Source organism: Cupriavidus gilardii (assembly GCF_013314895.1).
GTDB classification, from domain to species: Bacteria; Pseudomonadota; Gammaproteobacteria; order Burkholderiales; family Burkholderiaceae; genus Cupriavidus; species Cupriavidus gilardii_C.
Genome location: NZ_JABTYE010000006.1, coordinates 228393 through 278935, shown reverse-complemented (window position 1 = coordinate 278935; position 50543 = coordinate 228393). Strand labels below are relative to the sequence as shown.

General features: G+C 67.8%; 46 protein-coding genes (1 of these 46 only partly in view). 28 read left to right on the top strand and 18 right to left on the bottom strand.

What is annotated here, in order from left to right; all coding sequences use genetic code 11:
• Window positions 1-394 precede the first annotated feature (394 nt).
• The 4 genes from HTY53_RS08755 to HTY53_RS08740 all read left to right on the top strand — a co-directional run bounded on the left by HTY53_RS08755 (window position 395) and on the right by HTY53_RS08740 (window position 4595).
• Window positions 395-1372: a Bug family tripartite tricarboxylate transporter substrate binding protein gene (locus HTY53_RS08755; RefSeq protein WP_174106115.1), complete on the top strand. Its 978-nt coding sequence runs from the start codon at window positions 395-397 to the stop codon at window positions 1370-1372.
• A 66-nt stretch (window positions 1373-1438) separates the two neighbouring features.
• Window positions 1439-2539 carry a malate/lactate/ureidoglycolate dehydrogenase gene (locus HTY53_RS08750; RefSeq protein ID WP_174106094.1) on the top strand — a complete coding sequence of 367 codons (1101 nt, stop codon included), beginning with the start codon at window positions 1439-1441 and terminating at the stop codon, window positions 2537-2539.
• A 165-nt stretch (window positions 2540-2704) separates the two neighbouring features.
• Window positions 2705-3637 (top strand): 2-hydroxy-3-oxopropionate reductase, encoded by a 933-nt coding sequence (locus HTY53_RS08745; RefSeq protein ID WP_174106093.1) that lies wholly within the window; start codon window positions 2705-2707, stop codon window positions 3635-3637.
• 7 nt (window positions 3638-3644) lie between these two features.
• Window positions 3645-4595: a LysR family transcriptional regulator gene (locus tag HTY53_RS08740; RefSeq protein WP_174106092.1), complete on the top strand. Its 951-nt coding sequence runs from the start codon at window positions 3645-3647 to the stop codon at window positions 4593-4595.
• A gap of 21 nt (window positions 4596-4616) precedes the next feature.
• Here HTY53_RS08740 and HTY53_RS08735 read toward each other — a convergent pair whose 3' ends face one another.
• Entirely contained in the window at window positions 4617-5558 is a 942-nt protein-coding gene (locus tag HTY53_RS08735; protein ID WP_254599864.1) for an alpha/beta fold hydrolase, read from the bottom strand.
• A 444-nt stretch (window positions 5559-6002) separates the two neighbouring features.
• Window positions 6003-6974, bottom strand: coding sequence for a magnesium and cobalt transport protein CorA (locus tag HTY53_RS08730; RefSeq protein WP_174106091.1), 972 nt, complete (start codon window positions 6972-6974; stop codon window positions 6003-6005).
• Window positions 6975-7161: 187 nt separating this feature from the next.
• Here HTY53_RS08730 and minC point away from each other — a divergent pair, with 187 nt between their 5' ends.
• From minC to HTY53_RS08710, 4 genes are all read left to right on the top strand, one after another.
• The gene (gene minC, locus HTY53_RS08725) at window positions 7162-7923 is read left to right on the top strand and encodes a septum site-determining protein MinC (protein ID WP_174106090.1); all 762 of its coding nucleotides are present in this window, start codon (window positions 7162-7164) and stop codon (window positions 7921-7923) included.
• A 61-nt stretch (window positions 7924-7984) separates the two neighbouring features.
• Window positions 7985-8797 carry a septum site-determining protein MinD gene (gene minD / locus HTY53_RS08720; protein ID WP_174106089.1) on the top strand — a complete coding sequence of 271 codons (813 nt, stop codon included), beginning with the start codon at window positions 7985-7987 and terminating at the stop codon, window positions 8795-8797.
• A 15-nt stretch (window positions 8798-8812) separates the two neighbouring features.
• Window positions 8813-9067, top strand: coding sequence for a cell division topological specificity factor MinE (gene minE / locus HTY53_RS08715; RefSeq protein WP_006578294.1), 255 nt, complete (start codon window positions 8813-8815; stop codon window positions 9065-9067).
• Window positions 9068-9407: 340 nt separating this feature from the next.
• Complete coding sequence (locus HTY53_RS08710; protein WP_174106088.1) at window positions 9408-10493, top strand: porin; 1086 nt, start codon at window positions 9408-9410, stop codon at window positions 10491-10493.
• A 13-nt stretch (window positions 10494-10506) separates the two neighbouring features.
• Here the strand turns inward: HTY53_RS08710 and HTY53_RS08705 are convergent, their stop codons facing one another.
• Together HTY53_RS08705 and HTY53_RS08700 are read right to left on the bottom strand one after the other, a co-directional pair.
• Window positions 10507-11235 carry a hypothetical protein gene (locus HTY53_RS08705; protein ID WP_174106087.1) on the bottom strand — a complete coding sequence of 243 codons (729 nt, stop codon included), beginning with the start codon at window positions 11233-11235 and terminating at the stop codon, window positions 10507-10509.
• Window positions 11232-11927: a response regulator transcription factor gene (locus HTY53_RS08700; RefSeq protein WP_174106086.1), complete on the bottom strand. Its 696-nt coding sequence runs from the start codon at window positions 11925-11927 to the stop codon at window positions 11232-11234. Before HTY53_RS08700 ends, HTY53_RS08705 begins: the two co-directional genes overlap by 4 nt.
• A gap of 298 nt (window positions 11928-12225) precedes the next feature.
• On the opposite strand from HTY53_RS08700, the gene HTY53_RS08695 reads away from it, so the two are divergent.
• Complete coding sequence (locus HTY53_RS08695) at window positions 12226-12918, top strand: response regulator transcription factor (RefSeq protein WP_174106085.1); 693 nt, start codon at window positions 12226-12228, stop codon at window positions 12916-12918.
• A gap of 10 nt (window positions 12919-12928) precedes the next feature.
• The gene (locus HTY53_RS08690) at window positions 12929-13723 is read left to right on the top strand and encodes an aquaporin (RefSeq protein WP_174106084.1); all 795 of its coding nucleotides are present in this window, start codon (window positions 12929-12931) and stop codon (window positions 13721-13723) included.
• A gap of 40 nt (window positions 13724-13763) precedes the next feature.
• Here HTY53_RS08690 and HTY53_RS08685 read toward each other — a convergent pair whose 3' ends face one another.
• Window positions 13764-14756: a Bug family tripartite tricarboxylate transporter substrate binding protein gene (locus tag HTY53_RS08685; RefSeq protein ID WP_174106083.1), complete on the bottom strand. Its 993-nt coding sequence runs from the start codon at window positions 14754-14756 to the stop codon at window positions 13764-13766.
• A 118-nt stretch (window positions 14757-14874) separates the two neighbouring features.
• Window positions 14875-15219, bottom strand: a complete 345-nt coding sequence (locus tag HTY53_RS25025; RefSeq protein ID WP_368040950.1) for a hypothetical protein — start codon at window positions 15217-15219, stop codon at window positions 14875-14877.
• Window positions 15220-15377: 158 nt separating this feature from the next.
• Between HTY53_RS25025 and HTY53_RS08675 the strand changes: the two genes are divergently transcribed.
• The 6 genes from HTY53_RS08675 to HTY53_RS08650 all read left to right on the top strand — a co-directional run bounded on the left by HTY53_RS08675 (window position 15378) and on the right by HTY53_RS08650 (window position 22069).
• Window positions 15378-16589, top strand: coding sequence for a hypothetical protein (locus tag HTY53_RS08675; protein WP_174106082.1), 1212 nt, complete (start codon window positions 15378-15380; stop codon window positions 16587-16589).
• Between the two features lie 140 nt (window positions 16590-16729).
• Window positions 16730-17167 carry a CBS domain-containing protein gene (locus tag HTY53_RS08670; protein WP_174106081.1) on the top strand — a complete coding sequence of 146 codons (438 nt, stop codon included), beginning with the start codon at window positions 16730-16732 and terminating at the stop codon, window positions 17165-17167.
• A gap of 291 nt (window positions 17168-17458) precedes the next feature.
• The gene (locus HTY53_RS08665; protein ID WP_174106080.1) at window positions 17459-18958 is read left to right on the top strand and encodes an MDR family MFS transporter; all 1500 of its coding nucleotides are present in this window, start codon (window positions 17459-17461) and stop codon (window positions 18956-18958) included.
• 91 nt (window positions 18959-19049) lie between these two features.
• A complete protein-coding gene (locus tag HTY53_RS08660; RefSeq protein ID WP_174106079.1) occupies window positions 19050-19727 on the top strand; it encodes a glutathione peroxidase in 678 nt (225 codons plus the stop codon).
• 46 nt (window positions 19728-19773) lie between these two features.
• Window positions 19774-20625 carry a fumarylacetoacetate hydrolase family protein gene (locus tag HTY53_RS08655; RefSeq protein WP_174106078.1) on the top strand — a complete coding sequence of 284 codons (852 nt, stop codon included), beginning with the start codon at window positions 19774-19776 and terminating at the stop codon, window positions 20623-20625.
• A gap of 214 nt (window positions 20626-20839) precedes the next feature.
• Entirely contained in the window at window positions 20840-22069 is a 1230-nt protein-coding gene (locus HTY53_RS08650; protein ID WP_174106077.1) for a M20 aminoacylase family protein, read from the top strand.
• A 37-nt stretch (window positions 22070-22106) separates the two neighbouring features.
• Here the strand turns inward: HTY53_RS08650 and HTY53_RS08645 are convergent, their stop codons facing one another.
• Complete coding sequence (locus tag HTY53_RS08645; protein WP_174106076.1) at window positions 22107-22904, bottom strand: AraC family transcriptional regulator; 798 nt, start codon at window positions 22902-22904, stop codon at window positions 22107-22109.
• 276 nt (window positions 22905-23180) lie between these two features.
• Here HTY53_RS08645 and HTY53_RS08640 point away from each other — a divergent pair, with 276 nt between their 5' ends.
• On the top strand, window positions 23181-24464 hold the full coding sequence (locus tag HTY53_RS08640) for an MFS transporter (RefSeq protein ID WP_174106075.1): 1284 nt from the start codon (window positions 23181-23183) through the stop codon (window positions 24462-24464).
• Here HTY53_RS08640 and HTY53_RS08635 read toward each other — a convergent pair.
• From HTY53_RS08635 to HTY53_RS08610, 6 genes are all read right to left on the bottom strand, one after another.
• The gene (locus HTY53_RS08635) at window positions 24401-25282 is read right to left on the bottom strand and encodes a DUF72 domain-containing protein (protein WP_254599863.1); all 882 of its coding nucleotides are present in this window, start codon (window positions 25280-25282) and stop codon (window positions 24401-24403) included. The two genes, HTY53_RS08640 and HTY53_RS08635, sit on opposite strands and share 64 nt — an antisense overlap.
• A gap of 16 nt (window positions 25283-25298) precedes the next feature.
• A complete protein-coding gene (locus HTY53_RS08630; RefSeq protein WP_174106073.1) occupies window positions 25299-25640 on the bottom strand; it encodes a nucleotide pyrophosphohydrolase in 342 nt (113 codons plus the stop codon).
• Window positions 25641-25684: 44 nt separating this feature from the next.
• The gene (locus HTY53_RS08625) at window positions 25685-26101 is read right to left on the bottom strand and encodes a hypothetical protein (RefSeq protein WP_174106072.1); all 417 of its coding nucleotides are present in this window, start codon (window positions 26099-26101) and stop codon (window positions 25685-25687) included.
• Window positions 26102-26783: 682 nt separating this feature from the next.
• On the bottom strand, window positions 26784-28259 hold the full coding sequence (locus HTY53_RS08620; protein WP_174106071.1) for an efflux transporter outer membrane subunit: 1476 nt from the start codon (window positions 28257-28259) through the stop codon (window positions 26784-26786).
• Window position 28260: 1 nt separating this feature from the next.
• Complete coding sequence (locus tag HTY53_RS08615) at window positions 28261-31413, bottom strand: efflux RND transporter permease subunit (protein WP_174106070.1); 3153 nt, start codon at window positions 31411-31413, stop codon at window positions 28261-28263.
• A 77-nt stretch (window positions 31414-31490) separates the two neighbouring features.
• Window positions 31491-32696 carry an efflux RND transporter periplasmic adaptor subunit gene (locus tag HTY53_RS08610; RefSeq protein ID WP_174106069.1) on the bottom strand — a complete coding sequence of 402 codons (1206 nt, stop codon included), beginning with the start codon at window positions 32694-32696 and terminating at the stop codon, window positions 31491-31493.
• Between the two features lie 560 nt (window positions 32697-33256).
• Between HTY53_RS08610 and HTY53_RS08605 the strand changes: the two genes are divergently transcribed.
• Window positions 33257-33976 carry a TetR family transcriptional regulator gene (locus tag HTY53_RS08605; protein ID WP_174106068.1) on the top strand — a complete coding sequence of 240 codons (720 nt, stop codon included), beginning with the start codon at window positions 33257-33259 and terminating at the stop codon, window positions 33974-33976.
• 67 nt (window positions 33977-34043) lie between these two features.
• Here the strand turns inward: HTY53_RS08605 and HTY53_RS08600 are convergent, their stop codons facing one another.
• Window positions 34044-35225, bottom strand: coding sequence for an ABC transporter substrate-binding protein (locus tag HTY53_RS08600; RefSeq protein ID WP_174106067.1), 1182 nt, complete (start codon window positions 35223-35225; stop codon window positions 34044-34046).
• Window positions 35226-35554: 329 nt separating this feature from the next.
• Here HTY53_RS08600 and HTY53_RS08595 point away from each other — a divergent pair, with 329 nt between their 5' ends.
• The 9 genes from HTY53_RS08595 to HTY53_RS08555 all read left to right on the top strand — a co-directional run bounded on the left by HTY53_RS08595 (window position 35555) and on the right by HTY53_RS08555 (window position 45274).
• Window positions 35555-36229, top strand: coding sequence for a response regulator (locus HTY53_RS08595; RefSeq protein ID WP_174106066.1), 675 nt, complete (start codon window positions 35555-35557; stop codon window positions 36227-36229).
• Entirely contained in the window at window positions 36226-37746 is a 1521-nt protein-coding gene (locus HTY53_RS08590; protein ID WP_174106065.1) for a sensor histidine kinase, read from the top strand. The genes HTY53_RS08595 and HTY53_RS08590 overlap by 4 nt, the downstream gene beginning before the upstream one ends.
• A 274-nt stretch (window positions 37747-38020) precedes the next feature.
• Window positions 38021-38926 (top strand): tripartite tricarboxylate transporter substrate binding protein, encoded by a 906-nt coding sequence (locus HTY53_RS08585; RefSeq protein ID WP_238510014.1) that lies wholly within the window; start codon window positions 38021-38023, stop codon window positions 38924-38926.
• Window positions 38927-39042: 116 nt separating this feature from the next.
• Complete coding sequence (locus HTY53_RS24895) at window positions 39043-39516, top strand: tripartite tricarboxylate transporter TctB family protein (protein ID WP_174106064.1); 474 nt, start codon at window positions 39043-39045, stop codon at window positions 39514-39516.
• 31 nt (window positions 39517-39547) lie between these two features.
• Window positions 39548-41059 (top strand): tripartite tricarboxylate transporter permease, encoded by a 1512-nt coding sequence (locus HTY53_RS08575; protein ID WP_174106063.1) that lies wholly within the window; start codon window positions 39548-39550, stop codon window positions 41057-41059.
• Window positions 41060-41229: 170 nt separating this feature from the next.
• On the top strand, window positions 41230-42288 hold the full coding sequence (locus HTY53_RS08570) for an AbrB family transcriptional regulator (protein WP_174106062.1): 1059 nt from the start codon (window positions 41230-41232) through the stop codon (window positions 42286-42288).
• 41 nt (window positions 42289-42329) lie between these two features.
• The gene (locus tag HTY53_RS08565) at window positions 42330-42746 is read left to right on the top strand and encodes a PaaI family thioesterase (RefSeq protein WP_174106061.1); all 417 of its coding nucleotides are present in this window, start codon (window positions 42330-42332) and stop codon (window positions 42744-42746) included.
• Between the two features lie 29 nt (window positions 42747-42775).
• On the top strand, window positions 42776-43720 hold the full coding sequence (locus HTY53_RS08560; RefSeq protein ID WP_217435538.1) for a patatin-like phospholipase family protein: 945 nt from the start codon (window positions 42776-42778) through the stop codon (window positions 43718-43720).
• Window positions 43721-43798: 78 nt separating this feature from the next.
• Complete coding sequence (locus HTY53_RS08555; RefSeq protein WP_174106060.1) at window positions 43799-45274, top strand: dihydrolipoyl dehydrogenase family protein; 1476 nt, start codon at window positions 43799-43801, stop codon at window positions 45272-45274.
• A 19-nt stretch (window positions 45275-45293) separates the two neighbouring features.
• Here the strand turns inward: HTY53_RS08555 and HTY53_RS08550 are convergent, their stop codons facing one another.
• Entirely contained in the window at window positions 45294-45722 is a 429-nt protein-coding gene (locus HTY53_RS08550; protein WP_174106059.1) for a RidA family protein, read from the bottom strand.
• 147 nt (window positions 45723-45869) lie between these two features.
• Here HTY53_RS08550 and soxR point away from each other — a divergent pair, with 147 nt between their 5' ends.
• A complete protein-coding gene (soxR, locus tag HTY53_RS08545; protein WP_174106058.1) occupies window positions 45870-46385 on the top strand; it encodes a redox-sensitive transcriptional activator SoxR in 516 nt (171 codons plus the stop codon).
• A gap of 61 nt (window positions 46386-46446) precedes the next feature.
• Here soxR and HTY53_RS08540 read toward each other — a convergent pair whose 3' ends face one another.
• The 3 genes in view from HTY53_RS08540 to HTY53_RS08530 are tightly spaced (at most 4 nt apart) and all read right to left on the bottom strand, a layout consistent with a single transcriptional unit that may run on beyond the window.
• On the bottom strand, window positions 46447-47301 hold the full coding sequence (locus tag HTY53_RS08540) for a ChaN family lipoprotein (protein WP_174106057.1): 855 nt from the start codon (window positions 47299-47301) through the stop codon (window positions 46447-46449).
• The gene (locus tag HTY53_RS08535; RefSeq protein ID WP_174106056.1) at window positions 47288-50491 is read right to left on the bottom strand and encodes an efflux RND transporter permease subunit; all 3204 of its coding nucleotides are present in this window, start codon (window positions 50489-50491) and stop codon (window positions 47288-47290) included. Before HTY53_RS08535 ends, HTY53_RS08540 begins: the two co-directional genes overlap by 14 nt.
• 4 nt (window positions 50492-50495) lie before the next feature.
• Window positions 50496-50543: the 3' end of an efflux RND transporter periplasmic adaptor subunit gene (locus HTY53_RS08530; protein ID WP_174106055.1), read on the bottom strand. The gene runs 1170 nt beyond the window's last position; 48 of the gene's 1218 nt are visible here — the last part of the coding sequence; its start codon lies beyond the right edge, outside the window; the stop codon is at window positions 50496-50498.

The window sequence follows — 50543 nt, the reverse complement described above, 5'->3', positions numbered from 1 at the left end:
GCTGCGGTCATCACCGGTTCGGTCGAGGCGGCGAGGGAAAGGGGGGATTGGGCACTCATGGTCCGTTCGATGGATGGCGCAAAAAGAGAAAGGAAAGGGCGGAAAACGTAGGCGCATGTTGCGACGGCGAGACCAGGTTGCCCCGGCAGGGCATGCATTTCTGCTATGCATCTCATGCAAACCTTGCGATGCGCGCTGCATGTAGATTGCATGCCAGGCCACCGCTGTCTCGTCGGGTTCATGGTCCGCGGCAGTCGGATGGCGACCCCCATAACGACGACAGGAGACAACCCCCATGCCGAACCCCTACCCGCCTTCATGGCAGTCCCGGCAATTGCCGCAGCGCCCGTCGCCGCGGTCCCGGATCGCGTCCTGGGTCGATCGTTTGCCTGCCATGCGCCGCTGCCTCGCCGTGCTGTGCGTGCCCGCATCGCTGGCGGCTGCGCCTGCCGCCGCGCAGGGTCCTGCCGACAATTGGCCCAGCAAGCCGATCACCTATGTGGTGCCGTTCGCCGCGGGCGGCACGACCGATGTGCTGGGCCGACTGATCGGCCAACGACTGTCGTCGACGCTGGGGCAGTCGGTGGTGATAGAGAACCGCGCGGGCGCCGGCGGCAATATCGGCAGCGACTATGTCGCCAAGGCGGCGCCGGATGGCTACACGCTGCTCGGCGGCACCATCAGCTCGCACGCGATCAACGTCAGCCTGTATCCGAAGATGCCGTACGACCCGGTCAAGCATTTCCAGCCGGTGGCGCTGATCGGCACATTGCCCAACGTGCTGGTCGTCAACGCCGACAGCCCATGGAAGAGCGTCGCCGACGTGATCGCCGCGGCCAGAGCGAAGCCGGGCAGCGTCAGCTTCGGCTCCTCGGGCAACGGGACCTCGCAGCATCTGGCGGGCGAGTTGTTCGCCTCGATGTCCGGCATCAAGCTGCTGCATGTCCCGTACAAGGGCAGCAGCCCGGCGGTGCAGGCGTTGCTTGGCAAGCAGGTCGATCTGGTGTTCGAGAACAGCGTCGCGGCAATGCCGCTGATCCAGTCGGGCAAGTTCCGTCCGCTGGCGACCACCGGTCCGCGCCGTGCGGCCGAACTGCCCGAGGTGCCGACGATGGCCGAGAGCGGGCTGAAGGGCTACGAGATCGTCTCGTGGCAGGCGATCTTCGCGCCGGCCGGCACGCCGATGCCGATCGTCAACCGGCTGGCCGCCGAGATCGGCAAGATCATCCAGGAGCCGGAGATGCGATCGCGGCTGATGGCGATGGGGATCGAACCGTCGGGCGCCGGTCCGGCGGAACTGGGTGCGTTCCAGAAGTCGGAGGTGGCCAAATGGGCGAACCTGGTCAAGACGGCCAACATCAAGCTGGAATGAACGTGCTGTCTCCTTCCGTACCACCCTCGTACCACCTTCACCACCCTCGTACCCTCGTCCGAACCCATGACCGAACATCACATCGCCCCCGACGCCCTGCATCGATGGATCGTCGACCTGTGGCGCGCCGCCGGCTCGGATGAGCGCGAGGCGCGTCTGACCGCCGACCATCTGGTGATGGCCAACCTGACCGGCCACGATTCGCACGGCGTCGGCATGGTGCCGAAGTACGTGCAGTCGTGGCTCAGCGATCAGCTGCAGCTGAACCAGCGCGTCGGCGTGCTGCAGGATGGCGGCAGCATGCTGAGCCTGGACGGCAATCGCGGCATGGGGCCGGCGGTGGCCGAGGAGGCGATGGCGCTGGCCATCGCGCGGGCCCGGCAGCACGGCGTGGCGGTGATGGGGCTGCGCCAGTCGCATCATCTGGGACGCGTCGGCCATTGGGCCGAGCAGGCCTGCTCGGCCGGCCTGATTTCGATCCACTTCGTCAACGTGCTGTCCAAGCCGATCGTCGCGCCGCACGGCGGCTGTCAGGCGCGCTATGGCACCAACCCCTTCACCATCGGCTTGCCCGTCGCCGGCAAGCCGCCGCTGGTGCTGGACTTCGCCACCAGCGCGATCGCGCTTGGCAAGGTTCGCGTCGCGCACAACAAGGGCGTGACCGTACCCGCCGGCTGCCTGCTCGATGCCGATGGCGCGCCGACCGAGCTGGCATCGGCGATGTATCCGCCGAACGGCGAACCGCAAGGCGCGCTGCGTCCCTTCGCCGAGCACAAGGGCTATGCGCTGGCGGTGATGTGCGAGCTGCTGGGCGCCGCGTTGACCGGCGGCCATACGATCCGGCCCGAGACCCTGACGCATCCGCATGCCATCTGGAACAACATGCTGACGATCGTGTTCGACCCCGAGCGGCTTGCCGGCAGCACCAGCTTCGGCGTCGAGCTGGAAGCCTTCGTCGACTGGCTGAAGTCCTCGCGTTTGCAGCCGGGGCACGACGCCATCCGCATGCCGGGCGACCTGGAACGCGAACGCTGCCGCGCACGTGCCGGCGCAATTCCGGTCGACGGCGGCACGCTGGCCCAGCTCGACGATGCCGCGGCGCAGGTGCACGCCAGGCGCGGCGAATCGCCGGGGCCGCTGTCGCGGCTGACGACGGCTCCGGCTTGAGCCTCGAGCCTTGGGTCTTGGGTCTTGGGTCTTGGGTCCTGGGCGTGGCCGCCCGCCATGGCGGCGCGGCATCGCCGGCAGAGCGTATGCTGACGCTGGTGCCGGCCGCGCCAGCGACGATGCTGGGCGGGCTGGCGGTTCCGGATCGATCGATGAGGCAAACAGATGAGCAATATCGGATTCATCGGCCTGGGCGTGATGGGCGCCCCGATGGCCCAGCATCTACTCGAAGGCGGACATACGCTGTACGTCCATAGCCGCAGCGGCGCACCGCAGGCGCTGCGCGATGCCGGTGCGCGCGCCTGCGCGAACGCCGCCGAGGTCGCGCGCCAGGCGGAGGTCATCATCCTGATGCTGCCCGATACGCCCGATGTCGAGCGCGTGCTGTTCGCCGACAACGGGGTCGCGGCAGGACTGTCCGGCGGCAAGGTCGTGGTCGACATGAGCTCGATCTCGCCGATCGAGACGCGCGAATTCGCCAGACGCATCGAGGCCCTCGGCTGCGACTATGTCGATGCGCCAGTCTCCGGCGGCGAGGTCGGCGCCAAGGCCGGCACGCTGTCGATCATGGCGGGCGGCAAGCAGGAGGTGTTCGATCGCGTGTTGCCGCTGCTGCAGCTGATGGGCAAAAACATCACGCTGGTCGGCGGCGTCGGCGACGGACAGATCGCCAAGGTCGCGAACCAGGTCATCGTCGCGCTGACGATCGAGGCGGTTGGCGAGGCGCTGGTGCTCGCCGCAAAGGCCGGCGCCGATCCCGCCCGCGTGCGGCAGGCGCTGATGGGCGGCTTTGCCAGCTCGCGCATTCTCGAAGTGCATGGCGAACGGATGATCCGCCGCACCTTCGAGCCCGGCTTCCGGATTGCGCTGCATCAGAAGGACCTGAATCTGGCGTTGTCGACCGCCCGCAAGCTGGGACTGAGCCTGCCCGGCACCGCGTCGTGCCAGCAGCTGTTCAATGTCTGCGAAGCGCTCGGCGGCGAGGCCTGGGACCATTCCGGGCTGGTCCGCGCACTCGAACACATGGCGGATTTCGCGATAGGCGATACGCCGGCTTCCGCGAGCGGCGACAGCGCCGGGGCCGGGCGCGGTGCCTGAGGGGCGCATGAGCGGCAACAACGCACCGACGCCGAACTCGGACGACCTGGCCTGCTTCGTCTGCGTGGCGAACACGCAGAGCATCTCGCGCGCCGCGCTGGAACTGGGCGCGGACCAGTCCACCGTCAGCCGGCAGATCGCACGGCTCGAAGCGGCGCTGGACACGCGGTTGTTCCACCGCAGCGGACGCGGCGTGGTGTTGACCGAGGCGGGCCATACCCTGCTCGGCTACGCGCGCCAGGTCGCCTCGACGCTGGCCGAGGCGCGCGAGGCAATCCGCGCCTCGACGGCGCAGGGACCGGCGCAATTGGTGATCGCCGCGCAGCCGACCATCGCGCACACCGCGTTCGCCAGCATCGGCACCGCGCTGAAGCAACGGTTCCCGGCGACGAGGCTGCGCTTCGTCGAGGGGCTGGCCAGTCCGCTGCTCGGCTGGCTCGCCGCGGGCGAAGTCGATGTCGCGCTGCTCTATCTGCCCGAGCAGCACGGCGCGCTGAAGGTCGACGTGCTGCTCGAGGAAGACTTGACGCTGGTCACGCCGACCTCGTGGACGCATATCGGTCCGACCTTCCCGGTGCGCAGGCTCGGCGAAGTGCCGCTGATCCTGCCGAGCACCGAGCACGGCCTGCGCGTGCTGGCCGAGGGGCTGGCCGCGCGCGCCGGCACCGCGCTGACGCTCGCGCTCGAATGCGATGCGTCGAACACGGTGTCGATGCGGCTGGTCGAGGAAGGCTGCGGCGCGACGCTGCTGCCGTTCGCCGCGGTCGCCGACCGCGTCGCGCAGGGACGGCTGGTATCGACGCGGCTCGTCGATCCCGTCGTCACGCGGCAGATTGCGCTGACGGTCGCGCGCAATCGGCCGACGGTGCCCGGCCTGTGGGACGTCATGCAGTCGGTACGGCAGTCGGTGCGGACCATCGTGATGTCGGGCGCGTGGCCTGGAGCGCGGCTGGTCTGATTGCGCCACGCCGGCGGTGCGTCACGTGGCCTGCGGCACGCGGCCGAGAAAGTCGCGGATCAGCGGGCACACCTGCGCGAAATGCGTCTCCAGCAGCCAATGGCCGCCGTCGGTCATATGCAGTTCGGCGCGCGGCAGATCGCGCAGATAGGCACGGCCCGCGGCCTCGGGCATATAGCCGTCGTGCGGTCCCCATAGGATCAGCGTCGGCGGCTGATGCTCGCGAAGATAGGCCTGATAGCGCGGAAACCAGTCGAGATTCGCCTTGAGCCCTTCCATCAGCCGCACGGCCAGCTCGCGCCGGGCCGGCGTATCCATCAGGCGCCAGTGCAGCGTCCATAGATCCGGCGACATGCGGGGCACGTGTTCGGGCTTGATTTCGCCGATGAATTCGTCGCGAAAGCCGTGCTCGCTGGCGGCCCCTTCCAGCGGCGCGCGATTGGCCGGCGACGGGTCCGCCCAATAGCGCCGGATCGTCTCGTACTTGGGCCCGAGCGCGTCCTCGTAGATATCGCCGTTCTGCACGATCAGCGCGGTAATCCGCTCCGGCGCCGGGATGGCAAGGCGCAAGCCGATCTGCGAACCGTAGTCGTGCAGATAGAGCGCAAACCGCCGCAGTCCCAGGGCGTCGGCGAAGCGCTCGAGAAAGGCCGCATAGGCGTCGAAGTCGTAGCGGAACCGGCCGAAGTCCGGCGTATCGCTGTAGCCGAATCCCGGAAAATCCGGCGCCACGGCATGCCAGCGGTCGGCGAGCGCCGGCAGTAGACGGCGGTATTGGTAGGACGAGCACGGGTAGCCGTGTGGCAGCAGCACCGTGGGGGCGTCTTTCGGTCCGGCTTCGCGGTAGAAAATGCGCATGCCGTCGAGGTCCAGCGTCCGGTGCGCCACGGCATCCTGGCACTCGCTCGTTGGCGCAGCCCCGGACGTGGCAGAGACCGCGGACATATCGTGCGGATCGTTCATCGTCTGTCCTCCGAAGATCGATTCGGAAGGGGATGCAAATTGCATTCCGAGACCGGCTGTCGTTTGCTTGCCGCCTGCCCGTCCTGCCCCCGCTGTGCCCGTGCCGCGATGCCGTCGCCATTGTGCAAAGCGCGCAGATTTTTTCCTGGCGCGTGGGGCCACATGAGCCACATGAGCCACATGAGCCACATGAGCCACAAGAGCTACAGGAGCCACAAGAGCCGAACGCGAAAGTCGCGGGCCGTTCTCGACAACGCTGGAGCGCCGCGCTCGTAACATGCCCGGCGTTGTTCTCCACACGGGCAGCTTGCGCGGACCCGGCCACCACCATCGCAATGTCGCGCCCCGGCACCGGAGGTGGTGGCCGGTTTTTTTAGGCCCTCATGTTTTTAGGCCCTCACGCCTTTTAGGCCCGCAGGTTTTAGGCCCTTGGGTTTTAGGCCCTCAGACCCACCCTGCCCGATGCAACTTGCGCCAGAGCGCCGTGCAGGCCAGCGCGGTACCGGCGATCACGGCCGGATAGGCGAAGGGCAGTTTCAGCTCCGGCATGAATTCGAAGTTCATGCCGTACAGGCTGAACACCACGGTCGGGATCGCGAGAATGGCACCCCAGCCGGCCAGCCGCTTCACCACCTCGTTCTGTCCCACCGTGACCAGCGCCAGATTGACCTGCACCGCGGTGGTCAGCATCTCCCGCACGACGTCCAGCGTTCGCAGCAGCCGGCTCGCATGGTCCTCGACGTCGCGGAAATAGGCCCGCAGATCCCTGGGCACCAGGTCCTCGTGCAGGCGAATCAGTTGGCCGCACATCTCCTCGATCGGATAGACGGCATTGCGCAGCCGCAGCACCTGTCGCTTGATGTGGTACAGCCGTTCGATCGCGGTGCGGTCGAACTGGTCGCGGAACAGGCCCTGCTCCAGTTGCTCGAAGGTGTCCTCGAGCCGGTTGACGATCGGCATGTAGTGATCGACGACGAAGTCCATCAGGGCGTACAGCACGTAGCCTGGGCCGTTGGCCAGCGCGTGCGGCTCGTGCTCGCAGCGATCGCGCACGGGCGCGTAGGTGCTGCTGGCCCCGTGGCGGACCGATACCACGTAGTTGGGGCCGACGAACAGATGCGTCTCGCCGATCTCGACGCTGTCGCCGACCAGTTGGGCGGTATTGAGCACGATGAAGACGCTGTCGCCATAGGACTCCAGCTTGGGGCGCTGATGGGCGTTCAACGCGTCCTCGACCGCCAGATCGTGCAGCCCGAATTCGAGCTGCGCCTGGCGCAGCAGCGCGAGATCCGGTTCGTACAGGCCCAGCCAGACAAATGTGCCCGGCGTCTTCAGTACCTCGCTGATGTCCTCCAACGGGACTTCGCCCAGCCGCTTGCCGCCCCGGTAGGCCACGCAATTGACGATCGCACCCATGAACGCTCCTCGGTCAGGATGCGCAATCGTAACAAGTGGCAGTGCGCTGGAGAACGAAGGTCGACCTGAGGACGAACCTGCCGGACCAGGCTGCCAACGTCGCGCCGTGCAGGTCACCTGATCGACAATTGTTACAGTTAGCCGGGGAGACGCAGTTAGAATGCGATATTTCCACGCTTACCCGGCTATGTCCCAGAAGAAATCGCCACACTTCGAGCTGCGTAGTGGCAATGTCGACGCCCTCCTTCTTGCGCTCCATACCGCGGATACCTCGGCGCTGCGAGACGATCTGCTGTCGCGCTTCGAAGCCACCCCCGATTTCTTCTCGAACGACGTCATCGCGCTGGACCTGCGCTCGCTGCAGGACGACCAGCGGCCGGAGCTGGGCGCGGTGATCGACACGCTGTCCACGCTGAAGGCCCGCGCGATCGGCGTGGTGGCACGCCAGGAGCAGCACGACTGGGCCCAGGCCTGCGGACTGCCGATGCTCGACAGCCAGAGCCGCCGCGGCAACGGGCGCGCCGCCCGCGACGCAGAGCAGGCGGCGGCCAGCGAGGCTGCGGCTGCCGCGCCAGCCGCAGCCCCGGTTGCCACGCCGGAACCGCCGCGGGCCGCCACGACGCTGCTGATCGACAAGCCGCTACGCTCGGGCCAGCAGATCTACGCGCACGGCGACGTCGTCATCATGGACGTGGTCAGCTTCGGCGCGGAGGTCATCGCCGAAGGCAATATCCATATTTATGCCCCGCTGCGCGGCCGTGCGCTGGCGGGGGTCAAGGGCAATCCGGACGCGCGCATTTTCTGCACCTGCCTGGAACCCGAACTGATTTCGATCGCCGGCATTTACCGGACCGCCGAACAGACCCTGCCGCCCGACGTGCTGGGCAAACCCGCGCAGGTCCGGCTCGCCGACGAAACCCTGATTCTCGAGCCGCTTCGCATGAAGTGAGTCCGGCCGAGTCCCGCAACATCGCAGCGCAAGCTTCAACCCTATTACTGGACCAAGAGCCATGGCAAAAATCATCGTTGTGACCTCCGGCAAGGGAGGCGTCGGCAAGACCACCACCAGCGCGAGCTTCGCCGCCGGGCTGGCCCTGCGCGGCCACAAGACCGCCGTGATCGACTTCGACGTCGGCCTGCGCAACCTCGACCTGATCATGGGTTGCGAGCGCCGGGTGGTCTATGACCTGATCAATGTGGTGCAGGGCGAAGCGAACCTGCATCAGGCGCTGATCAAGGACAAGAAGTGCGAGAACCTGTTCATCCTGCCGGCCTCGCAGACGCGCGACAAGGAAGCGCTGACGCACGAAGGCGTCGAGAAGGTGATCAAGAATCTGATCGACATGGACTTCGAATACATCGTCTGCGATTCGCCGGCGGGCATCGAAACCGGCGCGCTGATGGCGATGTACTTTGCCGACGAAGCACTGATCGTGACCAATCCGGAAGTCTCGTCGGTGCGCGACTCCGACCGGATTCTGGGCATCCTGTCGTCCAAGACCAAGCGCGCCAGCGAAGGCGAGCCGATCAAGGAACACCTGCTGATCACGCGCTACAACCCGAAGCGGGTGCACGGCGGCGAGATGCTGTCGCTGACCGATATCCAGGAAATCCTGCGCATCAAGCTGATCGGCGTGATTCCCGAATCCGAGGCGGTGCTGCACGCCTCGAACCAGGGCACGCCGGCCATCCATCTGGAGGGAACGGACGTGGCCGACGCCTATGGCGACGTCGTGGACCGCTTCCTCGGCAAGGAAAAGCCGATGCGCTTCGTCGATTATCAGAAGCCGGGCCTGCTGTCGCGCCTGTTCGGCAACAAGTAAGGAGGGTTCATCCCCATGTCGATCCTGTCCTTCCTGCTCGGGGAGAAAAAGAAATCCGCGTCGGTCGCCAAGGAGCGGCTGCAGATCATCCTCGCCCATGAACGCACCGGCCATTCCGCGCCGGCCGACTATCTGCCGGCACTGCAGCGCGAGCTGGTTGCCGTGATTTCGAAGTACGTGAAGATCGGCGACCAGGACCTGCGGGTCAGTCTCGAGCGCCAGGACAACCTCGAGGTGCTCGAGGTCAAGATCGAGATCCCGCAGAGCTGACCTTCCGCGGCGGGACCGCCCGGTCCTGCCGCTCCCCCCTTTGGCGGGGTGTCCCGACGCGGATGCCCTGCTGTCCCCGCCTCCTCCCTTTCCGCTTCCCCTTCCGTTCCTGGACGCCCCCGCTGGCGCGACTTTGCACGCCGCAATGCACCATTGCGGGCAACTGTCGCGGCCGGACAACGAAATTGCACCAGCCGCGTCCATTCGGCGCCGCCCGAGCACGGATTGGTGTCGGAACCGGTTACGTTTTGATAAATTTTCGCGGCGTCTACCGACAACGTAGAGCTCATAAATGCCGCCGCGATCCGGCGACAGAACCACAAGACAGAAAAGGAGCACCATGAAGAAATCGGCCTTGACTCTCGCACTCGGCACCCTGTTCGCCGGCAGCGCCTACGCGCAAACCTCGGTCACGCTGTACGGGATCGTCGACCAAAGCATTCGCTACACCACCAACGCCAACGCCAACGATGACGGCCTGGTCGAACTGACCAACGGCGCCATCACCAACAGCCGCTGGGGCATCAAGGGCAGCGAAGCCCTGGGCAACAACCTGAAGGCGATCTTCCAGCTGGAAAACGGCTTCGATCCGGACACCGGCCGTGGCAACCAGGCTACCGGCACGCTGTTCGGCCGTCAGGCTTACGTCGGTCTGTCGGGCGACTTCGGCACCATCAAGCTGGGCCGCCAGTACACCGAGGGCTTCAATCTGTTCGGTGATTTCGATCCGCTGACGATCGGCAATTACACCAACAACGCCTGGCCGTTCTTCCTGACCCAACTGCGCCGCGACAACGTCATCAGCTATGACGGCAAGTTCGGCGGGCTGAACGTCGGCGCCAGCTATGGCTTCGGCGAACAAGCCGGCAGCGTGCGCACCAACCAGTACTGGGGTGCTCGTGCGTCCTACGCCTTTGGCCCGTTCGGCATCGGCGGCGTGTACCAGGAAATCCGCGACATCAACGAGAACAAGCAGCAAATGTGGGGCGTCGCCGGTAAGTACACCATTGGCGCAGCCAAGCTGTTCGTCGGTTACATCGGCGGCAAGGACCACACCGGCGTCATCGACAACGGCTTCCTGAACCCGGATCAAGCCACCACGGGCAACCCGATTCCGGTGGGCGGCAGCCATGCGGCCAATCCGCGCAAGGACAAGATCGGCTACGTGGGCGCCAGCTATCAGCTGACCCCGGCCCTGGCCCTGACCGGCGCGTTCTACTACGACGACATCGACAACAAGGATGGCGTTGCCGGCAACGACGGCAAGCGCTACACCGGCGTGCTGCTGGCCGAGTACGCGCTGTCCAAGCGTACCCAGGTCTACGGTACGGTCGACTACAACAAGGTCAAGGACGGTGCTCGCACCGAACTGCCGGGCAAGAGCAACCAGACCGGCGTGGCCGTGGGTATCCGCCACATCTTCTGATCGGCGTCGTTTCTTACCGATCGACAGGCAGGAAAGCACCTTCGGGTGCTTTCTTGCTTTGGGGCAGCACCAGGCGCCAGATCGCCGCGTCACCCTCCTGGCGCAACGTCAGCTTGCCGCGGTGGCATCGCATCACGCGCCGCACGAACATTCCGGCTGGCGCAGTGCGCGACAACGCCGCGACGACCGCACCGGTCGACGCGACAGCTGTCGTCATCTCGACGCAGCACACGCAGCCCGAGACGCCGATCCGCAGACGCACGGCCGCATCGGGTGAGGCATTGAGAATCGCTCGGGCCAGCAGACGGGTCACGGCCATTTCGAGCATGCGGGCATCCCCATCCACCCTTGCGGCGGTAGGCAAGCCCTCCCAATGCAGGGCCACGCCGGTCTCGGCGGCCGCGCTCCATGCCGCATCGACGCATCCCCCAACCAGCGCCGCCAGATCGACCGCTTCGCGGCGATATCGATGAACGGCCTCCTCGATCAGGCAGCCCAGTTCGTCGACCCGGGTCAGCGCCTCGCGCGCGTGTGCAACGACCTGTGCGGCGAACGCAGGAGCGGTCAGTGCGCCGGCGCGATACAGGCCCGCGAGTGCCAGCATGTCGGTGGGCGGAACACGAAGATCGTGCGCCACCCCATGCGCCACCGCGCGCCATACCGGATCGCCGTGACGCGCCGAACTGCGGGCCCAGCGTCGGCGCCATGCAACCAAGCGAGCAAACCCTTCACGCAAGTTCATGGCAGGGACACCGCCTCTAGTCGATAGCCGTGGGTATAGACGGGGATCAGCCGAAAACCGCGATCGGCGCGCAGCCCGAGCTTGCTGCGCACACGGGACATATGGGTATCGATGGTGCGAGACAGTGGGGAGATCTCCCTGCCCCAGACCGCGGCGACGATATAGTTGCGCGCGACGATGCGACCCTCGTTGCGAAACAGCAGCAGGGCCAGGTCGAATTCCTTCGGCGTCAACTCGATCGGGCGGCCGTTCAGCGTGACGGTACGCGCGCCGCTGTCGAACACATAGCCGCCCAGGCAGACGCGGGCGTCCGGGCTGCCGCGGCGGCTGTCGGCACGGCGCAGCAGCGACTGAATGCGCGCGGTCAGCTCCCCGGGCCGGATCGGCTTGACCATGTAGTCGTCCGCCCCGGCACACAGGCCGCTGACCACATCCTCCTCGGCGCCGCGGCAGGTCAGGAACATCACCGGGACCCGCCGGTCCAGATTGGTGCGGGTCCAATGCAGAACCTCCTTGCCGCTCATGTCCGGCATCTGCCAATCGAGCAGCAACAGATCGAAACTCTCGTCGCGCAAGCGCAGCAGCAACTGCCGGCTTAGACCGAAGCTGACGCAGCAGTGGCCGGCCTCCGTCACGATTTGCTGGATCCACGCGGCCTGCGCGGGTTCGTCTTCGAGCGATGCGATCTTCATGCGCAAACTCCGTTCACGGTGGTGAGCGATCGAAATCCGGCCTGCATGCGGCCGGTCCCTTCTCATCGGGCATCGAACCACCCCGCATTAAAGACGGCGCGCCGCCGTTTACAAATAGGAATTGCCTCAATTTGAGGTTTCAACAAAATCTCACTTTCGGCATTCCAATGTCTGAACGTACGATGCCTGCGCGGATCGACATTGCCGCGCCAATGCCGCGGTGCCCGACGCGCAGGCAAATCCATGCGCTCTCGCGATCCGCGCCATCGAACATCGACACGCGAGGAGAGCAGACGCCATGAGAATCGCCGCGCTGCAGGACGATCCCACGCAAGCCGTGGTGCTGGAGCAAACGCTCAGCCTGCAAGGTCATCGATGCATCCGCTTTCGCGAGGGACGGACCCTGATGATGGCATTGCGCCAGGAAACGTTCGACATGCTGCTGCTGGATTGGGAGGTGCCGGGCATCGCTGCTCAGGACGTGCTGCTGTGGGTGCGGCGCACGCTCGGCAGCCGCCTGCCCGTGATGCTGCTCGGCCATGCCGCCGAAGCGTGCCAGCTGTGTCGCGGTCTGGTCGAGGGCGCAGACGCGTTCATCACCAAGCCGGTGCGGCGCGCCGAACTGGCTGCCCGCGTCCAGGCGCTGGCGCGCCGCATGCTCGAAACTGGCGAAGGATGCTTCGATCTGTCGGTCGGTGCCTACCGCTTTTCGACCAGCGACCGGCGAGCCTATCTGGCCGGCGCACCGGTCATGCTGTCGCCCAAGGAGTTCGACCTGGCGATCTTGCTGTTCCAGCATCTCGGCCAGCTCGTGTTGCGCCAGACCATGATCGACGCGGTCTGGCGCCGCCCGCTGCCGGACGGTTCACGCACTCTCGACAGCCATCTGTCGCGCGTGCGGACCAAGCTGGCCCTGTGGCCGCACAACGGCGTGCGGCTGACCACGGTGTATTCGGCCGGCTGCCGCCTCGATGCGGTCGAGCCAGGCTAAGGAGCAAACCATGGCGTCTCTGGCCAGAAGGCTGCTCGCCGAAGCGGTCGGCACCTTCGGACTGATCTTTGCCGGATGCGGTGTGGTGGTGCTGGCCGGCTGCAAACCGGACACCGCCGCGGACCTGCTGTGCATCGCGCTCGCCTTCGGGCTGGCGGCCTATGCGATGGCACGGGCGGTGGGGCCGATCTCCGGCGCGCATCTGAATCCGGCGATCAGCCTCGGACTGGCGGCAGCGCGGCGCTTTCCGTGGCGCGACGTGATTCCGTACGGCATTGCGCAACTGGTTGGTGCGGTGGCCGCGGCGACCTTGCTGATGCTGGCCGCGCAAGGCCGCCCGGACTTCGCCTTGTCGGCCGACCGCTTCGCCGCCAATGGCTATGGCCTGCATTCGCCTGCGGGCTACGACATGCCGAGCGCCCTGGCGATCGAATTCGCCGCGACCGCGATGCTCGCGCTGGTGACCGCCAGCGTCACGCGCCGGCGCCGCCTGATCGCGGCGGGCCCCGTGGTACTGGGGCCGGCGCTGGCGATGGCGCATCTGCTCGCCTTGCCGGTTACCCATGCCGCGCTGAACCCGGCCCGCGCCACCGGCCAGGCGCTGTTCGTGCAGGGCTGGGCCACGGCCCAGCTATGGCTGTTCTGGCTGGCGCCCGGGGCGGGCGGCCTGATGGGCGGGCTGATCGCGTTCTGCCTGCTCGACGAGGACGGCATGCTGACCGAACCGGACGAGCTGACGGCGCTGGCGCGCTGGGCCGCGGCGGAGGCGGCCGAGCCTGGCTGCGATCCGCAGCCGCCGGCCTGAGCGCGTGAGCCATCGTGGCGCGGCCTACGGCCGCGACGGCTCAGTCCGCCTTGATGCCGGCTTCCTTGACGATGCGGCCGTTGTCGTCGTACTCGGCGCGGATCGCCGCGGCAAATTGCGCCGCGCTGCCGCCCGTCGGTACCTCGCCGCCCTTGAGCAGGCGTTCACGGACTTCCGGCGCGGCCAGCGCCTTGTTCAGTTCGGCATTGAGACGGGCGACGATCGCGGCCGGCGTCTTGCCGGGGGCGAACACGCCGAACGTCGAAGTCAGGTTGGCCTTCGGATAGCCGAGCTCGGCAAAGGTGGGCACATCGGCCAGCGCGTCGATGCGCTTGGGCGCGCCGACCGCCAGCGCGCGCAGGCGGCCCGCCTGCATCTGCTGCGTCAGCGCAGGGCTGGCATTGGTGCTCATCACTTCGAACTGGCCGCCGAGCGCATCGTTCATCTGCTGACCGGCACCCTTGTACGGAATCAGCGTCAGATCGGCTTGCGATTTGGCCTTGATCTGCTCGAGCACGACATGGCCGACCGTGCCGAGGCCCGAGGTCGCCCAACGGACCGAACCCGGCCGGGTCCTGGCTTGCGCGACCAGATCCTGGAAGGTCTTGCCGGTGAAGCTGGAGGTGGCGACCACGATCACCGGGGAATACATCACGCTCATCACCGGCGCGATATCGCGCTGCGGGTCGTAATGGACCTTGCCGACATGCGGATTCAAGGTCAGCGGACTGGTCGACGAGAAGCCGATCGTGTATCCGTCGGGCGCCGCCTTGGCGACCGCGTCCATGCCGATGCTGCCGCCGGCGCCTGCCTTGTTCTCCACCACCACCGACGTTCCCATTTGGTCGGACAGCCGCTCGGCGAGCGCGCGGGCCACCGTATCGCTGATGCCGCCGGTCGGATAGGCGACGATCAGGCGAATCGGCCGTGACGGGTAATTGTCCGCGGCGAAAGCGGGGGCGCTGCCGATGGCGGCAAACGAGGTGACGGCGGCAAGGGCGGCGAGTCCGGGCAGGCGGAAAGCAAGAGACATGGTGGCAGGCGACAGGGATTGGATAGGGAGTGATCGCCGGCGTTGACGGTCATAGCCGGCACTACGCCGCCATCCCGGTCATCCGGCGAGCCGGCGCAGGCCGGCGTCGGGCGCTATCTTAGCCCAAGGCACCGGGCCGCCACTGTGGCACCCAGGAGACGAACAACTCGTTGGCCCGATCGTACAGGCGCCAGGTGGTGCCGCACTCGCGGCACTCGAACGTCAGCATGCTGAACGGCACACCCGCCGCGCTTTCGCTGACCAGCGGCGCAGTGTGCTTCAGCGCCAGCCGTTCGTGCGGCTCGCGGCGACGCGCGTCGGCTGCCAGGGCGAGGCAATGGGCGCAGGCAATCGGTACGCCCGGGGCAGGCGATGCATCGCGGGAACGGGAAGGGACTTCGTTGGCGGACACGGCAGCGGGCGGGACGGCAAGGCCCCGCGATGGAATCGGCAACGCCGCCATGATGCCGCAAATCCCTGGACCGCTGGCGGCCGCTGCGGCCCAAGATATGTATCGATGGTTGTGTGAACGTGGCACGAGCCTTGTGTCTATGTGTCGCTTCACGCGGAAACAGGCAGATTACGAAAGTTCTTTTTTGACGCACTCGTCACACTTCGGCCATGCCTTCACTGCATGGCACTGGCACGACGGCCTCCACGGCGGTGCGCAGCCATGCCTATCCGCCAGACACCAGGCTGCCATCGATCATGCGCGCTCCCCTCACCATCCACCGATTCGCCGGCATCCACGACGTCCGGCAGGCCGTGCACCGCCATCCCGGCGAGCTTCTGCAGACCCTTCATCGCGACAGTTCCCACCACATCGTTCAACTCGGCCGCAACCGTTATCGCTTCGAACTGTGCCAACACAAGGCACCGCAAATGGAAGGCATCCTGGTCGAAGTGCCGTTCCGGCAGATGACATGGCGGCAGCAATTGTTCGCCATCGTGCGGACCTTCCGCAGCGTGCTGCCGTGCGGGTCTGTCCGCTCCGCGCGCATCCGGTACTCGCTGGGCCATTTCAGGCAACGTGAAGGCAAAGACGGGCTGGTTCCCGAACGGGGCTTTTTGCCGGGCGACAGCCGGCTGAGCTGGCTGTACGAACTCTGTCGCGGATTTCGCGCGTCCGGCGAGCCGAAACTCGACATTCCAGCCAGCCTCGACTTCCGCGACGCGGTGGTGTGGAACGAATATCTGGACCTTTTGCAGGAGCAGTTGGGTGCGTTGCCGGAGGCGCTGCGGCTTGACCAGTTGGAGCTGATCCTCGAGCCGCTGTGCTCGCTCGCGTTGGCACCGGGAACCGAAGAGCGGAAGAAGCGGGACGAATTGGTGGCGTCGCTCTGCGACCGATTCGCCAAGAGCCATGACTTCGACATGGCCAAAGCCAAGCGAATCGTGCAACTGATCGCCGGGTTGCCCGCCGGACCCGCGTTCCAGCATTGGCTGGAAAGTGGCGCAACTCGGCTGGCCGATGGCCTCGTGGCCGCAGTCAGTCCAGAGGGCATGAAGCCGCCGGTCACGCCGCTTCCGGATGTTGACCCGACAACAGCCAGTGGCTTCATGCTGGTCACCCGGCACCTGGGCGATCTCGCCGCCGTCCTGCCCGGCCTGCCGCCGGCCGCCGTCGGGAAAGTATTGCGGTATATGGGCCACATTGCCGCCCTTTCGGGCGGTGAACGAGTGAACCGAATCGAGCTGCAAACAATCGTCGCACGGGCGCAAGCCCGTGCCACGCGTACCGGACCCGGGGGCACCGATGCGACCGCCCCGCCCCATCGGTCGGCACGCGTTTGGGGCAAGCGAAGCGACATGCAGGCTGATGCACATCGCTAAGATTCTTCCTCGTCACCCTGTGACGCGTCGCGATCCTTTGCTAATCTGGAATGGCGTACCGCCGACCCAGCCGGCGGACGCCCGTCGCCGCGGATGCCGGCGCGGGCAGCAGTCCTTCCCGACCCGACCAGGAGTGGATGATGAAAACTGCACGACAGGTCCTTGCGTCCAAACCGACGCAAGCCATCTACAGCATCCAGCCGAGCGCGACCGTTTATGCCGCGCTCCAGTTGATGGCGGAAAAGAGCATCGGCGCGCTGCTGGTGATGGAGCATGGCAAGATCGTCGGCATCCTCAGCGAACGCGACTACGCGCGCAAGGTCATCCTGATGCAGCGGACGTCCCGCGAAACGCTCGTGCGGGACATCATGACCACCGCAGTCGTCTATGTACGCGCCGACCAGACCACGGACGAATGCATGGCGCTGATGACGCAGCACCGCCTGCGCCATCTGCCGGTCATGGAAGGCGACGAGCTGATTGGCATGCTGTCGATCGGGGATCTGGTCAAGGACATCATCTCCGAGCAACGCTTCATCATCGAGCAGCTGGAGCAATACATCGCCGGCAGTCGCTAGTACCGCGCGAGCCGGACCAGCGGGCGGCATATTCGGTAAACGCATATAATTCTGCGTTTACTGAATAACAGATGAAGCCGGTCCGTCAGGGCTCGCTTCGGCCGCGCCGTGCGGCCGCGTGCAGCGGCCCAGGAAGCGGCCGCCTGCCGCCGCTCCCCGATGTCGCGCCCCGCCGTTTCCGATCGCCCTACCCCAGCTTCCCCCACCACTCCCGCTTCGATCCCTTCGTCCGGCACCGCGGTCCCGGCATCGGCGCAGACCGCCGTCCCCGCCGTGGAACATCGCGCGATCATGCGCGTGATCGGGGGCATCGTGCTGTGCATTCTGCTCGCCGCACTCGATCAGACCGTGGTGATTCCGGCGGTGCCGGCAATCGCCGAGGATCTCGACGGCTTTGGGCATCTGTCCTGGATCGTCACGGCCTACCTGATTACTTCGACCGTCACCACGCCGCTGTACGGCAAACTCTCGGATTCGTTCGGCCGGCGCCGGCTGCTGCTGGTAGCGATCGCGCTGTTCGTGCTGGCCTCGCTGGCGTGCGCGATGGCGGGCTCGCTGCAGCAGCTGATTCTGTTTCGCGCGCTGCAGGGCATCGGCGGCGGGGGCCTGATGTCGCTGGCGCAGGCCGCCATCGCCGACGTCGTATCGCCCCGCCAGCGCGGCCGCTATCAGGGCTATCTGGCGGCGGTGTGGGCGGTGGCCTCGGTGGCCGGACCGCTGGTCGGCGGCTGGGTGTCGGACCATCTGTCGTGGCGCTGGCTGTTCTGGATCAATCTGCCGCTCGGGCTGCTGGCGATGTGGTTGTGCCATCGCGGCCTGCGCGCCCTGCCCGCCCCGGCCGGCAACGCGCGCGTCGACTGGGGCGGCGCGCTGCTGCTGACGGTGGCCATCGTCTCCTTCCTGCTGGCGATGAGCTGGGGCGGCGAGCGGTACGACTGGCTGTCCGCGCCGATGGCCGGATTGGCGGCGCTGACCGGCTTCAGCGTGCTCGCGCTGGTCTGGCAGGAACGGCGCGCCAGCGATCCGATGCTGCCGCCACGGCTGTTCGCCAACCGCAGCTACGTTCTGGGCGTGGGTGCCTCGGCGCTGGCCGCTTCGGCGCTGTTTCTGTGCGTCTTTGCGCTGCCGCTGCATTTCCAGCTGGTGCGCGGCGCCGATGCCGCGATGTCGGGCATGCTGGTGGTGCCCTTTCTGCTGTCCACCGTGGCGGGCAACTTCGTGGTCGCGATGCTGGCGCCCCGGCTCGGCCGGCTGCGCGGGCTGCTGACCGCCGGTTTTGCCGCCGCGGCGCTCGGCCTGGCAGCGCTGTCGACCGCGACGCCGGCCAGTTCGCTGACGCTGCTGCTGGCGGCGATGATGGTGACCGGCGTCGGGCTGGGCATCTGCATGGTCGGCACGTTGATGAACGTGCAGAACGCGCTCGAGCGCCGCGACACCGGCGCCGGCACCGGCGCGCTGCTGGTGCTCCGTTCGCTGGGCAGCGCGCTCGGCGGCGCGTTGGCCGGCACGCTGCTGACCCTGGCCTTCCGCGGCGCCTTGCACGCGGCCGGGCACGACAGCATCGCGGCGCCGCTCGACCTGGGCGCGCTGCGCCATGGCAGCGAAGCGTTCGCCCAACTGGCGCCCGAGCTCCAGCACCGGCTGGCCGGGGGCGTCGAGGCCGGCTTTCACTGGATCTTCGCCACCGGCGCGGCGGCGGCCCTGCTGGCGATCAGTCTGGTCCGTCGTACGCCGGACGTCGAGCTGCGTGGTGCCGTGTCCGACCACGTCAAGCCGCTGGCGATGGAATAACGGGCGCGGGCCCCGTGCGCCGCCGGTCCTTGGCCCCCAGGCACCATGGCCGGCGTAGACTACGGGTCACCGTTCGATGGAGATCGACGCCATGACCCGCTTTGCTTCCGCCCCAAGCCAACCGCTGCAGCGGCGCCGCGCCGCCCTGCCCTTGGCCATCGTCCTTGCACTTTCCGCTCCGGGCGCCCACGCCGCCGGCGAACAGGGTGCAAACCGCTCTGCCACCGCTGCCCCGGCCGCGAGCCCGGCCGCCGCAGCCAGCTGTCCCGCCACGCTGAACTTCCGCTTCCCGAGGCTGCAGGACGAGGCCGAACAGAACCTGTGCCAGTACGCCGGCAAGGTCGTGCTGGTCGTCAATACTGCCAGCTATTGCGGCTTCACGCCGCAGTACGAGGGCCTGGAGGCGCTCTACGCCAAATACCGCGAGCGCGGGCTCGTGGTGCTGGGCTTTCCTTCCAACGATTTTTCGCAGGAGCCGGGCTCGGAGAAGGAGATCGCCGACTTCTGCTTCAACACCTACGGCGTCAAGTTTCCGATGCTGGCCAAGACGCATGTACGCGGCAATCAGGCCAATCCGATGTATGCGCTGCTGGCCAGGGAAAGCGGCACCGCGCCGAAATGGAATTTCCACAAGTACCTGATCGACCGCGACGGCCGCGTGGTGGCGAACTACCAAAGCTCGGTCAAACCGTCGGACCGCCAACTGGTCTCGCGCATCGAGCAATTGCTGGCCGCACCGCGCCAGGCCAATCAGGCGGCGGCGAATTGATCGGCGGAAAGCTTGCCGAACACCAACAAGGAAAACGAGGAGAACCATGAAGCTGGTACGTATTGGCAGTGCGGGCGCCGAGCGGCCGGGGCTGATCGATGCGCAGGGTCGCGTGCGCGACCTGTCGGCGGTGATCCGCGATATCGACGCGCGCACCCTTTCGCCGAACATGCTCGCCGAGCTGGGCGCGCTGGACCCCACCACCCTGCCGCTGGCCGATGGGCAGCGCTTCGGCGTGCCATGGACGGGGATCGGCAAGATCGTCGCCATCGGTCTGAACTACGCCGACCATGCGGCCGAGGCCGGCATGCCGATTCCGACGGAGCCGATCGTCTTCATGAAGGCCACCAGCGCGCTCAATGGCCCGGACGATCCGGTGATGCTGCCGCGCGATTCGGTCAAGACCGATTGGGAGGTCGAGCTCGGCGTGGTGATCGGCACGCGCGCGCAGGACGTCCCGCCGGCCACCGCGCTCGATCACGTGGCGGGCTACTGCGTGGTCAACGACGTGTCGGAGCGCGAATTCCAGATGGAGCGCGGCGGCACCTGGGACAAGGGCAAGGGTTGCGACACGTTCTGCCCGGTGGGCCCCTGGCTCGTCACGTGCGACGAGGTGCCCGATCCGCAGGCGTTGTCGCTGTGGCTCGACGTCAATGGCGAACGGATGCAGAGCGGCACCACGGCGACGATGGTGTTCGATGTCGCCACGCTGGTCAGCTACGTCAGCCGCTTCATGACGCTGCATCCCGGCGATCTGATCTGTACGGGTACGCCGCCGGGGGTCGGCATGGGTTTCAAGCCGCCGCGCTTTCTGCGGGCCGGCGATACCATGCGCCTCGGCATCGAGGGATTGGGCGAGCAGACGCAGCGCGTTCTGCCCTACTCGCGCGCGGCGTGATGACGTTGGATCGCGTCGTAACACAATGAAACACGACGGGGGCTCTGATCCCATCGAGACGATCGAGTTCCCCCGACCCTGCGCGCATCAGGGTGGACCGTACCCCGTTAGCAACAGTTCTTAAAACAAATGCGCTCCAAAGGTCAAATCGCATAGGCACTCGTGATCCTAAGTGGAATACTGTCCTTCATGGACTAGCCAATACGAGCGTCTCATGTCAGAAGTTGATCCCCCCATTCTTGTGTCCCGCCTCGGCGCCGATCTCACCCCGGCCTACTGCGAGTTGTCCGATACGCTGGACAGCCGCGCCGAACTCGAGGCGATTCGCCGCACCATTCACCAACACCCCGAACTCGGATTCGAAGAGCACCGCACCGCCGAACTGGTGGCGCAGCGCCTCGAGCGTTGGGGCTACACGGTGACGCGCGGTGTCGGCGGCACGGGCGTGGTCGGCACGCTGCGCAACGGCGACAGCGGGCGCAGCATCGGCATCCGCGCCGACATGGACGCGCTGCCGATTCTGGAATCGACCGGCCTGCCGTATGCCAGCGTCCATTGCGGCAAGATGCACGCCTGCGGCCACGATGGCCACACCGCGATCCTGCTCGGTGCCGCGCGCCAACTGGCACGCACGCGCAATTTCGACGGCACCGTCAATCTGATCTTCCAGCCGGCCGAGGAGATCGGCGCCGGCGCCAGCGGCGCCCAGCGGATGCTGGCCGACGGGCTGTTCGAACGCTTTCCCTGCGATGCGATCTTCGGCCTGCACAACCATCCGGGCGTGCCGGTGGGCACCTTCATGTTCCGCGCCGGCCCGATGATGGCCGCCTGCGATACCGTCACGATCACCATTCGCGGCAAGGGCGGCCACGCGGCGCGGCCGCACCAGTCGATCGATCCGATCCTGGTTGCGGGCAGCCTGGTGATGGCGCTGCAGACCATCGTGTCGCGCAATATCGATCCGAACGAAACCGCGGTGGTGACGATCGGCTCGCTGCATGCCGGCCATGCGCCCAACGTGATCCCCGAAAGCGCCAAGCTCGAACTGAGCGTCCGTTCGTTCAGTCCCGAGGTGCGCGCCACGCTGGAAGCGCGCATCCGCCAGCTGGTGACCTCGCACGTCGAGGGCTATGGCGCCGCGGTCGATCTCGATTACCGGCCCGGCTATCCGGTCGTGGTCAACAGCGAAGCGGAAACGGAGTTTGCGCGCCAGGTCGCCGAGGAGCTGGTCGGGCCGGACAAGGTCGTGGCCCAGATCCCGCTGATTTCCGGCAGCGAGGACTTCGCCTATTTCCTGCAGCAGCGTCCCGGCTGCTTCGTGCGCCTGGGCAACGGCGCCGGCCGTCCGCTGCTGCATAACCCCGCCTACGATTTCAACGACGACAACTTGACGGTGGGCGCGGCGTACTGGACGCGGCTGGTCGAGCGCTATCTGGCTGCCTGAGCCGCGCCGGCCTGCGGCAAACCGGCGACAAACCCGCTCAGCGAAAGAACGCGCTGGGCGGCACGCCGAACTGGCGCCGGAACATCGTCGCAAACGCGCTCGGGCTCTGGTAGCCCAGTTCGAGCGCCACCTCGACCACCTTGACGCCCGCCGCCAGCCGCTCCAGCGCCGCCAGCAGCCGCGCCTGCTGACGCCACTGGCCGAAGGTCATGCCGGTCTCGCGCGCGAAGCGCCGCTGCACCGTCCTGCCGTCGATGCCGAGCTGCCGCGCCCAGTCGGCCAGCGTCATCGGCGTATCGGGCATTTCCAGAATCGCGGCACAGACGCGCCGCAGCGCCGGGTCGACCGGATGCGGCAGATGCAGCGGCAGCGCGGGCAGCAGCACCACCTCGTCGAGCAGCAGCTGCATCACGCGGCCGTCGCGGGAATCGGGGGAATAGGGCGGGACGATGTCGATCGCCGCCAGGATCAATTCGCGCAGCAGGGGCGAGACGCCGAGCACGGTGCAGCGCGTCGGCAATCCGGGGGCCGCATCCGGGCGGATATACGCGGTGCGCATCCGCACATGGCCTACCATGCGAATCCAGTGATCGGTGCCGCCGGGCACCCAGATTGCCCGCGTTGGCGGCACGATCCATTGGCCCTCGTCGGTTCCGACGACCATCACGCCATGCACGGCATGCAGCAGCTGCGCGTGCGGATGCCGGTGGCGCGTGGTCAGATGGCCCGGCTGATAGTCGGCGGCCATCGCGGCCACCGGCATCGGGCCGCGGTCGTAGGCCATGTAGCGCGGCGGCGCGGGCAGGGCGTCGGCGTGGGGAATGGCATCGGCCATTTCGATCGGGCTCCCGTATCAGGCAAAACGATGTGGCGAAACGATGTGGCGAAAGCGTGGCGCAATGATGGCGGAATAGGGCGATTATCTGTCCGTTTCGAGATGGTGGCAGTCTCAATCTCGCAGGACAGGCGCCGGCGCAAGGAATAGCATCACCGTGTTCGCGCGCGTGCGGCCTTGCTGCCGTGTTGCTCCCGCGGTCTATCCCACTGCGGCCCGACCGCTCGTAACGCTCCCAACGCTCCCAAGAAAAAAGTCCAACGAGAGACCTTTGCCATGGCTTCGCGAATCGATTCCCTGTCTGCCGATTTGGCCAATGTGCCCGATGCCGCCGTGACACCGGCCGCGCCCGCGGCACCCGCGGCATCGGCGACGGCCACTGCCGACGCCGGTGAACGCACCGGCTTCCGCGTGCTGTCCGCCATCAGCTTCGCCCACATGCTCAACGACATGATCCAGTCGTTGATCCTGGCGATCTACCCGATGCTCAAGGGCGGCTTCAACCTGAGCTTCGTGCAGATCGGCCTGCTGACGCTGACCTACCAGATCACCGCCTCGCTGCTGCAGCCGCTGGTCGGCCTGTACACCGACAAGCATCCAAAGCCGCATTCGCTGGCGGTAGGCATGGGCTTCACGCTGGCCGGCCTGCTGCTGTTGTCGGTGGCGCCCAGCTATGGCGTGCTGCTGGTGGCCGCGGCGCTGGTCGGCACCGGCTCGTCGATCTTCCACCCGGAATCTTCGCGCGTGGCGCGCATGGCCTCGGGCGGACGCCACGGACTGGCGCAGTCGATCTTCCAGGTGGGCGGCAATGTCGGCAGCGCGGCCGGACCGCTGCTGGCAGCGGTGGTGGTGCACACGCAGGGCAGCATCGCCTGGCTGTCGCTGGCGGCCCTGCTGGCGATTGCGGTGCTGTGGCGCGTGGGCGGCTGGTATGGCCAGCGGCTGGCCGAGCATGCCCGCGCGGCACGCAAGGCGATGGCAAGCGCGCCGCGCCTGCCCGCCCGTACCGTGGCCCGCGCGATGGCGGTGCTGATGGTGTTGCTGTTCTCGAAGTACTTCTATATGGCTTCGCTGGGCACCTATTACACCTTCTATCTGATGGAGCGCTTCGGGGTGCCGCAGCGCTCGGCCCAGCTCTATCTGTTCGCCTTTCTGTTCGCGGTCGCGGTCGGCACCATCCTCGGCGGCCCGATCGGCGACCGCATCGGCCGCAAGCGCGTGATCTGGTTCTCGATCCTGGGCGTCGCGCCGTTCACGCTGATGCTGCCCCATGCCGACCTGTTCGGGACCGCCGCGGTGTCGCTGGTGATCGGCTTCATCCTGGCCTCGGCGTTCTCCGCGATCCTGGTGTTCGCGCAGGAGCTGATTCCGGGCAAGGTCGGCATGGTCTCGGGCCTGTTCTTCGGCCTGGCCTTCGGCATGGGGGGCATCGGCGCCGCGGTGCTCGGCGGGGTCGCCGACGCGCACGGCATCGAGACGGTCTACCGCTGGTGCGCCTACCTGCCGTTGCTCGGCGTGCTGGCGATCTTCCTGCCGGAAACCCGCACGCGGGCCTCGTAGTCCGGATCCAGACGCGACAGCAGCGCGGTCGCGGCGGCCGGCGCGCGCTCCTTCTCGCCATTGATGAAGAACACGAACACGTCGCGGCGGCGCGCCGGTACGTCGTTGTCGTCGACGCGCGGCAGCCCCTGCGGCGCCTCGCCGCGTGCCCACGCCTGCGCATGCTCGGCCCAGGCGTCGAGCGTTTTCGGCGCGTAGCCGTACTTCAGCCTGGCGTTGCTGCGCATCAGCCGTGCGTAGACGAAGTCCCCGGTCACATCGGCGAAAGAGGGGAATTTCTCGACGTCGGTGAACACCGTGGCGGCCTTGTACTGGCGGGCGAGCGCCAGGAATTCGGGGCAGGCAAAGCTGGCATGGCGCACTTCGACAACATGGCGCAGCCGGATGCCATCGGCTTCCGGTGGCAGCAGCGCGAGAAAGGCCTCGAAATCCTCGCGGTCGAACGCCTTGGTCGGGGCGAACTGCCAGACGATCGGCCCGAGCTTGGCGCCCAGTTCGGTGATGCCGCTGTCGACGAAGCGTTCGATCGATTCGCCGGCCTCGGCGAGTACCCGGCGGTTGGTCGCATAGCGCGACGCCTTGACCGAGAAGACGAAATCGTCGGGCGTCTGCTCCTTCCACTTGATGAACGACTCGCGTTTCTGCGTGCCGTGATAGGTGCTGTTGATCTCGATCGCGGTCAGCATGTGGCTGGCGTACTCCAGCTCGCGCGCCTGCGGCAGGCCCGCCGGGTAGAACGTGCCGCGCCACGGGGCATAGGTCCAGCCGCCGATGCCGACGCGGATGGCGCCAGCCTGGGTCGATGCATTCGCTGCCATGACGATCCTCCTCCGATTAGCGATTGACTTCAGATGGCGTGATCGCGGGGTACTTGGCGGCATTGAGCGCGATCTTGTCGCGCACCGCAGCGTCGAGATCGACCTCCAGCACACTGGCCAGCTCGACCAGGTAGATCAGGATATCGGCCAATTCCTGCCGCACATGCTCGCGCTCGTCCGTCGCCATCACGGTGTGGGACTCTTGTTCCGTCTTCCACTGAAAGATCTCCACCAGCTCGGCCACCTCGACGCTCAGCGCCATCGACAGGTTCTTCGGCGAGTGGTACCGCGCCCAGTCCCGGGCGCGGATGAAGTCGTTCAGCACCTGCTGCAAGCGCTCCGTTTCGATCAGTTTCATCTGCGCGTCCTTGCCCACCGTAGGTTGTCCGGTTGTTCGGTGGACTACTTTACCGCGCCTGTCTCCCTGCCGGTTTGACACGCCGCCGGCTGGTCCGCGGGCCCGGGCGGCTCGTTGGCGAGCAGATCGGCGGCCCAGCGCGCAAACGCCTCGCCGCGGGTCGAGCCCAGACGCGCGCCGACCAGCAGCACCGCGTCGAGCGCGTAGCAGGTCGGGCCGGGCGCGATGCCATCGTCGCGCAGTGCCTCCTTGCGAATCGAGGCCGAGCCGAGCCGGCGTCCGCAAAACACGGCCTTCAATTGCCTCGCGACATCCTGCTCCGAGGTTCGATACAGCGCCGCCATATTGTCCAGCGTCATCCACAGCTTGCCGTCGAGCACGCGGCAGGCGACGCGCGACAGCGAGTCCTCGGTCTGGTAGTAGCGCCGGTCGGCGCTGTCGGCATTGGCATTCTCTGTCACGGTCGATATCCCATGGTCTGCAACGTGGAAGAACGAAGTCGGACGCAAGGTATCGCTTTCCGGGGCCGGACAAGAACAGCTGGCGCCGATCGGGCGACGCTTTTTAGTGAATTCGGCGCGAAAACTAATGCTGCCGACGGCCGGAAACGAGGCGGGGGAAATGGAATCGCAACGGCACGGCAAGGGAAATGACCGGGAAAAGGGGAGCGGAAAGACGGGGGAGGGAAGGGGACAGCGAGGGAATGACCGGGGGAGAAAAAAAGCCAACTACCAGGGAAGGATGACGTGCGACCCAACGAGGAGCTGGGGTTGGTAGCTGGCTCCCGCAAGCGTTGACGGGTGAACCGACAAACGCGATCGTAGGTGCATCGGCCGGCCGGTTCTTCAGAAAAACGCGACGGACTATAACCGTCGGCAAGCCGCTGCGGCTACATCCAGTCCTTCATCGACGTTTCGTCCGGGCAAGGGCAGGTACATGCACGGCAAACTCGGGCATCTGGATCTTCCCGGCCAGCAGGTCAGCGACCTTGGAAGCCTTGATCGTCCATTGGCTGTAGGTGGAACGATGCCCAGGTCGGAGCGCGACCTTGCGCATGCCGCGCAGATGCGCACCCGGGATGCCTGTCAGTAAAAAAAGAAAGCGCCCGAAGGCGCTTTCCTTGTGCTGCTGACAGCCGCGCCTTCAGCGCGCGGTGCCGTTCTGCGGCGTCGATGCCGACGCGACCGGCCCGGTCTCGGACAGGCCGCCGCCAAGCGCCCGGTACAGGTCGATCGCGTTGTTCAGCCGCAGCTGCCGCGCCTGGATCAGGGCCTGCTCGGCGGTGAACAATTGACGCTGCGCGTCCAATGCCTCGATCTGGCCGGTGATGCCGCTGCGGAAGCGCAGATTGGCCAGTTCGAAGCGGGCCGCTTCGGCGTTGCGCACCTGCTCCTGGCCGGTGACCTGCTCTTCCAGCGTGCCGCGTGCAACCAGCGCGTCGGCCACCTCGCGGAAGGCCACCTGGATGGTCTTCTCGTAGTTGGCCACTTGGATGTTCTTGCGCACGTTGGCCAGGTCCAGGTTCGACATGTTCCGGCCGAAGTCGAAGATCGGCAGCACCAGTTGCGGCGCGAACGACCACGCCTTGGTGCCGGCCTCGAACAGGCCCGAGAAGTCCCGGCTCATGCTGCCGAGCTGGCCGGTCAGCGAGATGCGCGGGAAGAACGCGGCGCGGGCGGCGCCGATATTCGCGTTGGCCGACAGCAGCTGCTGTTCGGCCTGGCGGATATCGGGACGCTGCTCGAGCAGGTCCGACGGCAGTCCCGGCGGGATGTCCGTGACGAAGCGCTCCTCGGACAGCGTGCGCGCCGGCGGCAGATTCGGGATCGAAGCCAGCGGCGTGCCGACCAGCACCTCGAGAGCGTTGCGCGCCTGCGCGCGCTGGCGCGCCAGTTCGGCGACCGACACGCGCGCTTGCGCGACCAGCGACTCGTTGTCGCGCAGGTCCAGCGCCGAGGTGGCGCCGGCCTCGAAGCGCTGCTGCGCCAGGCGGAAGGTCTCCTCGCGGGTCTTCAGCGTGTTCTGCGCGATCGCGTACTGCTCGTCGTAGGCGCGCTCGGCCAGATAGGCCTTGGCCACTTCCGACACCAGCGAGATCTGCGCGGCGCGGCGCGCTTCCTCGGTGGCGAAGTACTGCGCCAGCGCGGCGTTGGACAGGCTGCGCACGCGGCCGAAGAAGTCGAGCTCGTACGAGGTGATCGCGCCGCCGGCCTGCCAGTACTCGGCCAGGTAGCCCTGGCCCAGCGGCGAGGCCGCGCCCGACACCCGCTGGCGCGTGTAGCCGCCGGTCGCATTGACCGTCGGCAGCAGGTCGGCCCGCTGCACCTGGTACGTCGCGCGCGCTTCCTCGATGCGCAGCGCGGCGGTGCGCAGGTCGCGGTTGTTGTCCAGCGCGGTCGCGATCATCGCCTGCAGGCGCGGATCGCGGAAGAACTCGCGCCAGCCGATATCGGTGGCCCGGCGCGTCTCGCCGGTCTTCACCTCGGACTGGCCGAAGCCTTCGGTAGCGGTCGGGAATTCGCTCGCCACCGGCGCGGCCGGCCGCTCATAGCGTGGCGCCAGCGTGCAGCCGGACAGCACGCCGGCCACCAGCAGCAGCGCGGTCAGTGTCTTGGTCATGTCAGATTTCCTCCTTCGGGTCCAGCCACTTCTGGTCCAGCATGCGCTGACGCTCGCTGCCCTTGAAGCGTTTGCGGATCACCACGAAGAACACGGGCACCAGGAAGATCGCCAGCACGGTGGCGGTGATCATCCCGCCCATCACGCCGGTACCGATCGCACGCTGGCTGCCCGAACCGGCGCCGGTCGAAATCGCCAGCGGCAGCACGCCCAGGATGAACGCGAACGACGTCATCAGAATCGGCCGGAAGCGCAGATGCACCGCCTCCAGCGTCGCGTCGATCAGGCTGCGTCCCTGCGCCTGCAGGTCCTTGGCGAATTCCACGATCAGAATCGCGTTCTTCGCCGACAGGCCGATGGTGGCGATCAGGCCCACCTTGAAGTAGACGTCGTTGGGCATGCCGCGCAGCGTCACGCCGAGCAGCGCGCCGAGCACGCCCAGCGGCACCACCAGCAGCACCGCGGCCGGGATCGACCAGCTTTCGTACAGCGCGGCCAGGCACAGGAACACGATGATCAGCGACAGCGTGTACAGCATCGGCTCCTGGGCGCCTGCCAGGCGCTCTTCGAACGACTGGCCCGACCACTCGAAGCCGAAGCCCGGCGGCAGCTTGGCGAAGATCTCTTCCATCGCCGCCATCGCCTCGCCGGTACTGCGGCCCGGTGCAGCCTGACCGGCCAGCTTGACCGCCGGCAGGCCGTTGTAGCGCTCCAGACGCGGCGAGCCCATGATCCACTTCGACGTCGCGAACGCCGCGAAGGCCACCATGTCGCCGTTGCTGTTGCGCACGCGCAGCTTGGTCAGATCGTCCGGCAGGCGGCGGTCGGCGCCTTCGGCCTGGGCGATCACGCGGCGCACGCGGCCCTCGTAGATGAAGTCATTGACGTACGAGGAGCCGAACGCGATCGACAGCGTCGAGTTGATGTCGGCGATCGACACGCCCAGCGCGCGCGCCTTCTCCCGATCGATATCGATCTGCAGCTGCGGCGCGTCTTCCTGACCTTCCGGACGCACGCCGGCCAGCACCGGGTTCTGCGCGGCCATGCCGAGCATCATGTTGCGGGCTTCCATCAACTTGGCGTGACCCTGGCCCGAGCGGTCCTGCAGGCGGAAGTCGAAGCCGGACGAGTTGCCCAGTTCCGGAATCGCCGGCGGGTTCAGCGGGAAGATGATCGCGTCCTTGATGAACGACAGCGCGCCGAATGCGCGGCCCACCAGGGCCTGCGCGGTTTCGTCCGAGCCGGTACGCTCCTTCCAGTCCTTCAGGCGCACGAACGCGATACCGCCGTTCTGGCCGCGGCCGAAGAACGAGAAGCCGGCCACCGTGATCATCTGGTCGACGATCTTGCTTTCCTTCTGCAGGTAGTAGTCCTCGATCTGCTTGAGCACGCCGAGGGTACGTTCCTGCGTCGCGCCGTTGGGCAGCTGCACCACGGTGATGGTGTAGCCCTGGTCCTCGTCGGGCAGGAACGACGACGGCAGACGCTGGAACAGCAGCACGACCGCGGCGACAATCAGCCCGTACAGGATCAGATAGCGGCCGGTGCGGCCCAGGATCTTCGCCACCATGCTCTGGTAGCCGGTAGCGGCGCGGGCGAAGGTACGGTTGAACCAGCCGAAGAAACCCTTTTTCTCGTGGTGATGGCCCGCCTCGACCGGCTTGAGCAGCGTCGCACACAGTGCCGGCGTCAGCGTCAGCGCCATCAGGGCGGAGAACGCCATCGAGGCGATCAGCGACAGCGAGAACTGGCGATAGATGTTGCCGACCGAACCGGCGAAGAACGCCATCGGGATGAACACCGCGGTCAGCACCAGCGTGATGCCGACGATCGCGCCGGTGATCTGGCCCATCGCCTTGCGGGTCGCTTCGCGCGGGGACAAGCCTTCCTCGCTCATGATCCGCTCGACGTTCTCGACCACCACGATCGCGTCGTCCACCAGAATACCGATGGCCAGCACCATGCCGAACATCGTCAGCACGTTGATCGAGAAGCCGAACGCCAGCAGCATGCCGAACGTACCGAGCAGCGCGACCGGCACCACCAGCGTCGGGATGATCGTGGCGCGGAAGTTCTGCAGGAACAGGTACATCACCAGGAACACCAGCACGATCGCTTCGAGCAGGGTCTTGACCACTTCCTCGATCGAGATCTTGACGAAGGCCGAGGTGTCGTACGGGACGGTGTACTCGTAGTCCGCCGGGAAGAACTTCGACAGCTCCTCCATCTTCGCGCGCACCGCGGTGGCGGTGGCCAGCGCGTTGGCGGTCGGGGCCAGCTTGATGGCGATGGCGGCCGACTGCTTGCCGTTGGTGCGGGCGACGGTCGAATAGTCGGCGCCGCCGAGTTCGACACGTCCGACGTCGCGGATGCGCACCTGCGAGCCGTCCGGATTCACGCGCAACAGGATGTTGGCGAATTCCTCGGGCGTCGACAGCCGGCTCTGCGTGGTGACGGTGGCGTTCAGCTCGGTGCCGCGCGGGGACGGCGTGCCGCCCAGTTCGCCGACGGCGACCTGGATGTTCTGCTCCGAGATCGCCGCGGTGACGTCCAGCGGGGTCAGGTTGTAGCCGGTCAGCTTGGCCGGGTCCAGCCAGACCCGCATCGCGTATTCGGTACCGAACAGGTCGGCCTGGCCGACGCCGGGCACGCGGCGGATCGAGTCGAGCACGCTGGCCGACACGTAGTTGCCCAGTTCGATCGCGCTGGCGCTACCGGACTTGGACGTCACGGTCAGGAACATCATGTAGTTGTTCCCGGCCTTCTCGACGCGCACGCCCTGCTGGCGCACTTCGGCCGGCAGGCGCGCCTCGACGCGCTTGAGCCGGTTCTGTACCTCGACCGAGTTCAGGTCGACATTGGTACCCGGCTGGAAGGCGATGGTGATGGTCGCCAGACCGGTCGACTCGCTGGTCGACTGGTAGTACATCAGCCCGGGCGCGCCATTGAGCTCCTGCTCGATCACCGAGGTGACAGAGTCTTCGAGCGTCTTGGCGGAGGCGCCGGGGTAGGTGGCCGTGACCGAGATGGTCGGCGGCGCGATATTGGGATACTGGGCGATCGGTAGCTGCGTGATCGACAATATCCCGCCCAGCACGATGATCAGCGCGATCACCCACGCGAACACCGGCCGGTCGATGAAAAACTTGGCCATGAGGCTGGCTCCCTGTTTATTCCGCTATCTGCTTGCGCTTGCTTTGCGCTTGTCGCTTGTCCCTGCCGGGGCGGTGCTCAGCCCTGCTTGGCTGCGGCCGCCGAGGCGGCCGCCGGTGCCGACGCGCCGCCCTGGCCGGCCGGGGCCTGCGCCTGGAACGGCACGGCCTTGGCCGGGGCGCCCGGCTTGACCTTCTGCAGGCCCTCGACGATCACCTTCTCGCCGCCCTTCAGGCCCTCGGTGACGATCCAGCGGTCGCCGATCGCGGCGCCGGCCTTGACCGGTACCGCCGCGACGTTGCCGTCCGCGCCGACTACCATCACCGTCGCGCCGGTGGCGTTACGGATCAGCGCGCGTTGCGGCACGGTCAGTGCGTTCTCGTCGACACCCTGCTCGACCCGCACGCGCACGTAGGTGCCCGACAGCAGCTCGCGCCGCGGATTCGGGAACTGCGCGCGCAGCGTGATGGCGCCGGTGCTCGGATCGACCGTCATGTCCGAGAACAGCAGCTTGCCGGTCTCGCCGTATTCGGTGCCGTCCTCGAGGAACAGGCGCACCTTGGCACCGCCGTCGACGCCCTTGATGGCGCCGGACTCGATGCCGCGGCGCAGCCGCATCACCTCGGTGGCGGGCTGGGTGAAGGTCACCCAGATCGGATCGACCTGCTCGACCAGCGCCAGACGGGTCGCCTCGCCGTTGCCGACCAGCGCGCCCTCGGTCACCAGCGCACGGCCGGCGCGGCCGGAGATCGGGGCGGTGACGGTGGTATAGCCCAGATTGATCTGCGCCGTGGTGACCGCGGCCTTGGCCGAGGCGATCTCGGCGCTGGCCTGGCCCGCGGCGGCGACCGCCTCGTCATATTCCTGCTTGCTGACCGCGTTGACCGCCACCAGCGGCTTGTAGCGCTCGGCCTTCTGCCGTGCCGCGACCGCATTGGCCTCGGCCCGGGCCAGACTGGCCTTGGCCGACGCCAATTGGGCCTGGTACGGCGCCGGGTCGATCTTGAACATGACCTGGCCGGCCTTGACCTCGCCGCCTTCCCGGTAGTTGCGCGACAGCACGATACCTTCGACACGTGCCCGCACTTCGGCGGTGCGCACGCCTTCGAGACGGCCCGGCAGCTCGTTGACGACCGGCACCGCCGTCGGCGTCACCGTCACCACGCCCACCTCGGGCGGCGGCATCGCGCCGCCCTGCGGGGCGTCGTTGCCGCAGGCGGACAGCGTCAGTACCGTCAGCGCAGCGGTAACGGCAAGCAAACTCGAACGTTGGGACTTCCTCATCGATAACCCCGTGATGGCAATTGAGATCGGCCGGATACGCCAAACGCCGGCCCGTGGCAAGGGGCCGGCGTTGACGTCTGTGCGGCAGAACCCCACGACGGACCGTCGTGGAGAAAAAAGAACAATACTAGCCACAAACCGCAATGGTGCCGACTGGATTGCGACGAATGGTCGCGTATGCGTCACAACATGCAGCCCGCAGGACCCGAATCGTCAGGGTCTCTTGATGGAAACAGGGGCGGGGCTGGTCCAAATTGTGGCTAGCGCGTAGTATATATACATTCAAGCATGTATGTAAGAGAAATATTGCACCGCAAGGATGCCCTGACCTTGCCTTGTTGCCTTTTGCAATCGGTCGGCGACCGCATAGGCGGGCCGGCCCCGGATCGGTTAGCATGCCGGCCGTCGCACCGCAGCAAAGCAGAGGCAGGAAGTCCAGTGGTACCGCAATTTCGTGACGGATTGGTTTCTTTCGAGGCTGGCTGGCGACATCGGGCAGCCGCCCGGACCGCTGGCGCCGCCGTCGCGACCGTTCCCACCGCCCACTGAAGACACCGCTTATGGCCAGACGTACCAAGGAAGAAGCCCTCGAGACGCGACATCGCATCCTCGACGCGGCCGAGGCCGTATTCCATGCGCGTGGGGTGGCGCGGCCCTCGCTGGCCGATATCGCCGAGGCGGCCGGCGTGACCCGTGGCGCCATCTACTGGCATTTCAAGAACAAGAGCGATCTGTTCGCCGCGATGTGCGACCGCGTCCATCTGCCGGTCGAGGCGCTGTGCGAGCCGGAGCGGATCGCCAGCCAGGAAGACCCGCTCGGCGGCATCCGCGACATCGTCGCGCTGGTGTTCCGCGAAACGGTGGTCAATCCGCAATGGCGGCGCGTGTTCGAGATCGTGTTCCACAAGTGCGAGATGGTCGACGACAACGGCGCGATTCTCGAGCGCCAGCGGCAGTCGCACGAGCAGGGGCTGCTGAAGATGCGCGAGCACCTGCGGCTGGCGGTCGAACGCGGCCAGCTGGCCGCCGACCTCGATCTGGACCTCGCGGTCAATGCGTTCCATGCGGCGATCGGCGGCGTGCTGGCCCACTGGCTGTTCGCGCCGGGCGACTTCGACCTGGATGCGGACGCGGAACGGCTCGCCGACGTCTTCGTCGACACGCTGCGCTTCGCGCCTTCCTTGCGCAAGGGCTATGTGCCGCGTCCGATGGCCAGGCTGGACGAGGAAATGGCTGCCTTGCGGCTCAAGGTCCAGCAGCAGCAATGTCCGGGCGGCTGACGCGTCGCGCGGCCCCCGTCTCGCCAAACGCTCCACCACGCCTCCCGGATTCACGTCATCCGCCGTCTCATCCTGTCATCGCCTCGCGCCAGCGCGCGAGAAACGCCTGCTTGCGCAGCGCATCCTGCGCGGCCAGCAGGCCCGGGCCGACGCTGATCGGCTTGAAGGCGTAGCCGAGCCGCTCGGCCAGGGCCGCCGCGGTATGGCCGCTCTTCGTATCGGTGCGGATCGTATAGAGCCGCGAGGCCGAGCGCGCCAGCAGCGCCTGGCCCTCGCGCGACAGCAGGAAATCGAGCCATAGCCGCGCCGCCCACGGATGCGGCGCGCGGCGCGCGATGAAGGCCACACGCGACATCACCAGCGTGTAGTCGCTCGGCGCGACCACGCCGATCGCCGCGCCGCGCTCCATCAGCGACAGCGCATACGAACCGAGCAGATTGTAGGCGAGCACCAGTTCGCCGCTGGCCACCGACTCGACCATGTCGGCGGTCGAGGCAGACAGCTTTACGCCGGCGCGCCCCAGCGCCTGCGCCAGATACCAGAACTCGCCGCCCATGCGCGCATCCTGTTGCGCCAGCAGATAGCCCACGCCGGAGCGCTCGATATCGTAGGTGACCACGCGTCCGCGCCAGCGCGTGGCGTTGTCCTGCAGCAGCCGCGCCAGCGCGGTGCGGCTGCGCGGCACCGGCATGCCGTCGAAATGGCGGCGGTTGTAGACGATCACCGCCGGCTCGAAGGTGGTGCCCCAGGCTTCCTCGCGCCAGCTGGCCCAGCCGGGCAGGCCGGCGCGCTCGGGCGAGGCGTAGTGCAGCGCGTGGCCGTCGTTGACCAGCTTGATCTGCAGGTCCATCGCGGTGCTCCACAGCACGTCGGCGTGATCGGCACGGACGGGCTGGGCGGACTCGGCGAGAAAACGCTTGTTCAGCTCGATCGTGTTCAGGTCGCGATAGCAGACCTTGACGCCGGGAAAGCGCGCCTCGAAGGCATTGAGCAGCGGCCGCGCGACATCCTCGTCGGTCGACGCATAGACGGTGACCATGCCTTCGCGCTGCGCGCGGGCGATGATCTGCGGATAGTCGGCCGGATAGCCAGGCGGCGGGGTCGTCGAGCTTGCCGGCGGATTGGCCGCATCGGCCGGCGCCGCGAACGCGCCTTGCCACGCCAGCGCGCCGGCGCCCGCCAGCAGGCGGCGGCGCAGCGCGGAGGGCGGGTCGCCGCGCTCGGCTGGCGCGGTCGGATCGGCGGGCATGGAAGGCGGCAGGACAGGCAAGCGGGCAGGGCGCGGAAGCGGGGCGCGGAACAAGGCGCAGAACAGGGCGCGGAACAAGGCGCGGACCTGAGCGCCAATCGGTCGGTGCGGCGCATCCGGCAGCGGCAACCGGCGCGACGGTGGAGCGGTATTATAGGCGCCCGAATCGGGCCGCGAGTCCACGTCTGCCAGGCGACAGCGGCTGGCGCCGCGTGACAGCGGGCGGCGGGCGGGCAGCGGCCTGCTTGTCGCGCGTACCCCGGGCCTTCTGCGCCATGGCGCGCCGATTTCGCATCCTTTCCGCGTTTCAACTCCGGCAGGAGGCCGGCATGCGCATTCTGCTGGTGGAAGACGAAACCGAACTGGCGCACTGGGTGGCGCGCGCGCTGGAGCAGGGCGGCTTCGTGGTCGAGCACGTGGCCGACGGCCTGCTCGCCGACACGCGCCTGCAGGCCGAGGAATACGACGCCGTGGTGCTGGACCTGCGCCTGCCCGGCAAGGACGGCCTGTCGGTGCTCAAGTCCATGCGCGGCCGCGACGACCGCACGCCGGTGCTGATCCTGACCGCGCAGGACACGCTGGACGAGCGCGTGCGCGGCCTGAACCTCGGCGCCGACGACTATCTGCCCAAACCGTTCGCGCTGGCCGAACTGGAGGCGCGCATCCTGGCGCTGATCCGCCGCAGCCGCGGCCGCGCCCATCCGCGCCTGCAGTGCGGCGCGCTGGTATTCGATGGCGAGACGCGCAGCTTCACGCTGGACGGCGCGCCGCTGGCGCTGACCCCGCGCGAATCGACGCTGCTCGGCGCGCTGCTGGCGCGCAGCGGCCAGCCGCTGACCAAGGCGCAGCTGCTCGACAAGGTGTTCTCGCTAGACGCCGACGTCAATCCCGATGCCATCGAGGTGCTGATCTACCGGCTGCGCAAGAAGCTGTCCGGCCACGGCGTGACCATCGTCACGCTGCGCGGCTTCGGCTATCTGCTCGAACCGGAGGCCGCGGCTTGACCGCGTCGGGCGGTCCCCGAGGGGGTCCACTGCGCCGCTGGCTGCGCGGCAGCCTGCGCCGCCAGCTGCTGGTGCTGCTGCTGCCGGCGCTGGCGGCGATGATGGCGCTCGACAGCTGGATGACCTACGGCACGCTGCGCGACGCCGCCAACACCGCCTACGACCGCTCGTTGTTCGGCTCGGTGCGGGCGATCGACAACGCGATCGGCATGGCCGGCGAGACCGTGCAGCTGACGCTGCCCGACGCCGCCATGGAAATGTTCGAGACCGCGGCACAGACGCGGGTCTTCTATCGCGTCGCGCTGGAACGCGACGGCTCCGTCGAAACCGTGACGGGCTACGGCGACCTGCCGCTGCCGCGCGGCACGCTGGCCAACAACGTGCCGCGCTATTACGACGCCGTCTATCGCGATGCCCCGGTGCGCATCGCGGCGATGGCGCGGCCGGTCTACCGGCCCGATGCCCACATGCGCGTGATCATCCAGGTGGCGGAATCGGCCGAGCCGCGCGCGGCGCTGGTCGGCGCCGTGTGGCGCAACACGCTGGCGCGCGACGCGCTGCTGATCGTGGCGAGCGCGCTGATCCTGGTGGGCGGCATCACCTTCGTGCTGCAGCCGCTCAAGCGCGTGCGCGACGACGTCGAGGCGCGCTCGCCCGACGACCTGACGCCCCTCGCGCTCGGCCATGTACCCGCCGAGGTCCGGCCGCTGGTCGATGCGGTCAATCGGCACGTGTCGCGCTCGGCGGCGATGGCGCAGTCCCAGGCGCAGTTCATCGCCGATGCCGCGCATCAGCTGCGCACGCCGCTGGCGATCCTGAAGACGCAGGCCGAGTTTGCGCGACGGCAGCTCGACGGCGGCGCAGAGCGGCAGGGCGAAGAGCCGGCCAAACCCGGTCGTGACCTGCGGCCGGCGCGCGAGGCGGTCAACGGCATCGTGACCCAGCTCGAACAGGCTTCCCGCCTGGCCAACCAGTTGCTGGCGCTGGCGCGGGTACGCCAGCACGAAGCGCAGGCCACCGAGGCGGGCGGGCAAGCACCGGTGGCCGACACCGTGATCGATGCCGCCGCCGTGGCCGGCCAGGTTGCGCTCGACTATCTGCCGCTGGCGCGCGCCAAGCAGCAGGACTTCGGCTGGGAGGACGGCGGCGGCCGGCCGCTGCCGGTGCGCGCAGACGCGGCGCTGCTGCGCGAAGCGCTGGCCAATCTGGTCCACAACGCGATCCAGTATTCGCCGCGCGGCAGCCGTATCACGCTGTCGGCCGCGCGCGAGCGCGACAGCGCCTGCCTGGCGGTCGAGGACGATGGGCCGGGCATTCCGGCCGAGGAACGCGAGCAGGTGTTTGCGCGCTTCTATCGCCGCGTCGGCCACGACGAGCCCGGTTCGGGCCTGGGCCTGGCCATCTCGCGCGAGATGGCGGCGCGGTTCGGCGGCAGCGTGACGCTGCACGAGGCGCGCCAGGGCCAAGGGCTCCGGGCCGAACTGCGGCTGCCGTTGGCCGCCGACGTGCCGATGTAAAGGACCGCTGCGGATGACCACAGCGGAACCACTGCGCCCCGTCACGACGTCAACCCGATCAGCGTAAACCCCAGTCATAAAGCTGACGATTTGACAGCTTATTGACAGTTTCCGGCTCCTAGAATCGCCGCCATGGCCGTACGTGCGGCCGTCGGATCGTAGAACGACAACATTGCAAGCAGGAGACCCCATGCGCCCCGCCTTCGATCGGCTTCCCCGTCTGTTCCCGCAATTCCTTCGCGTCGCGCTGGTCGGCGCCACCTTCGGCGCCGCCATGGCAGCCGGCCCGGCCTTCGCGGTCGACACCGCCAAATTCATGATCGGCGCCAACCCCGGCGGCGGCTGGGACCAGGCGGGCCGCACGCTCGGCGCCGCAATGGTGTCGGCGGGCGTGGCCAAGTCGGCCTCGTACGACAATCGCGGCGGCGCCGGCGGCACCATCGGCCTGACCCAGTTCGTCAACACCGACAAGGGCAACCCGAACGCGCTGCTGGTCACCGGTGCCGTGATGGTCGGCGCGATCGAAACCAACAAGCCGCCGGTCACGCTGAAGAACGCCACGCCGATCGCCCGGCTGTTCACCGACACGATGGTGATCACGGTGCCGGCCAGCTCGCCGATCAAGTCGATCAAGGACCTGACCGCGCAACTGAAGGCCAACCCGGGCAGCGTCAGCTGGGGCGGCGGCTCCAAGGGTTCGATCGACCATATCCTGGCCGGCCTGATCGCCAAGGACATCGGCGTCGATCCGAAGCGCATCAACTACGTGCCGTTCCAGGGCGGCGGCGAGGCCTCGGCCTCGGTGCTGGGCGGCCACGTGACGGCCGGCATCGCCGGCGTGTCCGAGTTCCTGCCCTTCATCAAGAGCGGCAAGATGCGCGCACTGGCGGTGACCTCGAAGGACCGCGTCGCCGATATCCCGACGCTGAAGGAGCAGGGCGTCAACGTCGAGATCTACAACTGGCGCGGCGTCTATGGCGCGCCGGGCATCACCCCCGAGCAGCGCAAGGCGCTGACCGACGCGGTGGTCAAGGCGACCGAATCGCCCGCGTGGAAGCAGGCGCTGGCCAAGAACGACTGGACGCCGTTCCTGCTGACCGGCGACGAGTTCGGCAAGTTCGTCGATGCCGAATCGGCGCGCCTGGGCGCGATGCTGCGCGAACTGGGCGTGGCCAAGTAAGGCGTTCCGGCTCATCAAGACCTGACAGCTGTACCGGTGCCGCGGCCTCCCGGACCGCGGCCCGTTCGTTTTCGCCCTGCCGGACGCCCCCGTCCGGCCTCCATCCGGAGTCCATCGTGAAACCTTCCCACACTGCCATCGGCATCGTCGTGCTGTTGCTGTCGGCCTGCTTCTTCGCCGGCCTTGGCGGCATCTCGGGCGAGTCTGGCTACGCCGGCCTGTCGCCGCGTTTCGTTCCGACGCTGGTCGGCGTCGGCCTGGCCGTCTGCGGCGCGCTGCTGACCTGGCAGGGTGTGCGCGGGGGCTTTCGCGCAATGCCCGAGGAGGACGCCGAGCTGCCCTCGCAGCCGCACAGCCCGCGCGGCCTGTTGTGGGTCGCGGCTGGTCTGCTGCTGAACATGGCGCTGATCGGCACGCTGGGCTTCGTGCTGGCGTCCACGCTGCTGATGGTCTGCGTCGCGCGCGGCTACGGCAGCCGGCGCGTCGTCCGCGATGCGCTGATCGGCCTGGCGATCACGGTGCCGATGTGGTTGCTGTTCGATTTCCTGCTCGGCATCAACCTGCCGCTGCTGCCGATCGCGGGCCTGTAAATCGCGGGCCTGCAAGGCCGGAGACACGCAAATGGATACGCTGAATCAATTGATGAACGGCTTTGCCGTCGCCATCACGCCGCTGAACCTGATGTGGGCACTGGTCGGCTGCTTCCTGGGCACCGCGATCGGCGTGCTGCCCGGCATCGGCCCGGCGCTGACGGTGGCGATGCTGCTGCCGCTGACCGCCAAGGTCGAACCCACCGCGGCGCTGATCATGTTCGCCGGCATCTACTACGGTGCGATGTACGGCGGCTCGACCACCTCGATCCTGATGAACACGCCGGGCGAGTCCTCGACGATGATCACCGCGATGGAAGGCAACCTGATGGCCAAGCGCGGCCTGGCCGGCCCCGCGCTGGCCACCGCCGCGATCGGCTCGTTCGTGGCCGGCACCATCGCCACCGTGCTGCTGTCGCTGTTCGCGCCGGTCGCGGCCGACGTCGCGCTGCAGTTCGGCCCCGGCGAGTACTTCATGATCATGCTGCTGGCCTTCACCACGGTGTCGGCGGTGCTGGGCTCCTCGCTGCTGCGCGGCATGACCAGCCTGTTCCTGGGCCTGGGCATCGGCCTGATCGGCATGGATTCGCTGTCGGGCCAGACGCGCTATACGCTCGGCATCCAGGAGCTGTACGACGGCATCGACATCGTCGTGGTCGCGGTCGGCCTGTTCGCGGTCGGCGAGGCGCTGTTCAATGCGTTCTTCCCGCAGCCCGAGGGCACCTTCAACAAGGTGGGCCGCGTGATGATGTCGCGCTCGGACTGGAAGCGTTCGATCCCCGCCTGGCTGCGCGGCACCTTCATCGGCTTTCCGTTCGGCCTGATCCCGGCAGGCGGCGCCGAGATTCCGACCTTCCTGTCGTACGCCAGCGAGAAGAAGCTGAGCAAGCATCCTGAAGAATTCGGCAAGGGCGCGATCGAGGGTGTGGCGGGTCCCGAGGCGGCCAACAATGCGGCGGTGACGGCCACGCTGGCGCCGCTGCTGACGCTGGGCATCCCGACCTCGAACACCACGGCGATCATGCTGGCGGCGTTCCAGAACTACAACCTGCAGCCGGGGCCGATGCTGTTCCAGACCTCGGGCGACCTGGTGTGGGGGCTGCTGGCCTCGCTCTATATCGGCAACGTGATGCTGCTGGTGCTGAACCTGCCGGCGATCGGCCTGTGGGTCCGCATGCTGCGCATCCCGACCCCGCTGCTCTATGGCGGCATCCTGATCTTCGCGGGCCTGGGCGCCTACGGCATCCGCCAGTCGGCCTTCGACCTGCTGCTGCTGTTCCTGATCGGCCTGCTCGGCATGGCGATGCGCCGCTTCGACTTCCCGACCGCGCCGGTGATCGTCGGCATGATCCTCGGGCCGATGGCCGAGAAGCAGCTGCGCAACGCGCTGTCGATCAGCCAGGGCGACTGGACGATGTTCCTGCGCCATCCGATCTCGGCGTCGATCCTCGCGCTGACCGTCGCGGTGGTGGTGGTGCCGCGCCTGCTGCGCTGGATGTCGCGGCGCTCCGCGATGCGGGGCGTGGCCGACGCGGCCAATTGATCGGCGCAGTGGTCGCGGCATGAAGCTCGGCATGACGTGCGGCATGCCGCGCCACAATGCGCGACAATGCGCGTGACGCCACAAGGCCCGGGGCTCCCGGGCCTTGTCGTTTGCCTGCTCTCCTCTCACCACAAGAAAGCGGCGGCGCCCCGCGCCAGCCTGCCACCGCCATGCGATCCGTACTCTCCCGTTGGCGTCCGACGCTGCTGACGCTGCTGCTTGGACTGGCCGCAGCCCTGCTGTGCGAATGGCTGCGCACGCCGCTGCCCTGGATGATCGGCCCGCTGCTGGCCGTGGCGGCGGCCCGCATGATGGGCGCCGACCTGCGCGCGCCATCGCAGGCGCGCAACGCCGGCCAATGGGCGATCGGCACCTCGCTGGGGCTCTACTTCACCCCCGACGTGGTCGCCAAGCTGGTCGAGTTCTCGCCTTACGTCATTGCGGGCTCGCTGTTCGCGCTGGTGCTCGGCACCGCCGGCGCGCTGATGCTGCGCCGGACCACCGGCGTCGCGTTCAAGACCGCGTTCTTCTCCACCGCGATCGGCGGCGCCTCCGAAATGGCCAATCTCGCCGAGCGCAACGGCGCCCGCATCGACCAGGTCGCGGCCGCGCATTCGCTGCGGGTGCTATTGGTGGTAGTAATCGTGCCAGCGCTTTTTCAATACGGCGGTATTCATGGGCTCGATACCTATATCCCCGGACCGCGCACGGTCGACGCGCTGGGGCTCGTCGGGCTGATCGCCATCACGGTCGCCTTTGCGCTGGTCATGAACCGGCTGAACCTGCCCAACCCCTTCGTCATCGGCACGCTGATCGCCGCCGCCGCTTTGACTGCCTCCGGCATCGAGCTGTCGGCGATCCCGACCTCGATGAGCCATGCCGGCCAGCTGCTGATCGGCATCTCGCTCGGCGTGCGGTTCTCGCGCGAATTCCTGCACACGGCGCCGCGCTTCCTGGGCGGCGTGGCGCTCTACACGCTGGTGGCGCTGGTGATATCGGCGCTGTTCGGCTGGGGGCTGGCGGCACTGTCGGGCGCGCATCCGGCCACCGTGATCCTGGGCACCACGCCGGGCGGCATCGCCGAGATGTGCATCACCGCCAAGGTGCTCCAGCTCGGCGTGCCGCTGGTCACGGCCTTCCACGTGATCCGGATGGCCTTCGTGGTGCTGTGTACCGGCCCCCTGTATCATTGGCTGAAACATCGCGCCGCCCCGGAGGAGATCGAGTAGCCGGGCGGCCAGGCACAACCGAGGACCACCGACGGGCCGCCATGCCAGAGACGACGCTTGCCATTGCCGACATCGACGCCATCCTGGAGCGCGTGCTTGCGCCCTGGGTCCGCCAGCTGAATCTGCGCGCCGAGCGCGTCGACGCCGACAGTGTCACGCTGCGGCTGCCCTTCGATCCCTCCCTTCGCCACGCCGGCGGCGTGGTCTGCGGACAGGTGCTGATGTCCGCCGCCGACACCGCGATGATCGTCGCGATCTCCAGCGCGCTGGGCGGCTTCCGCCCGATGACCACCGTCAGCCTGACCACCAACTTCATGCGCCCCGTGATCGAGGGCGACATGCTGGTGCAGGCCACCGTGCTGCGCCTGGGCAAGACCGTGGTGTTCGGCGAGATCGATCTGCGCGGCCCCGACGGCAAGCTGGCCGTCCACGCCACCACGACCTACGCATTGCTATGACGATGTCTGCGGCCCGCCCGGACATGGCGATGGACCGGGCCACGGACCCGGCCACGCCCACGCGAACCGCGCCGTCGCGGACGCCGCAGTACGGCGGCCCCTTCGAGCAGGTGGTGTTCGCCGGCGGCGGCAACCGCTGCTGGTGGCAGGCAGGCTGGTGGGATACCGTCGCGCCCGAGCTTGGGCTGCGCCCGCGCGTGATCGCCGGCATCTCTGCCGGTGCTGCCACCGCCTGCATGATTTACACACACGAGTCGCGGCAGGTGATGGACTACTACCGCGGCGTGCTGGCCGGCAACAAGCGCAACGTCTACTGGCGCAACCTGCTCGGCAACCAGCGCGTGTTTCCGCATTACGGCATCTACCGGGCGGCCCTGCTGTCGATCCTGGGCGACGGCCGCATGGATCGCCTGCAGGCTGCGCCCGAGATTCGCGTCGGCGTGGCGCATATCCCCCGCTGGTGCGGCCCCCGGCTGGCGGTGATGGCAGGGCTGCTGGCCTACAACATCGACAAGCATCTGCTCAAGACGCTGCATCCGCGGCTGGGCCGCACGCTGGGCTTTCATCCGGAGTTCGTGCGGGCCCAGGACTGCGCCACGGCCGAGCAGCTGGCAGACCTCTTGCTGCAGTCCTCATGCACGCCGCCGTTTACGCCCGTGCTGCGGCGCGATGGGCGTGCGGTGCTCGACGGCGGCCTGGTCGACAACGTGCCGGTCGACGCGCTCGACCCCACGCCGGGCGACGTGCTGGTGCTGATGACTCGGCTGTATCCGCGCCCGCGCCGTTTCGTGGTCGAGTGGAACGGCCAGCGGCGCCTGTATCTGCAACCGTCGCGGCGGGTGCCGGTCTCCAGTTGGGATTACACGCGCCCGGAAGGCATGACGCTGGCCTACGATCTCGGCCGGCGCGATGGCGAGGCCTTCCTGCGCGATTGGACGGCCGAGGCGTCCGCGGACCTGGCGCCGGCCTCGTAGCGCGGGAGCGGCACAGCAGCTGCTCCCTCCGATTCTTGCGGCATTCTCGCGGCCACCGCGCCGCGGCAGGAGGCATCGATGACGAAGCGGCAAGCTGGCACCGACAACGAACGCAAGCGCGCAAGCAAGGTATCCGCCGAACCCCGGATGGAGCGCGTACCGCGCGGCAAGAGCAACGCCGGCGCCGGCCGCGCGCGCCAGGCCGACTTCGTCGTGATCGGCGGGGGCTCGGCCGGCGTCGCCGCGGCGATGCGGGCCGCCTCGCACGGCGCCAGCGTGATCCTGGTCGAGCGCGAGCAGATCGGCGGCACCTGCGTGAACCGCGGCTGCATTCCCAAGAAGATGCTCAGCTATGGCGCGACCTGGGCCGCGATCCTGTCGGGCTGCCTGTCGCATACCGGCGGACGCGAGGACTGGAGCGATGCCATCGTGCGCGTCAAGGCCGAGATGGCAAGGCTGCATGCCAGCTATACGCAGCGGCTGCAGGAGGCCGGCGTGCAGGTGTTGCGCGGCGAGGCAAGCGTCAGCGCGCCGGGCCAGGTGCGCGTCGGCGGCGACACGCTGCAGGCGCGCCGCATCCTGATCGCGACCGGTTCGCGGCCCACCGCGCTGCCGGTGCCGGGCGCCGAGCTGGCCAGCACCTCGGACGACGTGTTCGAGTGGAACGGCGTGCCGGCCTCGCTGGTGGTGATCGGCGGCGGCTATATCGCGGTCGAGATGGCGTCCATCCTGTCGCGCTACGGCGTCAAGGTCGACATGCTGGTGCGCGAGTCGCGCTTGCTGGAGAACTTCGACGAGGACATCGCCAATGCGCTGGCCGAGGCGCTGACCGCCAAGGGCGTGCGGCTGCATCTGAATACCGACGTGACGCTGCTCGACCAGGCCAATGGCGCCCTCGAGGTCTGCTACAGGCAGGTGGCGCAAGGCGAAAACGGCGGCAAGGGCAAGGAACGGACCCACAGCGTGCGCGCCCAGGCGGCGCTCGCCGCGATCGGACGCGAGCCCAATCTCGACGGCCTGGGCCTCGAGGCGCTGGGCGTGGCACGCGGTCAGCGCGGCCTGCGCGTGGACCGGCAGTTCCGCACCAGCGTGCGTGGCATCCATGCGATCGGCGACGTCACCGAAGGACTGCAGCTGACGCCGGTGGCCATCGCGCAGGGGCGCTGGCTGGCCGACCGCTTGTTCGGCCGGCGCGGCGAGCGCGCCGACTTCGACGTGATTCCCACCGCGGTGTTCTGCGAGCCCGCGATCGGCAGCGTCGGCCTGACCGAGGCCGCGGCGATCGAGGCGGCCGGCAAGCCAGAGCGCATCGGCACGCGCATCAAGCGCTTCGTCTCGCTGGAGAACCGCTTTGCCGGCAATACGATGCCGTCGGTGATGAAGATCGTCTACAACGCGCGCAGCGGGCGCGTGCTGGGCGTGCACATGCTGGACAACGCGGCGCCCGAGATCGCGCAGTCGATCGCGGTGGCGTTGCGGCTCGGCGTGCGGCTGTCGCATCTGGAGACCACGATGCGGCTGCACCCGACCGTCGCCGAGGAACTGTTCGGCTGAAGGCGCGCGGTGGCCCCGCCTAGCGCGACACCACCGCGGTTGCCTCGATCTCGAACAGCATGCCGTCCAGCGCCAGCCGCGGCACCGGAATCAGCGTGCAGGCCGGCGGCGGCAGCGTGCCCCACATGCGGCGCAGCTCCGCGCCGAACACCTGCAGGCGTTCCAGCGAATGGTCGACGATCAGCACCGTCAGCTTGGCCACGTCGCGCAACTCCGCGCCGCCCGCATGCAGCGCGATCTCCAGATTTTCCAGCGCCCGCCGGACCTGGCCGGGGAAGTCGGGCGCCAGCCGGCCGTGCCGATCTTCGCCGCCCTGCCCGCTGGCGAACACGATGCGGGCCGGGGCGGTCGCGACCGCGACATGGGAGTAGGCATTCGGGCTGGGGTCGTACAAGCCGTGCGGATTGACGAAATGCAGGCTGCAGGCAGGGCGGCGGGATTCGATCATGGCGGAGGTTCGGTAGAAGATCGCGAAGGACATGTCAGGGCGGGATGCCGAAGAGCCGCGCCAGTATCGAACCTCAAGTTGACTTGAGGTCAACCGTGACCCTGCTAGCATTGGGTCTTTCGCTGCGAAGATCGACGGAATCCCGCCATGCCACGCCAGCCCTCCCACGACGAATCGAACGAACGGCCACCGCGCCGACGCGGCCCAAAGCCGGCCGACCTGCTGTCGGTCGGCGAGGTCGCGGCGCGCACCGGACTGGCCGTCTCTGCACTGCATTTCTACGAGTCCAAGGGCTTGATCCGCAGTACGCGCAGCGCCGGCAATCAGCGCCGCTATGCGCGCGCGGTGCTGCGCCAGCTCGCGGTGATCCGCGTCGCGCAGCGCATGGGCCTGCCGCTGGCGTCGATTGCGGAGGCGATGGCACGGCTGCCCGAGGGACGCGCGCCGACGGTGGCCGACTGGCGCCGGCTGTCGGCGGCATGGCGCGACGATCTGAACGAACGCATCCGCACGCTGACGCAGTTGCGCGACCAGCTCGACGGCTGCATCGGCTGCGGCTGCCTGTCGCTGAAGGCCTGCCCGCTGCGCAATCCGGGCGACACGCTGGCGGGACAGGGGCCGTGGCCGCAGTTGATCGGCGGCGAGGGCGGGCGTTCGCAGTAGATCGAACGAGCCATCTCGCCTGGGCGTCGGCTCAGTGAGGCTCGGTGAGGCTCAGTGAGGCTCAGCGCGGCGCCGGCCGGGCACCGTCGCAAGGATCGGTGCGCTTGACCGGCGGCACCAGCACGATCCTGTCGTAGGCGCCGGCCTCGCCTTGCTCGGCCGTTTCCAGGTACGCCACCGTCAACACCTCGGCCGGCCTGGCACCGAGCCAGCGCGGCACGCCGATGTCCTCCCGCACATGGCCGTTGCCGGCCAGCAGCACCACGCCGGCGGCGGCATGATCCTTCAGCGCGGCCGCCATCACGGCATCGCGCGCGGCCTGCGCCTGCAGCATGCCGGGCAGCATGGCGCGCGGGAAATGGCCGCAATGGCTGTCGTCGAGCACGGCGGTCTGGGTCGCGGCCAGATCGGCGGGCAGCGGCCCGGCGAGGCCCAGCCGTTCCCGTTCCGACGTGCTGAACACCGCGCCGCCGCGCATCACGCGGCGCGCATCGTCGCGCGACAGGTTTGCGGCAACCAGCGGCAGATCGTGGCGCAGCGCCAACGCGATCACCGGCCGATACAGCGACCAGTCCCATCCCGGAGCGCCTGCCTGCGCGATCAGATAGTCGGCGTCGCCGGGCCGCTCGCGCCGGGCGCGGTCGATATCGGCCTGACGCTCGCGATCGAACTGCTCCATCGCAATGGCGGGACGCCAGCCGGCGTCGATGGCTGCGGTCAGCGACGCCAGCCGGCGGCGATGCCCGTCGGCATTGTCATGCACCTCGCCCAGCAGCACATAGCGGTAGGCCGACAGCCCAGGCGCGGTGCCCTCCGGCGCCGCGGGCGTCGCCGCGCAACCGGCGACCAGTGCCAGCGTCGCGGCCAGCGCGGCCGTGGCCGAGCGTCGCCGCGGTCCGCGCTCAGCGTCCCGCATCGGCTCCCACCGTCGCCGGCACGCGGTTGCCGTCCGCATCGATCTCCAGCGGACCGCTGCCGGAGAAGCGGTCCAGCGCCAGGTAGATCACCGGCGTGATGAACAGCGTGATGACCTGCGAGAACAGCAGCCCGCCGACCACGGCCAGGCCCAGCGGCTGACGCAGTTCGGCGCCCGCGCCCAGGCCCAGCGCGATCGGCAGCGCGCCCATGATGGCGGCCAGCGTGGTCATCATGATGGGCCGGAAGCGCAGCAGGCAGGCCTGGCGGATCGCCCTGGCCGGCGGCATGCCTTGTTCGCGCTGCGCCGCCAGCGCGAAGTCGATCATCATGATGGCGTTCTTCTTGACGATGCCGATCAGCATCAGCACGCCGATGATCGCGATCAGCGACAGCTCGACGCGGAACAGGAACAGCGTCAGCAGCGCACCGACCGCGGCCGACGGCAGGCCGGCCAGGATCGTCAGCGGATGGATATAGCTTTCGTACAGCACGCCCAGCAGCACGTAGATCACCGCGATCGCCGCGATCAGCAGGATCACCTGGGTCGACTGCGACGACTGGAACACCGCCGCATCGCCGCCCCAGCTGGTGAAGATCTCCTGCGGCATCGCGGTTTCCTGCTTGAAGCGGTCGATGCGCGCCGACGCATCGCCCAGCGCCGCGCCCGGGGCCAGGTTGAACGACACAGTGACCGATGGCAGCTGGCCCTGGTGATTGACCGCGATCGGACCGACGCGGCGCTCGGTGGTCGCGAACGCCGACAGCGGCACCAGCGTGCCGCTGGTGCTGCGCACATAGATCTTCGAGAACGCGGTCTCGTCGACGCGGTCCACGTCCGCGGCCTGCAGAATCACGTAGTAGCTGTCGATCGAGGTATAGATCGTCGACACCTGACGCTCGCCGAACGCGGTATAGAGCGCGGTGCGCACGTCCTGCATCTGCACGCCGAGCGAGTTGGCCTTGTCGCGGTCGATCGCCAGCTGCGCCTCGAGCCCGGCCTGCTGCGAATCGCTGGTGACGTCGCGGAACAGCGGATCGGCGCGCATGCGTGCCATCAGCTTGTCGGCGGCGGTCTGCAGATTGCCGGACTGCACGCTCTGCAACGTGTATTGATAGCGCGCCTTGCTGACGCGGCCGCCGAGCTGCAGGTTCTGCACCGGGCGGAAATAGACGTTGAGCCCCGGAATGCCGGACACATCGCGACGCAGCGACTCGACCACCTCCGGCATCTTCGGCCGCTCGCCGCCCGGCTTCAGCTCGATGAACATGCGCCCGGTATTGATCGCCGGCGACGGGCCGCCGCCGATCGCCACCACGATGCTCTTGACTGCCGGGTTGGCCCGCATCCGTTCGGCCGCGTCGCGCATCAGCGTCGACATCGCATCGAACGAGATGTCCTGCGGGCCGTCGGCATTGACCTGGATCTGGCCGATGTCCTCCTCGGGGAAGAAGCCCTTCGGAATCAGCACGAACAGCACCGCGGTCAGCACGAACGTCATGCCGGCCGCGGCCAGCACGGTCTTGCGATGCGCCAGGCACCAGTCCAGGCCGCGCGCATAGCGGTGCAGCGTGTATTCGAACAGGTTCTCGAACCACTGGGTCGAGCGCAGGCCGAAGCTCTGCCGTTGGGCGGGCGCGGCGGCAGGCGCGGCGGCATGCCGCGGGGCATCGCCATACGCATGCTGCGATTCGTCGACCGGCACGTTCTCGGCCGACAGGAAGCGCGCGCACAGCATCGGGATCAGCGTCAGCGACACCAGCGCCGACACCAGGATCGACAGCGACACCACCGCGGCGAACTCGTGAAACAGCAGGCCGATCACGCCCGGCATGAAGAAGATCGGGATGAACACCGCCACCAGCGACACCGAGATCGACACGATGGTGAAGCCCATCTCGCGCGAGCCGACCAGCGCGGCCTTCAGCGGGGCCATGCCTTCCTCGATATGGCGGACGATGTTCTCCAGCATCACGATCGCATCGTCGACCACCAGGCCGACCGCCAGCGTGATGGCCAGCAGCGACACGTTGTCCAGGCTGTAGCCGAACGCCTTCATCAGCGCCACCGTGCCGATCAGCGAGATCGGCAACGAGACGGTCGGGATCAGCGTGGCGGCGGCCCGGCGCAGGAACAGGAAGATCACCATCACCACCAGCGCCGCGGTCAGCGCCAGCGTGAACTGCACGTCGTGGATCGACTCGCGCACCGAGCGCGAGCGGTCGTTGACGACGTTGACGTTGACCGACGCCGGCATCTGCTGCACCAGCCGCGGCAGCGCGGCGCGGATCGCATCGACCACCGCCACCGTGTTGGCGTCGGGCTGGCGCTGCACCGCCAGCACGATCGAGCGCTCGTTGTTCAGCCAGCTGCCGGTCTTGAGCGTCTCGACGCTGTCCTCGACCTCGGCCACGTCCGACAGCCGCACCAGCGAGCCGTTGGGCTGGCTGGCGACGATGATGTTGCGGAAGGCGTCGGCGTCGGCCAGCTGCCGGTTGGCCTGGATCGTCAGCATCTGCCGTGCGCCGTCGAGCGTGCCGACCGGCGTGTTGGCATTGGCGCGGGAAATCGCGCTGGCCAGCTCGTCCAGCGTCATGCCGCGCGCGGCGAGCGCATCGGGACGCGCGCGCACCCGCACCGCGAAGCGCTTCTGGCCGTAGACCAGCACCTGCGCGACGCCGGGCAGCGTCGACAGCGTCGGCGCGATCAGGTTGTCGCCGAAAGCGTTCAGCTCGGCCAGGCTCATCGCCGGCGAATTGATCGCCAGCAGGATCACCGCCGCGTCGGCCGGATTGACCTTGCGATACGACGGCGGCTCGGTCATCTCGGTCGGCAGCGAGCGCTGCGCACGGAACAGCGCCGATTGCACGTCGACCGCGGCGGCGTCGATGTCGCGGTCGTTGTTGAATTCGATCGTGATGCTGGAATTGCCCAGCGTATTCGCCGAGCTGATCACGGACACGCCGGGGATCGTGGCGAACTGCTTCTCCAGCGGCGTGGCGACCGAGGCCGCCATCGTCTCCGGGCTCGCCCCGGGCAGCCGGGCGGTGACCTGGATCACCGGCGAGTTGAAGCTGGGCAGCGCGGCGATCGGGATGGTCGGGTACAGCACGATGCCGGTGACGACGATCGCGATCGCCAGCAGCACCGTCATCACGGGCCGGCGGATGCAGAGTTCGGACAGCGTCATGGCGTCAATGCTTTCCGGGAGCCGGAGCAGCGCCGGCGGCGCTGGCCTCGCG

Coding starts and splice junctions, on each gene's coding strand:
- HTY53_RS08755 (WP_174106115.1), top strand. CDS start 395: ATGCGCCGCTGCCTCGCCGTGCTGTGCGTGCCCGCATCGCTGGCGGCT.
- HTY53_RS08750 (WP_174106094.1), top strand. CDS start 1,439: ATGACCGAACATCACATCGCCCCCGACGCCCTGCATCGATGGATCGTC.
- HTY53_RS08745 (WP_174106093.1), top strand. CDS start 2,705: ATGAGCAATATCGGATTCATCGGCCTGGGCGTGATGGGCGCCCCGATG.
- HTY53_RS08740 (WP_174106092.1), top strand. CDS start 3,645: ATGAGCGGCAACAACGCACCGACGCCGAACTCGGACGACCTGGCCTGC.
- HTY53_RS08735 (WP_254599864.1), bottom strand. CDS start 5,558: ATGAACGATCCGCACGATATGTCCGCGGTCTCTGCCACGTCCGGGGCT.
- HTY53_RS08730 (WP_174106091.1), bottom strand. CDS start 6,974: ATGGGTGCGATCGTCAATTGCGTGGCCTACCGGGGCGGCAAGCGGCTG.
- minC (WP_174106090.1), top strand. CDS start 7,162: ATGTCCCAGAAGAAATCGCCACACTTCGAGCTGCGTAGTGGCAATGTC.
- minD (WP_174106089.1), top strand. CDS start 7,985: ATGGCAAAAATCATCGTTGTGACCTCCGGCAAGGGAGGCGTCGGCAAG.
- minE (WP_006578294.1), top strand. CDS start 8,813: ATGTCGATCCTGTCCTTCCTGCTCGGGGAGAAAAAGAAATCCGCGTCG.
- HTY53_RS08710 (WP_174106088.1), top strand. CDS start 9,408: ATGAAGAAATCGGCCTTGACTCTCGCACTCGGCACCCTGTTCGCCGGC.
- HTY53_RS08705 (WP_174106087.1), bottom strand. CDS start 11,235: ATGAACTTGCGTGAAGGGTTTGCTCGCTTGGTTGCATGGCGCCGACGC.
- HTY53_RS08700 (WP_174106086.1), bottom strand. CDS start 11,927: ATGAAGATCGCATCGCTCGAAGACGAACCCGCGCAGGCCGCGTGGATC.
- HTY53_RS08695 (WP_174106085.1), top strand. CDS start 12,226: ATGAGAATCGCCGCGCTGCAGGACGATCCCACGCAAGCCGTGGTGCTG.
- HTY53_RS08690 (WP_174106084.1), top strand. CDS start 12,929: ATGGCGTCTCTGGCCAGAAGGCTGCTCGCCGAAGCGGTCGGCACCTTC.
- HTY53_RS08685 (WP_174106083.1), bottom strand. CDS start 14,756: ATGTCTCTTGCTTTCCGCCTGCCCGGACTCGCCGCCCTTGCCGCCGTC.
- HTY53_RS25025 (WP_368040950.1), bottom strand. CDS start 15,219: ATGGCGGCGTTGCCGATTCCATCGCGGGGCCTTGCCGTCCCGCCCGCT.
- HTY53_RS08675 (WP_174106082.1), top strand. CDS start 15,378: ATGCCTTCACTGCATGGCACTGGCACGACGGCCTCCACGGCGGTGCGC.
- HTY53_RS08670 (WP_174106081.1), top strand. CDS start 16,730: ATGAAAACTGCACGACAGGTCCTTGCGTCCAAACCGACGCAAGCCATC.
- HTY53_RS08665 (WP_174106080.1), top strand. CDS start 17,459: ATGCGCGTGATCGGGGGCATCGTGCTGTGCATTCTGCTCGCCGCACTC.
- HTY53_RS08660 (WP_174106079.1), top strand. CDS start 19,050: ATGACCCGCTTTGCTTCCGCCCCAAGCCAACCGCTGCAGCGGCGCCGC.
- HTY53_RS08655 (WP_174106078.1), top strand. CDS start 19,774: ATGAAGCTGGTACGTATTGGCAGTGCGGGCGCCGAGCGGCCGGGGCTG.
- HTY53_RS08650 (WP_174106077.1), top strand. CDS start 20,840: ATGTCAGAAGTTGATCCCCCCATTCTTGTGTCCCGCCTCGGCGCCGAT.
- HTY53_RS08645 (WP_174106076.1), bottom strand. CDS start 22,904: ATGGCCGATGCCATTCCCCACGCCGACGCCCTGCCCGCGCCGCCGCGC.
- HTY53_RS08640 (WP_174106075.1), top strand. CDS start 23,181: ATGGCTTCGCGAATCGATTCCCTGTCTGCCGATTTGGCCAATGTGCCC.
- HTY53_RS08635 (WP_254599863.1), bottom strand. CDS start 25,282: ATGGCAGCGAATGCATCGACCCAGGCTGGCGCCATCCGCGTCGGCATC.
- HTY53_RS08630 (WP_174106073.1), bottom strand. CDS start 25,640: ATGAAACTGATCGAAACGGAGCGCTTGCAGCAGGTGCTGAACGACTTC.
- HTY53_RS08620 (WP_174106071.1), bottom strand. CDS start 28,259: ATGACCAAGACACTGACCGCGCTGCTGCTGGTGGCCGGCGTGCTGTCC.
- HTY53_RS08615 (WP_174106070.1), bottom strand. CDS start 31,413: ATGGCCAAGTTTTTCATCGACCGGCCGGTGTTCGCGTGGGTGATCGCG.
- HTY53_RS08610 (WP_174106069.1), bottom strand. CDS start 32,696: ATGAGGAAGTCCCAACGTTCGAGTTTGCTTGCCGTTACCGCTGCGCTG.
- HTY53_RS08605 (WP_174106068.1), top strand. CDS start 33,257: ATGGCCAGACGTACCAAGGAAGAAGCCCTCGAGACGCGACATCGCATC.
- HTY53_RS08600 (WP_174106067.1), bottom strand. CDS start 35,225: ATGCCCGCCGATCCGACCGCGCCAGCCGAGCGCGGCGACCCGCCCTCC.
- HTY53_RS08595 (WP_174106066.1), top strand. CDS start 35,555: ATGCGCATTCTGCTGGTGGAAGACGAAACCGAACTGGCGCACTGGGTG.
- HTY53_RS08585 (WP_238510014.1), top strand. CDS start 38,021: ATGGCAGCCGGCCCGGCCTTCGCGGTCGACACCGCCAAATTCATGATC.
- HTY53_RS08575 (WP_174106063.1), top strand. CDS start 39,548: ATGGATACGCTGAATCAATTGATGAACGGCTTTGCCGTCGCCATCACG.
- HTY53_RS08570 (WP_174106062.1), top strand. CDS start 41,230: ATGCGATCCGTACTCTCCCGTTGGCGTCCGACGCTGCTGACGCTGCTG.
- HTY53_RS08565 (WP_174106061.1), top strand. CDS start 42,330: ATGCCAGAGACGACGCTTGCCATTGCCGACATCGACGCCATCCTGGAG.
- HTY53_RS08560 (WP_217435538.1), top strand. CDS start 42,776: ATGGACCGGGCCACGGACCCGGCCACGCCCACGCGAACCGCGCCGTCG.
- HTY53_RS08555 (WP_174106060.1), top strand. CDS start 43,799: ATGACGAAGCGGCAAGCTGGCACCGACAACGAACGCAAGCGCGCAAGC.
- HTY53_RS08550 (WP_174106059.1), bottom strand. CDS start 45,722: ATGATCGAATCCCGCCGCCCTGCCTGCAGCCTGCATTTCGTCAATCCG.
- soxR (WP_174106058.1), top strand. CDS start 45,870: ATGCCACGCCAGCCCTCCCACGACGAATCGAACGAACGGCCACCGCGC.
- HTY53_RS08540 (WP_174106057.1), bottom strand. CDS start 47,301: ATGCGGGACGCTGAGCGCGGACCGCGGCGACGCTCGGCCACGGCCGCG.
- HTY53_RS08535 (WP_174106056.1), bottom strand. CDS start 50,491: ATGACGCTGTCCGAACTCTGCATCCGCCGGCCCGTGATGACGGTGCTG.